Source organism: Bradyrhizobium sp. JR4.1 (assembly GCF_040548605.1).
GTDB classification, from domain to species: Bacteria; Pseudomonadota; Alphaproteobacteria; order Rhizobiales; family Xanthobacteraceae; genus Bradyrhizobium; species Bradyrhizobium canariense.
Window position 1 is genome coordinate 112,002 of record NZ_JBEPRY010000006.1, and the last position, 53,501, is coordinate 165,502.

A 53,501-nucleotide genomic window follows, 5' to 3' on the forward strand; every position below is an offset into this window, starting at 1 on the left:
CGATACCGTGAACGTGGTTGGACCGAGCAGGGCGATCCAGTCCTGCAATTCCCGCGAAGCGTTGTCGAGATAGCGGTTGCGCGCGGCGCGGCAGATCGCCTCGTGGAAGGCGCGGTTGAGCCGTGCCATTTCTCCCGCCATCTCGGCCGCTTCGGTCTCGGAGGCTTCGACAAAAGCCTGCTCGATATCCCTGAGTGCATCGATTTCGGGCGTCGAGGCGTGCTCGGCGGCAAGTCGGGCGCCGGCGCCCTCCATGATCTCGCGCATGGCGTAGAGTTCGAGCACCTCGGAGATGTCGAGATTGCGTACGATCAGGCCACGGCCGGCCGCAGGTTCGACGAACCCGCGTGCGGCAAGCCGCCCGAAAGCCTCCCGCACCGGCGTACGGCTGACCTTCAGCCGCTGGGCGACTTCCTCCTCGCGTAGGCGGTCGCCGGCGCGGTAGCTGCCGGCCTGCAGCGCCTCGCAAAGCGAGCGGAACACGGCTTCGCCCAGCGCCATGCCGCCGCCGCGCGCGATTGAGCCGCCTGCCTTTGTCGGGCGTCTTGCCATGCATCCTCGTGGGCCACGCGCATCCTGCCCGTGCAGGGCTGGCGCTTGCTGGATTTCTGTATATCTTTGTATACAAAGGTGCGCAATGGACTACGGATTGACCGAGGCTGCCGGCGGGCAGAATGTTTCCAACTTCGTCGCACGGGCAGACGGCATGAGCAGTAAATACGATGTGCTGGTGATCGGCGGCGGCAACGCGGCGCTGTGTGCGGCAATCAGCGCGCGACGCGGTGGGGCGTCCGTGATGGTGCTCGAAGGTGCGCCAAAATTCTATCGCGGCGGTAACACGCGCCACACCCGCAACATGCGTTGCGCCCATGACGAGGCGACCGAAATCCTCACCGGCCCCTACACCGAGGAAGAGTTTTGGGAGGATCTCCTGCGCGTCACCGGCGGCCAGACCGACGAGGTGCTCGCCCGGCACATGATCCGGGAGTCCAAGGACATTTTGAACTGGATCGTCGAGCAGGGGGTGCGCTGGCAGCCCTCGCTGGGCGGCACGCTGAGCCTCGGCCGCACCAACTCCTTCTTCCTCGGCGGCGGCCGTGCGATGTTGAACGCCCTGTATCTGACCGCCGAGCGGCTCGGCGTCGAAATCGAATACGACGCCGAGGTCACCGACCTCGTGATCGAGGATGGCATGTTTCTCGCCGCCCGCCTCAAGCGGCCGATCAAGGGCGACACCGAGATCCGCGCGACGTCGCTGGTCGCCGCCGCCGGCGGATTCGAGGCCAACATCGAATGGCTGAAGCAATATTGGGGCGAAGCCGCCGACAATTTCCTGATCCGCGGCACGCCCTATAACCGCGGCTCAATCCTGAAGATGCTGCTCGCCAAGGGCGTGCAGGAGGTCGGCGACCCCACCCAGTGCCATGCGGTCGCGATCGACGCGCGCGCGCCGAAATTCGACGGCGGCATCATCACGCGGCACGATTCCGTCGTGTTTGGCATCGTTGTCAACAAGCACGCGCAGCGCTTCTATGATGAAGGTGAGGACATCTGGCCGAAGCGTTACGCGATCTGGGGCCGGCTGGTGGCCGCGCAGCCCGACCAGATCGCCTACATCATCTTCGATTCCACCGTGGTCACGAGCTTCATGCCGACGCTGTTCCCGCCGATCGCAGGGCAGACGATTGCCGAGCTCGCCGGCAAGCTCGAGCTCGATCCGGCCGCGCTGGAAAAGACCATCACCGAATTCAATGCCGCGGTGCGGCCCGGCACCTTCGACCACACCATTCTGGACGATTGCCGCACCGAAGGCATCACACCGCCGAAGACGCATTGGGCGAGGCGGATCGAGACGCCGCCCTACCTTGCCTATCCGGTGCGGCCCGGCATCACCTTCACCTATCTCGGCACGCGCGTGACCAGGGAGGCGCGGATGCTGATGGCTGACGGCAAGCCGTCGGCCAACATGTTCGCGGCCGGCGAGATCATGGCCGGCAACGTGCTCGGCAAGGGCTATGCCGCCGGCATGGGCATGACCATCGGCAGCGTGTTCGGACGGATCGCAGGACGGGAAGCGGCACGCCACGCCAAGAACTAGGACGAAGAAAAGACACGAGGGAGGAACCATGTCACGCATTGCCATTGCCTCGACCGCGGCGCTGCTGATCGTCGGCCACGCCCACGCGGCCGAGCCGATCACGCTGCGAGACATGGGTTCGTTCCATGTCGGTGGGCGTCTTGTCGAAATCTCCGGCAAGCCGGTGAGGGAGGTCGTGTTCGCGCCCGGCGGAGTGCCGGCCAAGGTCGATCCCAACGGCACGTATCAGGTCGAGCAGATGTACGTGCAGTATTTCCTGCCGGCAAACGAGAAGGGTGCCTATCCTTTGCTGATGTGGCACGGCGGCGGATTGACCGGCGTCACCTACGAGACCACGCCTGACGGACGCGAAGGCTGGCTGAATTATTTTCTGCGCAAGGGGTGGGCGGTCTATAACTCCGACGCGGTAGAGCGCGGACGCGCGGGCTGGGCGCAGTACCCCGATATTTTCAAGAGCGAGCCGGTCTTCCTGACCACGGCCAATCCGTTCGAGCGTTTCCGCATCGGCGATGGACCGAACTCCTACGATCCCGATCCCGCCAAGCGAAAATTATTGCCGGGCAACCAATTCCCCGTCGAGGGTTACGAGAATTTCGTCAAGCAGAACGTGCCCCGCTGGACCACGACCGACGATGCGACCATCGCCGCCTATATCGCCGAGATCGATCGCGTCGGCCCCTCGGTGCTGCTGTTCCACAGCCAAGCCGGCACCTTCGGCTTCAAGGTCGCGCAAGCCCGCCCCGACAAGGTGAAGGCGCTGATTGCGATCGAGCCGGCCGGCATCGGCGATCCCGCCAAAGCGGATGTGCTGAAGAACATTCCGACCCTCATCATCTACGGCGACTATATCGAGCGCGATTCGCGCTGGCCCAAGATCCGCGCCAACGGCATCGCCTTTGCGGACGCCGTCAAGGCGGCCGGGGGCAGCGTCGGCATCGTCGATCTCCCGCAGGCCGGCATCAAGGGCAATTCGCATATGGTGATGATGGACAAGAACAACCTCGAGGTCGCAGCCCTGATCCAGAAATGGCTCGAGAGCAAAGGCCTGACGAAGTAAAGCCATGCACGGAACCAAAATTCTGGACGAAGCCGACCGCCTGATGACGGTCTGCAATTCCTGCCGTTACTGCGAGGGTCTTTGCGCGGTATTTCCCGCCATGGAGATGCGTCGCGCCTTTTCCGACGGCGACCTCAATTATCTTGCCAATCTCTGCCATGGCTGCGGCGCCTGCTACGTCGACTGCCAGTTCTCGCCGCCGCACGAATTCAACGTCAACGTTCCGCAGACGCTGGCGATCGCGCGCGCGGAATCCTACGCGGCCTATGCCTGGCCGCAGGCGCTGTCCGGTGTCTTCGCGCGTAACGGTCTCGTCATCAGCATCGTCGCCGCGCTCAGCATGGCCGCCTTCATCCTCGGCTTCGCGGCCCTGAACGACCGCACCGTGCTGTTCGGCGTGCACACCGGCCCCGGCGCTTTCTACAAGTTGATGCCGCACAACGCGATGGCGGCGTTGTTCAGCGCGGCCTTCCTTTATGCGATCTTCGCGCTGGTGATGAGCGTGCGCGCGTTCTGGCGGGATATCGGTCCACCGATCGGCGGCCGTGCGGACGGTGGCTCGATCTTTCAGGCGATGCGGGACGCTGGTGAGTTGCGCTATCTCCATGGTGGCGGCGTCGGCTGCTACAATGAGGATGACAAGCCGACCGACCGGCGCAAGCTTTTCCATCACCTGACCTTCTACGGCTTTCTGCTCTGCTTCGCCGCGACCTCGGTCGCCACGCTGTATCACTATCTGCTCGGGCGCGAGGCGCCGTATCCGTGGTGGGATCTGCCGGTGGTGCTCGGCACGCTCGGTGGCATCGGTCTGATCATCGGGCCGATCGGCCTGTTCGTCGCCAAGATGCGGCGCGATCCGGCGCTGCTCGACGAGCAGCGCTACGGCATGGATGTCGGCTTCATCGCCATGCTGTTCCTGACCGGCTTCACCGGCATGCTGCTTCTGATTCTGCGCGAGACTGCAGCCATGGGGCCGCTGCTGGCGCTGCATTTGGGTGCAGTGTTCGCGCTGTTCGTCACCATGCCGTACGGCAAGTTCGTGCACGGCATCTATCGCTTCGCGGCGCTGGTGCGTTACGCGCAGGAGCGACGCAGCGATGCCGGTTCTTGATTCAGATGGTGCGGAAGCGGCCGTCGCGCAGGAAAGCGATGGTCTGTTCGATGGCGGCGGCGTGACGCGGAAGTCCGGTATGGGACGCCTTCACGACGATATGGTCGGCCATGCCGGCGACCATCGCGCTTTGCACTGAGACCCGTCCGTCATTTGGCTTCGGCAGAACCAAGAGGCCGGCGACGGGATCGATGAAGCGGTTTCCCGCGATCACGCCGACGGGATAGTCCACCGCGGGCAGGGCGTCAGACCGGGGCGTGGACGTGGTGGTGAGCTCGAGTCCGGCGGGTCCGTAGAATGCGCTGTAGAGGCGATATCCGCTCAGGAGATCGGCGACCTCGCTGCCGCCGTTTGGCGTGCCCAGCATCACCACGCCGGCAAGCCGGTCCGGACGATATTTCGCGATATAGGCGCGCGTCACCAGACCGCCCATCGAATGCGCGACGAAATGCAGCGGCGCCTCACGCTCGGCGAAGCGGGCGACTTCCAGGTGAATATCGTCCGCGAGCGCCGTGATCGTCTTGCGGCGGCTGGCATAGTCGATGTTGAGCGTTGCAAAGCCGCTGGCCCGGAGCGCCCGTTCCAGTCTGATCAGGGACGCCGAGGTGCGCGCGATGCCGTGAAGCAGAACCACTCCAGGGCATCGCGCCTCGCTTGATTGAGACGCCTCGTGCATCTCTCTTACGCCACCTCGCGCTCCGGCGCGGATGCCTGCTCGCGGGCCATCGTCGTTGCGGTGACGTAGTCGGTCTTGCCGGTGCCGAGCAATGGCACCTTGTCGACCACCATGATCGCTGCGGGAACGGTCAGCTCGGACGCGCCGATCGTCTTTGCGTGGCCCTGCATGGCGCTACGCTCGGCGTTCTTTTCCGTCGTCAGCAGCACGATGCGCTCGCCCTTGCGCGGGTCCGGGATCGACACCGCGACCGATGCGGCCTGCGGCCACAGGGTCGTTGCGATGTTCTCGACCGCCGACAGCGAGACCATTTCGCCGGCGATCTTGGCAAAGCGCTTGGCGCGTCCCTTGATGGTGATGAAGCCGGCCGGGTCGATCGCGACGATGTCGCCGGTGTCGTGCCAACCCTCGGCGAGCGGTTCGAGAACGCCCGGATTTTCGGCCCGCAAGTATCCGAGCATCACGTTCGGTCCGCGCACCGACAGGCGTCCACCTTCCTCGATGCCGGGGACCGGGTCGAGGCGGCTTTCCATCAGCGGCGACAGGCGCCCGACCGTGCCGGGGCGGTTGGCCATCGGCGTGTTCATCGCCAGCACCGGCGCCGTCTCGGTGACGCCGTAGCCTTCGAGGATGCGGATGCCGTAGCGCTCCATGAAGACCTGCCGGGTGCGATCCTTGACCGCCTCGGCGCCGGCGATCACCAGGCGCAGCGTACGGAAGTCGTAGGCGTGCGCCGAGCGGGCGTAGCCGGTGAGGAACGTGTCGGTGCCGAACAGGATCGTGGCGCCGGTCTGGTAGATAAGCTCGGGCACGATCCGATAGTGCAGCGGCGAGGGGTACATGTAGATCGGAATGCCCGCGAGCAGCGGCATCATCATTCCACCGGTCAGCCCGAAGGAGTGGAACACCGGCAGCACGTTGAACACCTTGTCATTGGCGTTGGCATCGACCCGCGCCAGCGCCTGTGCGGCGTTGGCAAGGATATTGCGGTGGGACAGCACAACGCCCTTGGGCGTGCCTTCCGAGCCCGACGTGAACAGCACGACGGCCGGATCGCCCGCCTGGCGGACGACGCGCGGCGCAGTGCCGGCGAGCAGGCCCTTGATCTTGTCGGCCGTGCCGATCGAAGCACGGACATCCTCGAGATAGACCATTCGGGCCTCTGCGGAGATCGCGGCCATCAACTTGTCGAGCTTGCCCTTCTCGATGAAGGCTTTCGACGTCAGCACGGTCTTGACCTGCGCGGCTTTCATGGCGGCGAGCACGTTGACCGGGCCGGCCGAGAAGTTCAGCATCGCCGGCACCCGGCCGATATTCTGCAGCGCCATGAAGACGACGGCGACTCCTGCGGAATTCGGCAGCAGCACGCCGACATTCTCACCGACAGCGGTGCCGTTCTCCAGCTTGCGGCTCAAGACCTGGGCGCCCAGGATCAGCTTGCGATAGGTCAGCTTGGTGCCGAGCGCGTCCTCGACGATGACCTTGCCGGTGTCGCGGTCGCGATAGGCGTGTCCGAGCGCTTCGAAGAGAGTGTGATCGAGCATGGCGTTCTTCACCATGGCGTCGATCATCACGTCCTGAAGTGCTGCGCCCGCGGCATTGCGGCGCGTCTTGCCCTTGAGCGACGGATCGACCGGCAGCTTAACCGGCGGCAGGATGGTGACGGTCACCCGCGGAAACCACGTGCGCTTGATCTGGCTGCCGTTGAGATAGCTGAGATGCGAGCGTTGGGCGCCTTCGATGCGGATCGGGACGACGACCGCGTCGGCCTTGTCCGCGATCATCGCGGTGCCGTCATAGACCTTCATCAGCGAGCCGGAGACGGTGATGCGTCCCTCCGGGAAGATCACCACCGGCTCTCCGGCGGCGACGAGCTTGATGAGGTCGCGCGCGGCCAGCGGCTTGCTGGGGTCCATGGTGTAGTGCTTGACCACCCGCAGGAACGGCTTGGCCCACCAGGCCTTGGCGATGTCGGTATCAACCGCGAAGCTCGCGTCGATCGGCAGCACGGCGTGCAGCAGCGGGCCGTCGATCAGGCTGACATGGTTGGGCGCGATCAGCATGCGCGTGCCAGCAGGCGGCAGGTTCTCCAGCCCGCGGACCTCGGTGCGGAACAGCGCGCGGAACAGCAGCCCGCCAAAGTCGCGAACGCCTTCCTTGCCCCACTTCGTCAGCACGAACCAGACTGCGCCGAAGCTGGCGACGCCGAGGCCGAAGAAAATCCAGCCGATGTGCAATCCGCCGGCCTGCAACAGCGCGACGAACAGCGAGCCGGCTACCATGAAGGCGGCCTGCAGCACGTTTCCGGCGGCGATGATGCGGGCGCGCTCGGAGGGGGCGGACCAGGCCTGGACGGCGGCGAAGGAAGGCACGACGAACAGCCCGCCGCCGAATGCGAAGGCGACGAAATCGACCAGCATGCGCAGGCCCGCGAACGAGGTCGCGAAGTCGGCGGCGGTGATGTCCTGGCCCTTGGCGGTCACGCCGATCGCCCAGGCGAGGTCGAGGCCGGCAAACCCCATCATGATGGCGCCGATCGGCACCAGCGCGAGGTTCGGGCGAACATGGCTCAGATTCGCGGCGAACAGCGAGCCGATGGCAATGCCGATTGCGAAGATCGCGAGACACAACGTCACCACGCCCTCGGTGCCACCGATGACCTCCTTGACCAGCGCCGGCAGCAGCGAGAGCACGATGGCGCCCACCAGCCAGAACCAGGAGACGATCACGGTGCCGTCCCACAGCCGATGGTCGGCGTGCAAGGTCTTCAACAGGCCGAGCGTCGAGGTCCAGGGATTGCCGTTGACCGGCAGATCGGGTGCGGACGGCGTCGTCGCGGGAATGCGGGAGGCGAAGGCCCAGGACAGCAGGGCCAGCACGACCACGGCCGATGCGACCCAGCCCATATGCGCGGAGCCGGCCACGAACTGGCCGCCGGCAACGGTGCCGAGCAGGATGGCCATGAAGGTCGCGCCTTCGACCAGCGCGTTGCCGGTCGCGAGCTCGCCGAGCTCGAGCTGGTCCGGCAGCATCGAATATTTCACGGGACCGAACAGCGCGGCGATGACGCCGAACAGTGCGAGCGCTGCGAACAGCAGCGGCACCGAGTGCAGGAAGAAACCGGCCGCGGCAAAGCCCGCGGCAAAGATCTCGGCGAATTTGAGCCGCCTTGCGACGACGGATTTGACATATTTGTCGGCGAGCTGGCCGCCGAGCCCGGACAGGATGAAGTAGGGGAAGATGAAGACGGCGCCCGCGACCGTCACCAGCGCATCTCCGTGGCCGGTCGCGGCACTGTAAAGCAGGATGATGACGAGTGCGTTCTTGAGCACGTTGTCGTTCAGCGCCGAGAAGAATTGCGCCCAGAACAGCGGCGCGAAGCGGCGTGACGACATCAAATCCCTGATCATGACTAGTCCTGTTTTGGAAACGCTGTCTGAGGTTGTTTCATTGTCCGATGGGCGTCGGGACCGGAGGAGATGCGACGGGCATTTGCGGGTTGACGACGATCGTCCCCGGCCTGCTCTACGCCTTTGCCTTCCGATCCTGTTGGTCTCCGCGTGGCGACATTTGGTTCGCAAATGGTTGGTCGCGGCTCTATCACGCTCCGGCAAGGAGGCGTGCGCGCCTCAGGTGAGATGGGCGAGGCGGCGAAAGGGCGAGAGGCGGCCGAGCAGGTTAAAGCGGCGGCCCTCACGACGAACGCGGCGGTTGGCCCGCCACATCCGGAAGGTCGCGCGGCGCTCGGTCAGGACGCCGGCAATGTCGCAGGCATTTGCGATGCGATCGATCGGCCCCATTGCGAGCCGCAGGAGGGCGCGGCCAAATCCGGTCACGAGAGCTGTGGCGTCATCGACGAAGGTGGAGGCGATATCAACAGCGAGGGTTTGCATTTTGAAGGTCTCCGGGCTAACTTGAACATTGTTCAGATGAGTAGCCTGAAAATGAACAATGTTCAAGACGAATCGTTGCGAGACCGAAAAAAATCTCGACGGCGGCAGCAGATCGTGGAGATCGCTCGCAGCATTATTGCCACTAAAGGGCTGAAATCGTTGAAAGTCCGGGACGTCGCTGACGCCGCCGGCTGCTCGGTTGGAAGTGTCTATAACGAGTTCGGCGACTTCGACGGCGTAATCCTGACCGTGAATCGGGAGACCGTTAATGCCCTAACGGTGCGGCTGGGCCAAGTTCCAGCCGAGGATCCGGTTCGCCAGCTCTATGGGCTGGCTGCGACCTACCTCGAATTCTTCGCGGAGCACGCCAATCTGCTGCGCTCGCTGTTCGAACATCGGATGGAGGACGACCGCCCTTACCCCGATGACATCCTTCAGATGGTGATGGAGGCCTTCGCGCTGATGCATGCGCCCCTGGTGCGGCTGCTTCCGAAGGCAGACGACGTGCAGATCGCGCTGCTGTCACGCACCCTGTTTTCCGCCGTGCACGGGATCATCTCGCTCGGCCTCGAAGAGCGCATGGTGGCCGTACCGCCGCAGATGCTGCGCCAGCAGGTCGAACAATTTCTGGATGCGCATCTCGCGGGGCTCGGGATTCTGCCAATGCGATAACGTGCTGAGCGCTGCTATGCGCTGGCGGCCTTGCGCTGCCGCGAGGTGACGACGACGACGTCCGTCGTCCCGTTGTCGACCTGAACACGGTTGCGTCCGTTCTCCTTGGCGCGATAGCAGGCGGCATCCGCGCGCCGCATCGCGTCCTCGAGCGTGGCGTTGCCGTCGGTGATGCAGGCAACGCCGATACTGGCCGTCACTGCAAAGCAACGATCGTCCCAGGCGAAGACGGATAGCTCGAGCGACCGGCGCAGCCGTTCGGCGATATCCACGGCGTCGTACGGCGTGCATCGGGGAAGGATTAAGCCGAATTCGTCACCGCCGAGCCGGGCCACCAGGTCATGCGGCCGCCGCTCCTGTAGCAGGAGGCGCGAAATCTGGCGGAGCAGACGGTCGCCGGCGAGGTGACCGCAACTGTCGTTGACGTCCTTGAACTGGTCGAGATCGAGCAGGATCAGGCCCACCGAACCCGCCGCGGTGTCGTCCAACTCGCTTTGCAGGCGGGCCTCGAAGGCGCGACGGTTGGACAGGCCGGTCAGCCAGTCGTGCGACGCCTGCCAGGCCAGGCGCTCTTTCTCGGCATGCAGGGCATCCTCGAACGCCTGTCGTTGCAGCACCAATCGCCGCGTGTGCCAGATCAGGAGCAGGATCAGCGTCGCGGCTGTGACGATATTGACGCCAGTCAGCGTCATCTTGATGGCGCGCGAGCCTTCACCGAGAACGGTGGAGAACCGCTTGGCGTGCACCGTGAACTGAGTGTTGAGCTCCGACAGCCGCGACGACAACAATTGCCGGCGCTTGCCGTCCTGAACCGGCCCGTTCTTCGACTCTGACCGGATGACCTCGCCGAACACGCTCAGCTCCAGCAGCATGGGGTCGGTGGCAGCCCACTCACGGATCGCTTCCTTGAGAAAGCTGACCTGTTTGAAGTAGCGAAACAGCCATATCAGTCCCGGCACGTCATCGGGATGGTTGCCGCCTTGCAGGAAGCCGATGCGAGCGGCCTCGACGTCGACCGGATCGCGCTCGAGCGCCCAGCGCGCGAACTCGTCGCCGATGGGAACGGCCAGCGAGGTCTGATATTGCGCAAACTGGCTGGCGTCGCCCGAATGCAGATAGAGATTGAGGAAATAGACGGCGTTCTTCTGCGAGCGCGACCATAGCGCTTCGCCCGCGACATAGGCGCGGACCGAGGACATAACCTCCAGGCTGAATCCGGCGATCGCCGCCTGCAGCAGAACGACCGTGACGAAAGGCGAGACGAGTTTGACGACGTGAAGGAAGTTGCGTCCCTTCGTTGACGGCGCTGTTCTGCGAAACACGTTGCGTTTCCCCAAGTCGCTCAACGACCCCAGCGGAGCGATCCGCTCATAACGCGGATTACGCGCGAAAGGTGCTTAACTCGACTTGAAAATGCCGGGAGACTGCGTCGCAGGGTGAAGGCGTTGTGAAGCGGATGCTGGCAGATCGTTGCAAATGCCGTCGAACCGGAACTGACGCGACATCGGCGAGCCGATGTCGCGCATTCGCCCCAAGTGGTTTACCCGATGGAGAGATTGCCCTGCCGCTAGACCAGCACCGGCTTGCGCACGCGGCCGGCGTCGCCGAAGACGCGCAAATAGCGCTCGATCTCCGAAGGCAGGCCGGTCGCCTTCTCGGGATTGTCGGAGAGCTTGACGGCCGGATGTCCGTCGACCGATGACACCTTGCAGACCAGCGAAATCGGATCGAGATTGAACGATCCGTCCGGCGTGCAGCCGACGAAATCATTGGTGAGATTGGTGCCCCAGCCGAACGAGAGCCGCACCCGGCCGGTGAAGTGGTGGTAGGTCTCCTCGATCGAGCCAACGTCCATCGCGTCGGAGAACACCAGCAGCTTGTCCCTGGGATTGCGGCCCTTCTGCTCCCACCATTTGATGATCTCCTCGCCGGCCTGGATCGGCGGCGCGCTGTCGGGGCGGAAGCCGGTCCAGTCTGCAACCCATTCCGGCGCATCGCGCAGGAACGCCTTGGTGCCAAAGGCGTCGGGCAGCGCGATCAGGAGGTTGCCGCCATAGGTCTGGCGCCACTGGTCGAGGATGCGATAGGGCGCCCAGCGCAATTCCTCGTCGTCCTTGGCGAGCGCCGCGGCGACCATCGGCAGTTCATGGGCGTTGGTGCCGATGGCTTCGAGATCGTTGTCCATCGCGAGCAGCACGTTGGAGGTGCCGATGAAGGACGGGCCGAGGCCTTCCTTCACGGCCTCCACGCACCAGCGCTGCCAAAGGAAGCCGTGGCGGCGACGGGTGCCGAAATCGGAGAGCCGCAAGCCATCCAGCTTGCGCAGCCGCTCCACCTTGGTCCACAGCTTGGCCTTGGCGCGGGCATAGAGCACGTCGAGCTCGAAGCGGCCGCGGCCCTTCATCGCTGCGCGCGAGCGCAATTCGTTGAGGATGGCGAGCGCAGGAATCTCCCACATCGTGGTATGGCTCCACGGCCCGTGGAAGTGCAGCTCGTACTGGCCTTCGACCTTGCGCAGCTCGTATTCGGGCAGCCGGAATTCGGCGAGCCAGCGGATGAAGTCCGCCGAGAACATGTGGGTCTTGCCATAGAAAGTGTTACCGGCAAGCCAGATCAGCTCTTTCTTGGTGAAGCGGATGGTGCGGGCGTGGTCGAGCTGGGCGCGCAGCTCGCCCTCGTCGATGATTTCGGCGAGCCGCACATGGCGCGATCGGTTGATGACCGAGAATGTCACCTGCTGATGCGGGTAAGATTCCCGAATCATTTGCAACATCAATAGTTTGTAGAAGTCGGTATCAAGCAGGCTGCGGATGATGGGATCCAGCCGCCAGCTGTGATTATAGGTTCGGCTCGCAATGTCGGTCACTGTCATGGGCGAATTCTAGCGTGGCTCCCGGTGCGCAACCAGTGGATTTGGCGAAGGGCAGGTCACCGCCGAGCATCCGGTTGCGCGAGGGCGGCTCGAAATCGCCCAGAGAGCCCGTTCGCGTACCGGTCTGCGGATGGCCGGGTGGCCTACCTGGCTTCGGACCCTCCCGTGAGCGTGACGCGGGGGCCGTGCCGATCGTTGCCCGTGTTGAGCGTATTCGCGATTGGAACGAGGAGAGAAAGGACCGACGGCGTTACCGAGAACAGGTTCGACGAACTGGTCGCCGACCGTTGCCGGCCGAGGAGCAGGGCGGCGTCGCCGGCATATCGAACGACCATTTGCCGGCAAATGGGAACGGGCCTTCGACACCGATGAGTGGTCCGGCGCCAAGGAAGCTCGCGCGCGTATCGCGCAATGTCGAGAGCGTTGTGGAAAAGCTGGTGATCGCCGGAAAGCCAGGCAACGCAACACCAGTGCTCGTCGCAGCCCGGACGTCCGAGCTTGAGCTCCGGGTGACGAATTCGGCAACGCGAAGGCTTGCGGCATATGCCCGCGACGGATTTCTGGCCCGTTGCGAAACAGCAGCGATCGCCGGGACTACGGAATTGTCCTGCTGTGATCGGGCCCCGGTCCAGGCAGGTTCGCTCGTCGCGCGTTCGCCTTGCGATTGCGAGCGTGCAGAGCCGTTGTCTACACTTCCCGTCGGCTCAGAAACGCCAGCCGCTCGAACAGATGCACGTCCTGCTCGTTCTTGAGCAGCGCACCGTGCAGCGGCGGGATCAGCTTGCGCGGATCGCGTTCGCGCAACTGCTCGACGCTCATGTCTTCGTTGAGCAGCAGCTTGAGCCAGTCGAGCAGCTCCGAGGTCGACGGCTTCTTCTTCAACCCGGGCACTTCGCGGACCTCGAAGAAGATGCGCAGGGCTTCCTCGACCAGCCGCTTCTTGATGCCGGGGAAGTGGACATCGACGATCCGGGTCATGGTATCGGCATCGGGGAACTTGATGTAGTGGAAGAAGCAGCGGCGCAGGAACGCGTCCGGCAGCTCCTTCTCGTTGTTGGAGGTGATCATCATGATCGGGCGCTGCTTGGCCTTGATCGTCTCGCCGGTCTCGTAGACATGGAATTCCATGCGGTCGAGCTCGAGCAAAAGATCGTTCGGGAATTCGATATCGGCCTTGTCGATCTCGTCGATCAGCAGCACCGGGCGCTGCTCGGCGGTGAAGGCATCCCACAGCTTGCCGCGCTTGATGTAGTTCTTGATGTCAGACACGCGCGCATCGCCCAGCTGGCTGTCGCGCAGGCGCGACACCGCGTCGTATTCGTAGAGGCCTTGCTGTGCCTTGGTGGTGGACTTGATGTGCCAGGTCAGAAGCGGGGCGTTCAGCGCCTTCGCCACTTCCTCCGCCAGCACCGTCTTGCCGGTGCCGGGCTCGCCCTTGATGAGCAGCGGGCGCTCCAGCACGATCGAGGCATTGACCGCGACCTTGAGATCGTCGGTCGCAACATAGTCCTTGGTGCCGGTAAATTTCATCGCGCGTCCTTGTTGGTCGTCGTCCCGGCATTGCCCCGGTCGCGACATGGGAACGGCCGCGCGTGGCGGCCGTTCCTGGTTCGGTCAGGCTTTCAGACCCGTTTTATCAGCGAAAGGATGACGAGCACAATCACCGCGCCGATCGTGGCATCCACGATGGCTCCGACCGTGCCCGTTGCGAGCTGGATATGCAGCTGAGGGAGAATCCAGCTCGCCACGAGTGCACCGATGATGCCGACGACGATGTTGCCGATCAGCCCAAATCCCGCCCCATGGACAATCTTGCCGGCAAGCCAGCCTGCGATCGCGCCAATGATGAGCGCTGCGAGAATTCCCATTGCAAACGTCCCCAAAACAACCCCGTGAGACCGCCAATTCTAGAGCAAAAACCCTCCCGGTCCAGCGCAGAGCAGTGGCCTCCGCCCCTTGACGTTCGCCCCCCGACGGGCAATCTGTCACCCATGTTCCTGCAATTCTTCACCTCTCTGCGCGACGCGCAGGTCCCCGTGACGCTGCGCGAATACCTCACGCTGATGGAGGCGCTCGATGCTGATCTGTCGGACTATTCGGTCGAGAATTTCTATTATCTGTCGCGCACCTCGCTGGTGAAGGACGAGCGCAACCTCGACAAGTTCGATCGCGTCTTCGGCACCGTGTTCAAGGGACTGGAAAGCCTGCTCGACGCCATGGAGGGGGCCGAGATCCCCGAGGAATGGCTGAAGAAGCTCGCCGAGAAATACCTGACCGACGACGAGAAGAAGCAGATCGAGGCCATGGGCTGGGACAAGCTCATGGAGACCCTGAAGAAGCGCCTCGAGGAGCAGAAGGGCCGCCATCAGGGCGGCTCGAAATGGATCGGCACGGCGGGCACCTCGCCGTTCGGCGCCCATGGCTACAATCCCGAAGGCATACGCATCGGCCAGCACAAGAACCGCAACAACCGCGCCGTGAAGGTGTGGGACAAGCGCGAGTTCAAAGACCTCGACGGCAATGTCGAGCTCGGCATCCGCAACATCAAGGTGGCGCTGCGGCGCCTGCGCAAATTCGCGCGCACCGGCGCGCCTGATGAACTCGACCTCGACACCACCATCCGCGAAACCGCCAATCACGGCTATCTCGACGTGCACATGCGGCCCGAGCGCCGCAACGCGGTGAAGCTGCTGGTGTTCTTCGACATCGGCGGCTCGATGGACGCGCATATCGAGCAGGTGGAGGAGTTGTTCTCGGCGGCGAAGAGCGAGTTCAAGCACATGGAATATTTCTACTTCCACAACTGCCTCTATGAAGGCGTGTGGAAGCAGAACAAGCGCCGCTTCACCGACCGCACCCCGACCTGGGACGTGCTGCACAAATACCCGCACGACTACAAGATCGTGTTCGTCGGTGACGCCTCGATGTCGCCTTACGAGATCATGGTACCCGGCGGCTCGGTCGAGCACGTCAACGAGGAGCCCGGCTCGGTCTGGCTCGACCGCATCATCCGCACCTATCCGCATGCGGTGTGGCTCAACCCTGTGCAGCAGAAGCATTGGGACTATTCGGAATCCACCACCATCATCAAACGCATCTTCGCCAACCGCATGTATCCGATCACGATCGAGGGGCTCGAGGGTGCGATGAAGGAATTGACGCACTAGCTGTTGTCATTCCGGGGCTCGCGCAGCGAGAACCCGGAATCCATCGGGCCGCAGCACGTGTAGACAAATGGATTCCGGGCTCGTGCTGCGCACGCCCCGGAATGACAACAAGAGGGAGAGCCACATGCCCCAGACCATCACCCGCGGCATCAAGGCGCTGATCGACGAGGCCAATGCCGAGATCGAGACGCTCACCGCCAAGGACGCCATCGAGATCTCGAAGAACGGCGACGTCGTTATCGTCGATATCCGCGATCCCCGCGAGATCGAACGCGACGGCCGCATCCCCGGCGCGTTCGCCTGCACCCGTGGCATGCTCGAATTCTGGATCGATCCGCAGAGCCCTTATGCCAAGCCGGTGTTCCAGGAGGACAAGAAGTTCGTCTTCCATTGCGCCGGCGGCCTGCGCTCCGCGCTCGCCGCCAAGACCGCGCAGGACATGGGCCTCAAGCCCGTCGCCCACATCGCCGGCGGCTACGCCGCCTGGCGCGACGCCGGCGGGCCGGTGGAGCAATGGGAGCCGAAGAAGAAGGGGTGAGGGTCCTGCGCTGCCGCTCCAATTTTCGGCGTCATTCCCCGAAGGCGGGGAATCCAGTACGCCGCGGCCTATCGATTGAAGCACAATCGTCTCGGCGTACTGGATCGCCCGTTCCTAGTGCGCAATTGCGCACTGGCCGGGCGATGACAGCGGAATTTGCCGCGCGCCGTATCAAACTCTCTCGCGCTGCGCGCGCACCGTAATGACTGCAAGGAAAAGCCAATGACCACCCCCACCGATCCCCTCGTCTCCACCGAATGGCTCGCCGCCCACATCAACGATGCCAACGTCAAGGTGCTCGACGCCAGCTTCAAGCTGCCGGGCGTGCTGCCGCTGCCGAAGGACGATTACCTCGCCGCGCATCTGCCGGGCGCGGTGTTCTTCGACGTCGATGCGGTCTCGGACCATTCCAACCCGCTGCCGCACATGTATCCGAGCGCCGAGCAGTTCGGCCGCGACGTCGGCCAACTCGGCATCTCCAATGCCGATACTGTCGTGCTCTACGATGCCGGCGGCTGGGTCGCTGCTCCCCGCGCGTGGTGGATGTTCCTGGCCTTCGGCCACGGCAATTTGCGCATTCTCAATGGCGGCCTGAAGAAGTGGCGCGCCGAGGGGCGTCCGGTCGAAAGTGGCGAGGCGAAGCCGAAGCCCGCGACGTTCAAGGCGAGCTACGATTCCAAGCGCGTGCGTAGCATGCAGCAATTGATCGCCAACGTCGAAAGCCGTGTCGAGCAGGTGATCGACGCGCGCGCCGCCGACCGGTTCGAGGGCCGGGCGCCCGAGCCGCGCGCGGGCATTCGCTCCGGCCATATCCCGGGCGCTCGCAACGTGCCCTATAACCTGCTGTTCGACGCCGCGACCGGCACGATGAAGCCGCTCGATGATCTCCGCGCGGCCTTCACGAACGCCGGCGTCAGGCTCGATGCGCCGATTGTGACGAGCTGCGGCTCCGGGGTCTCTGCCGGCGTGCTGACGCTGGCGCTTTATCGCCTCGGCATCACTGACACCGCGCTCTACGACGGCTCATGGTCGGAATGGGGCCAGGAAAAGGGACCGCCGATCGCAACGGGGCCGGCGTAACCCTACTGACGTGCGCGCGCGGTCGTCGTTGCGGCGAGGGTGGGTTGCGGCTGCCCGAACGGATCGAGTTGCTGAACCGGCGGCGGCGGACGCCGGACAATGCGGCGGCGCTTCTTCAGCCGATGCGCCCGCGGCTTGGTCGCCTTGCTCTCCGGCGAACTGCTGTCGGCCTTAGCGTCGGCCTTGGCCTTCGCCGGCGGATCCTTCCAGGCCGTGGTCGCCAGGTTATTCAATGCGGCGAACTTCGCGCTCGCCATGTCGAACGTGGACGAAGCCGAGGCTGCGCTGGGGGCGGCAGGTGTTGGTTTGCTTGTGAGAGCGATCGAAACCGGCTTGGCCTCGGCGATGGATGCGCTGGCGTCGGCCGGAGTAAGCGTGTTGCTTGAGGCCGGCGCCGCGGCGTCCGTCGTCGTCTCGGCCTTGGCCTCGACATTGGCCGGTTCGGCCGGGACGTCAGCCGGAGCTGCAACGACCTGCGGCTGACCGTCGGTCTCGGTTGTCACCACGACGACCGGCTCGGGCTCGCTCATCGGCAGCGCGATGGTCGGGACTTGATCGCGCAGCGACGGCGTCGGATCGGTGGCCGCCTCCGGCTCGGCGCGCAGGACCGCGAGCACCGGCTGGGCCGGCTCGGGAGCTTGTGCAAACACCTGCTCCTGCGGACCATTCCGCCAGGAGGGGTTGCTGACATACTGCTCGTGGCTCGCCCGCAGCAGCGCGGCGGCGCCCAGGCCGAATACCAGGATGGAGGCTGACAGCAGGATCGCGGCAAACAGAAAGCGAAAGCCGGGAAGCATCGAGGGATTGCGAATTTCCGCCCCGGCGGCGAAGTGGCCAGGGCCCATGAGCCATCTGAACGCGGTGACGGTACTGCTTGCCGCGTTCGCCACGCGGGGGATCGAAGCTCAAAGCGGCGGCGAATCAGGCTGATTCGAACATACCGCAACGATTCCGCGCCGTTCCGTAAAAAACAGAGCCGGCTAGTCCAGCAATCTCGGGCGTGGGCTGATTTTCGTCCCGTGATGCAAGGAGGCAACGGTAGTCTTGCGGATCACAAATCGGCAAATCGGGCACAAATTCGCCTGTAATGTCTTGAATGTGCCGCTATCTTCCGTCATCTGGCCGTTAACGGTCCGGACGGGGCCCGGGGACTATACAAGAGCGATGATGATCAAACATTTTCTGACGATATGCGCTGCCGCAACAGTCGCTGCGGCGGGAACCTCGCTCGCACAGGCTCAGAGCTATCCGGTCCAGCAGGCGCCGAGCTATGGCGCGCCAGCCGAATACCGGCCCGGCGACCGCGCGCCGAATTTCGACGCTATGGACGATGAAGACGATTCGATGCCGCAGGCAGCGCTGCCGCCGCCCGGCCCGGATCCGCGCTACGGCCGTCCGCCCGGCGCTCCCCCGGTGTATTCCGCCGCGCCGCCGCAGGGTCCGGTGATGTCGCCGGATGATCCCCGTTATGGCCGTCCCGCAGGTGCCCCCGTCTACTCGGCTGCGCCGCCGCAGGGTCCCGTGACGTCGCCCGACGATCCGCGCTATGGCCGCCCTGCCGGCCCGCCCGCGGTGATCTACGCCGATCGTCCGGCACAGGCGCCCGGCAGTGACGGCCTGCGTCCGCCCGAGGCGGTCGGTGGTCCCGGCGCGACCGGAACGGTCCAGGCCGGTCAGCCGCCCGTGGGTGCCGACGGCCGGCCGATGGCGATCGCCTCGCTGCCGCCCGAGGAGCAGCCTGACGCCGCTCCGGCGCAGCTGCCGCAGAACCTGCGCCGCCAGGAGGTCTCGCTGGCGACCAAGGAGCCGGCCGGAACGCTCATCGTCGATACCCCGAATACCTACCTCTATTACGTGCTCGGCAACGGTCGTGCGATCCGCTACGGCGTCCGCGTCGGCCGCGACGGTTTCACCTGGACGGGCGTGCAGAAGATCACCCGCAAGGCCGAGTGGCCGGATTGGCATCCGCCGACCGAGATGATCGAGCGACAGCCCTATCTGCCGCGCTTCATGGCCGGCGGTCCCGGCAATCCGCTCGGCGCCCGCGCGATGTATCTCGGCTCGACCGTCTACCGCATCCACGGGACCAACCAGCCCTCGACCATCGGCAAGTTCGTGTCCTCCGGCTGCATCGGCATGCTGAACGAGGACGTCTCCGACCTGTTCGATCGCGTCAAGGTCGGCACCCGCGTGGTCGTGATGCCGGGTGGTCCGCCGCCGGGAACTGCGACCGCATCCGCCGCGCCCGTGCCCGGCGCTGCCGGCCCCGCTCCGATGGCCGCGCAGGCCGGCCCGGTCGGAGGCACCCAGCCGACAGTGGTGCCGCCGCTGCCCGCACCGGTCACCGTGCGCTGAATCGGCCTCGCAAGAATTGATCTGATGACGGCGCGTGACCTTCGGTCACGCGCCGTCATCATTTGACGCATGCGCGCAAGTCCTACTTGCGCATACTTGAACGGCTCCGCACCTCGATTACGTCCGGGAGGATTGCAACGAATTGAGGAGCACAGGATGCGCATCTTTGTTGCGGGCGCGACCGGCGCGGTCGGTCGGTATCTTGTTCCGGCGCTGGTCGCCGCGGGTCATTCGGTGATCGGCACGACACGGAATGCGGCAAAAACAGATTTGGTGCGTCGATTGGGTGCAGAGCCGGTCGTCGCCGACGGCCTCGATGCCGGCAGCATGCACGCTGCGGTGATTGCGGCAAAGCCCGACGCCGTCATTCACCAGATGACGGATCTCGCGGCCGCCACGGACCTCCGGCATTTCGATCGGGCCTTCGCGCGAACCAACGAGCTCCGCACCCGCGGAACCGACATTCTGCTGAATGCCGCACGCGAGGCCGGCGCCAGGCGCTTCATCGCGCAAAGCTTCTGCGGCTGGACCTTCAGTCGCGCCGGGGGAACGGTGAAGACCGAGACCGATGAGCTCGACCCGCATCCGCCGCGAGAGCTGCGACGCACGCTTGAGGCAATCCGGTATCTGGAGCGAAGCGTCACCGCTTCGACGAAGCCGGAGGGTATCGTGCTGCGCTATGGATTCTTCTATGGACCCGGCACGGGCACGCTCTCGCCTGCGATGATCGACCAGCTGCGCCACCGGCGTGTGCCGGTGATCGGCGATGGCGGCGGCACGTGGTCGTTCATTCACACCGAAGATGCCGCCTCTGCCACGCTCGCCGCGGTCGAACGCGGACGCGCGGGCAGCATCTACAATATCGTCGACGATCATCCGGCGCAGGTGAAGGATTGGTTGCCCGCGCTGGCCGAATTGCTCGGTGCCAAGCCGCCGCGTCACATTCCCGCCTGGCTCGGGCGCCTGCTTGCGGGCGAGCATATGGTTGCGATGATGACGGAGGTGCGCGGAGCCTCCAACAGCAAGGCCAAGCGCGAGCTCGGCTGGCTGCCGGCGCATGCCTCCTGGCGCGACGGCTTTGCCGATGCGGCACGGCAGCCCACCAGCCAGCGCTCGGCGGCCTGAGGCATCACGCCAGCTTCCGCGGCAGCTCGCCGCCCTTGGTGAAGGCGTCGATCGCCTCGACCATCTGGCTGTAGTGGATGCGCAAGCCGTCCTCGGTGGCGTAGCCGAGATGCGGCGTCAGCACGAGATTGTCGAGCTTGCGGAAGGGATGCTCCGTTGGCAGCGGCTCGACCGAGAATACGTCGATGCCGGCGCCTGCAATCCTCTTCTGCTGCAACGTCTCGAGCAGCGCCTGCTCGTCCACGATCGGCCCGCGCGCGGTGTTGACGAGGAAGGCCGTCGGTTTCATCCGCGCGAGATCGGCAGCCCCGACCAGCCCGCGCGAGCGCTCGCTCAGCACCACATGGATGCTGACGATATCGGCCTTGGCGAACAGCTCCTCCTTGGTGGCGTAGCCGACGCCGGCATCCTTGCACTTCTCCGGGGTCAGGTTCGGGCTCCAGGCGATCACGTTCATGCCGAACGCCTTCGCAATGCCGGCCATCTTGCTGCCGAGCTTGCCGAGCCCGACGACGCCAAGCGTCAATCCTTCGATCTCGACGCCGGCAAAGGTCTGCCAGGGCTCGCCCGCATGCATGCGCGCGTTCTCGCGGCCGATGCCGCGGGTCAGTTCCAGGATCAGGCCCATGGTGAGGGGCGCAGTCGGATCGCGTGAATATTGCGTGCCGGCGATGGTGACGCCGCGCGCCTTGGCGGCCTCCATGTCGATCGAGGCGTTGCGCATGCCTGATGTCAGCAGCAGCTTCAGCTTTGGCAGGCTCTCGAACAGGCTCTTCGGGAACGCGGTGCGCTCGCGCATCGCGCAGACGATCTCGAAATCGGCCAGCGCGCTCGCCGCGGCCTGCTCGGAGGCGAAGGGATGGCTGAACACGGTGACGTCGATGCGGTCGGACAGGCTTTGCCAATCGGCGACTTCGAGGGCGAGATTGAAATAGTCGTCCAGAATTGCACAGCGCAGCCGCGTCATCAGCGTTCTTCCATGGCGAGAGGTGGAACCAGGCCATGGTTGCGCGCAATCAGGACCGTGCGCAAGCCGTTCGCGTCTTCAAAAATCCGACAGGTGATAAAGGCTCAGAGGTCGCGGGGCTTGAGCCGGAACGGCGCATTCATGCCGTGCTTGGCGCGCCAGGCGGGGCCGGGGCCGCGCATGTAATGCAGTTCGGGCCGGTAGGGGTTGAAAGCGGTGGCGAAGAAGCGCTTCCAGAAGCCCTTGATCTCCGAGGCAAATGCGGAGGCGCTGCCGGCTTCCGCCGGAACGGGAAGGGAATGGGTCTCGATCATGGCCATGACGCTGTCTCGCTGTGCTCCCGTTCATTCTGAGCGGGTGGCGCTGTTTCCGCGCGAAACCGAGCTTTGGCCTGATTTATTAAAAGATAGTTTCAATTGTCCGGATCGGTGGCGGGATGGTGTCCGGCCCGTATTCATCCGTGGTGAACGGAGGGAAAACATTGCCCTTTGGGGGCGGGATCGCTACATCGGCGGCAAGCAAATTTCCTCAAATCGAAGGTTTTCGGGACCGATGGCGCGCCAGTTCATCTATTTCATGCAGGGCCTGACCAAGAGCTACCCGACCCGGAAGGTGCTCGATAACATTCATCTGAGCTTCTACCCGGACGCCAAGATCGGCGTGCTCGGTGTCAACGGCTCGGGCAAGTCGACGCTGCTCAAGATCATGGCAGGCCTCGACAAGGAATATAACGGCGAGGCCTGGGTCGCCCAGGGCGCCCGCGTCGGCTATCTCGAGCAGGAGCCGCATCTCGATCCGGCACTCAGCGTACGCGAGAACGTCATGCTGGGCGTCGCCAAGCAGAAGGCTATCCTCGATCGCTACAACGAACTGGCGATGAACTACTCCGAGGAGACCGCCGACGAGATGACCAAGCTGCAGGACGAGATCGAGGCCCAGGGCCTCTGGGATCTCGACAGCAAGGTCGACCAGGCCATGGACGCGCTGCGTTGTCCGCCTGACGATGCCGACGTGTCGAAACTCTCTGGCGGTGAGCGCCGCCGAGTCGCGCTGTGCAAGCTGCTGCTCGACCAGCCTGAGTTGTTGCTGCTGGACGAGCCGACCAACCATCTCGACGCGGAATCGGTGTCGTGGCTGGAAGGCCATCTGCGCAACTATCCCGGCGCGATCCTGATCGTCACCCATGACCGCTACTTCCTCGACAACGTCACGAGCTGGATTCTCGAGCTCGATCGCGGCAAGGGCATTCCCTACGAGGGCAATTACTCGTCCTGGCTGCAGCAGAAACAGAAGCGGCTCGAGCAGGAGGGCCGCGAGGACGCTGCGCATCAGAAGACGCTGGCCCGCGAGCAGGAATGGATCGCGTCCTCGCCGAAAGCCCGCCAGGCCAAATCCAAGGCGCGCTATCAGCGCTATGACGAACTGCTGAAGCAGGCGAGCGAAAAGCAGACACAGACTGCGCAGATCACGATTCCAGTGGCCGAGCGCCTAGGTCAGAACGTGGTCGACTTCGAAGGGCTCAGCAAAGGTTTCGGCGATCGCATGCTGATCGACGATCTCACTTTCAAGCTGCCGCCCGGCGGAATCGTCGGCGTGATCGGCGCCAACGGCGCCGGCAAGACCACGCTGTTCAGGATGATCACCAAGCAGGAAGAGCCGGACAAGGGCACCATCACGGTCGGCGAGAGCGTTCATCTCGGTTACGTCGACCAGTCGCGCGACGCGCTCGATGGCAGCAAGAACGTATGGGAGGAGATCTCCGGCGGCAATGAGCTGATCCTGCTCGGCAAGAGGGAAGTCAATTCACGCGGCTATTGTTCGTCGTTCAACTTCAAGGGCGCCGACCAGCAGAAGAAAGTCGGCGCGCTCTCCGGCGGCGAACGCAACCGCGTGCACCTTGCGAAAATGCTGAAATCCGGCGCTAACGTTCTGTTGCTCGACGAGCCGACCAACGACCTCGACGTCGACACGCTGCGTGCGCTCGAAGAGGCTCTGGAGGATTTCGCCGGCTGCGCCGTCATTATCAGCCATGATCGCTGGTTCCTCGATCGCATCGCGACCCACATCCTGGCCTTCGAAGGCGACAGCCATGTCGAATGGTTCGAGGGCAACTTCCAGGACTACGAGAAGGACAAGATGCGCCGGCTCGGCCAGGACAGCATCATTCCGCATCGCGTGAAGTACAAGAAGCTGACGCGGTGATCTCAGCATGATGCGGCGGGTGCTCATAGCTGCGGTGATCGCTATCACCTGCGGCCTGTCGCCCGCCCGCGCTGCCGACGCCGCCTTCGCGCAGTTCATTGCCTCGCTGTGGCCGGACGCGGAGGCCGCCGGCGTGTCGCGCGCGACGTTCGAGCGAGAGACGCACGGGCTCGAGCCTGACTACAAGCTGCCGGATCTGATCCTGCCGGGGCGGCCCGCAACGGGGGCGCCGTCGCAGGCCGAGTTCGTGCAGGTGCCGGCCGACTATGTCAGGGAAGCCTCGATCGCGCGCCTCGCGGGCGAGGGGCAGCGGCTGCTGCAAAAATATCGTCCCGCGCTGACGGAGATCGAGAAAAGCTCCGGCGTGCCCGCCACCGTCATGCTGGCGATCTGGGGCCGCGAAACCGACTATGGCCGCTACACGCTGCCTTACGATCTCGTGCGCGTGCTGGCGACGCAGGCCTATGTCGGCCGCCGCAAGGACACCTATCGCAACGAGTTCATCCTCTCGCTGAAAATTCTCGGTGACGGCGTGGTGACACGCAAGGACATGCGCTCGTCGTGGGCCGGCGCGACCGGGCTCACGCAATTCCTGCCGTCCGAATATTACAAGCACGGCGTCGATTTCGACCGCGACGGCCGCATCGACATCTGGCATTCGGTGCCGGATGCGCTGGCCTCCGCCGCGCAGCAGCTCGTCAACAAGGGCTGGCAGAGCGGCGTACGCTGGGCTTACGAGGTGCAAGCTCCGGCCAAGGTCGATTGCACCGCCGGCGTGCCCGAGGTGACGAAGCCGATCGGCCAGTGGCTGCGCGAAGGCTTTGTGCCGGTGCGCGGACAAAAGCTCACTGCCGCCGAGCAGGCGCAGCCGGCCTCGCTGCTGCAGCCGGAAGGCATCTACGGCCCGTCCTTCCTGACCACGAAGAACTACTTCGTGATCAAGGAATACAATTTCTCCGATCTCTACGTGCTGTTCGTCGGCCATCTCGCCGACCGCATGACGAGCCCGCAGCCGTTCGCGACGCCGTGGTCTGCCTCGAAGCAATTGCGCACCAAGGATGTCGAGGCGATGCAGCGCGGGCTCACGCGCGTCGGGCTCTACAAGGACAAGATCGACGGCAAGGCGGGCATGCAGACGCGCGCTGCGCTCGGCGCCTACCAGAAGTCGGCAGGCCTCAAGGTCGATTGCTGGCCGAGCGAAGAGGTGCTGCGCTCGATCCAGGCGCGATAGCGAGCCGCAGTTCTTCGCCAAAGAAAAAGCCCGGCCGAGGTGCTCGGCCGGGCTTCGATCGCGGCGCTCATGAACGCCGTGCGATCAGATCAGTAGCAAACGCGAACCGGGCGGACGGTCCAGCCGTAGCCGTCCCAGTAGCGCTGGCGCTGCCAGTAGCAGGGCGGCGGCGGGCCGGGCTCGGCCACATAAACCGGTCCGCCATAGGCGGGACGGCTCGATGCGATGGCACCGCCGACGATTGCGCCGCCGATCAGGCCGGCTGCGATGCCGGCGCCGACGCCGTCATGGGCTTGGGCGGACGGAGTGGCGGTCACCAGCGAACCGGCGATCGTCGCAACCGTAAGGGCGGCAACTAAAGTCTTCTTCATACTCTTGGCTCTCCTGAGAGATGGATGCTCCTTGTTAGGAGCGTCCGGGGTTCAAAGGTTCACGCAGACTCTGATGGAATTGGCCTTGCAGTTAGGAAGCGCGCAAATGGTCAATCCGCGGTAAACGCACACGGAGCTGTGACGAGAAAAAGCGGTCTTTTTCAGGCCCGGAGATGAACGGCGCATCTGGAATGAATCTGCTTGGGGCGACTTCAGCCACAGACTCTGACGCGGCGGACGCGCCAGGCATAACCGTCCCAGAAGCGCTGCTTCTGCCAGACGCAGCCGTCGCCATAATAGTCGTCGGCGACGTAGCCCGGGCCCGGTGCGTAGTAGCGCGGCGGATAGTAGCCCGGGCTATATCCCGGACCATATGCGTAGCCGGGGCCGGGGCCCGGTCCGTAATAATACGGAGAGGCCAGCGCCCCGCCGACAATGGCGCCGCCGATGATTCCGGCTGCCACGCCCGCCGCGACGCCGCGTTGCGCCTGGGCTGGTGTAGCGGCGCTAAGGGCCACCGCGGCGACGGCAGCGATTGCCAGGAGCGACTTCTTCATTGGCTGACCTTTCGAACAAAGCACACGGGAACTCTTTGAGGGTAAAGTTCCATATTTCGATTGAATGATCAATGAACGGCACCTTTGCCGGGGGCGACCAATTAACATGGACCGCAGCTCAGCCGGGGGAGGGCGATGATGGGTAACGCGATGATAAATGCATTGATCGCTGCCGGGGTCGTCTTCGCGATCGGCTACGGCTGGATCACCCATCTTCAGAACCGCAGCCAGCGGCGCTCCCGCGCCGGGGCCGGCGGCAATGGCGGTGGCGACACCGCCACCGGCACGAGCGACGGCTCCTCGTTTGGGAGCTGGTTTTCCAGCGATAGTTCCGGCAGCTCGACCGACGGCGGCAGCTGTTCCAGCAGCGATAGCGGCAGTAGTGGCGGAGATTGCGGGGGCGGCGGCGATGGTGGAGGCGGCGGGGGCGACTAGATCCGCCGCAATCTTGATCCAGCGCAAGGCCCTATTTTAGAGCCGTTCTAGGCTGTTTCCGGGCTAGTTTGGAATAGCTTCAAATTCCGCTTTTTCCTTTTGCATCCGGCCGGCCCCTTAAATATCGATGATGGCGCATCACCAAAGGGCCTGCCGCTTCCATGATCGTTTGTTCCTGTAACGTGCTGAGCGATGACGACATCCGCGCCGCCGTCGCCGAGTCCGACGACGCTGTGCGCCATGCCAAGCAGGTCTATGGGTGTCTCGGCTGTAGCGCCGAATGCGGCCGCTGCGCTCGGACGATCAAGACCATTATCGACGAAGCACTCGGCCCCTGTGCCACGTCCTGCTGCTCCGGCTGTCCGCACAACCACACTGTGGCGGCCAATGACGAGACGGCCCAGCCGGCCGAGTTCGCCCTCGCGGCCTGCTGAAATCTTCCGCAACCCTGGCTGAGCATTTCACCGGCTGCGTCCCGTAGCCGGTTGCTCCAGTCTTCAAACTCATTTAGAAGCGTTCTAAATTCGGTTTACGGCCGATTTGGACTGCAAGAGCTGGAGTGAACCATGCAGGGCGACGCAAAAGTTATCGATTATCTCAACAAGGCACTGCGTCACGAGCTGACTGCAATCAACCAGTACTGGCTGCACTACCGCTTCCTCGACAATTGGGGCCTGCGGGATATGTCCAAGGTCTGGCGCAAGGAGTCCATCGAGGAGATGGAGCACGCCGACAAGCTGACCGAGCGGATCCTGTTCTTCGACGGCTTCCCGAACATGCAGGTGCTCGATCCCTTGCGTATCGGCCAGAACGTCAAGGAGATCATCGAGTGCGATCTCGCTGCCGAGATGAGCGCGCGGGCGCTCTACCAGGAAGCGGCGACCTACTGCCACAGCGTCAAGGATTATGTGACGCGCGACCTGTTCGAGAAGCTGATGAGCGACGAGGAGCACCACATCGACTTCCTCGAGACCCAGCTCGACCTGATCGGCCGCATCGGCCTCGAACTCTACACCCAGAAGCACGTTGGCGGGCTCGAGGGCGAGGGACACTAGGTCCCTTACTCCGCACTCTCCATTCGTCATGGCCGGGCTTGTCCCGGCCATCCACGTGCTACCCTGCAACGAAGACGTGGATGCCCGGGACAAGCACGGGCATGACGCCCGTGTGCGGTTCGAAAGCCGGCTACAACTGCGTCTTGTAGAGCTCTTCCACGATCTCCTGACTCTGCGGCTCACCAAGGCCGGTTTGCTCGTGGACCACCTCGACGATGCTCGGCATCACCGAGCGCGGCACCTTCTCGGACGACCACAGCTTCGAGCGCATCAGGGCCTTGCCGCAGTGGAAATAGACTTCGCTGACGGCGAGGTTCAGCACCGCGCGCGGCGGCTTGCCAAACTCCACCATCGAGGCGAGCAGGTCCGGATCGGCGGACAGCGTGCCGCGGCCGCCGACGCGCAGCGTCTCGTCGAATCCGGGGACGAAGAACAACAGATGCACGAAGCCCGAGCCCTCGACGACATTTCGAAAACTGTCGATCCGGTTGTTGCCGGAGCGATCAGGCATCAGCAGCTGGTTGGGGCCGGCGACGTGGACGAAGCCAACGCCGCCGCCGCGTGGTGAGGCATCGACGCTGCCGTCCGCTCCCGACGTCGCGAGCACGCAGAACGGTGACATCTCGATGAATTTCTTCGCATGCGCATCGATCGCGGGGCGCGCTTTCGCGATCACGCGTGGGCTCGGCTGGGCATAGATGGTGGCGAGGTCTTCGGCGCAAAGATCAGTCACGAAGGTCTCCCTGGTGGAATGCCTGAGAATATCATCTCCCGGCGCGATCGCTATCCCCCTTGTCACGCCGCCGCGGCCACTCGATCACGCCAGCGCAATACAGAGCCCGCCCGATCAGGACCGGCTGAAGCGCCAGCCGCGGCCCGTGGTAGAGCCAGCTGTTGGGGATGCGTGGAAGGTCGATGCCCTCCAGGACATGCTTGATGTTTGCCGCCCACACGCAAAGCGCATAGAGCGCAAGCGCGCGTTCTGTCGTTCACAGGAACCATCGGCCGAGCTAGCACCGCGTCGAGGCGCTATCGCGCTACACCGCATCCGCCGGCACGAAGCAACTGATGATGATGGCGCCGCGGTGATGGACGTACCACACTACGGCCTGGCCGACCGGATTGCCGCGGTCGCGGATGATGGCGCGCTCGGGCACCTCCATCCATTGTCCCTCGATCGGCACCCAATAGGCGCCGCTGCGCACGTCGTACTCAGTGCGATGGCCGTCGGAGACGTCGCAGCAGGGCACGCCGTTCGGTGCGATCACGCTCTTGAACCAGGCGCGGATGTCAGGCGGGACGTGATCATATTGCCCGTTGTCGAACGCGAACGCTGCGCCCGTCAGCGCCGCCAGCCAAACGCACAGTACGAGCCTGTGCATGCGATCCTCCTCATCGCGTGTCGTGCCATTGGCGCGCGATTGCCCCGCGCGTCGATTCGTATCGTTGATGCGATTAAGCCCGACCTGTCAGCGCAATGCATGCTCAAATAATATGCGGCGTCGAGGCGCCGCCTATGATGCATGGCGAACATGGCGGCAAGCCTGGCAATCCTACATCGTCCGCTGCGGCGCGGTTTGCAGAAACTGCCGGACCTGCTCGCTGTAGAATTTGGCGTTCCCCGTGGTGCCGTGGCCGCGCGTCTCCGTGCTTGCTGGGATGAGATACAGTTTGCCGTTCTTGACCCGCGTCATCGCAGCGTCCGTGAGGCCGGTCTCAGGCGGGTTGCGTTCGTCGTCGGCGGAATTGATCAGCAGCAGCGACGCTTCGATCGCCTCCAGCTTCTCGCGGGCATTGTAGTCATGCGAGGACTCCCACTGGTAGACGAAGTCGTTGGCATCTGCGGTGATCGCCATGGCCAGCCGCTCGTCGACGATCTTGTCGGCCTTCGCTGCCGTCGGCGCCTGCGATTGATAGGCCAGCGTTCCGCCGATGCTCGCGATGCCGTAGGCGGTGATCGCGTATTTCATCATGCGCGGCTGGCCGGTGTAATTGCCGCCATTGTAGTCGGGATCGCTGCGGATGGTGTCGAGCATGATCCGCCGCAGCATCCAGTTGCGCGACGCCATCTCGGTCGGCTGCGAGGCCATCGGGATCAGCGCGTCCATCGCCTTCGGATATTTCTCGCCCCACAACCAGGTGTGCATGCCGCCCATGGAATTGCCGATGACGAGCCGCAGGTGCTTGACGCCAAGCCCTTCCGTCACCAGGCGATACTGGGCTTCGACCATGTCCTCGTAATCGTATTTCGGGAAGCTCGTCTTCATCCCGTCGGACGGTTTTGACGATTTGCCATGGCCGATATTGTCGGGGATGATGATGTAATATTTGGAGGCATCCAGCGGCTGCCCCGCGCCGAACAGCTCGCCGGCAAAGGCTGGTGACAGCATGCTCGCGCCCGAGCCGCCGGTTCCGTGCAGCACCAGGACCGGCTGGCCGCTCGGCTCACCCACGGTGGTGTAGTGCAGCTTCAGCTCCGGCATGGTCTCGCCGGTGTGGAACTTGAAATCCCTGACGACCCAGTCGCCCTGCTTCGGTGCCGGATAATCGGCCGCCCATGCGAACGTCGAGATGGCCGACACAGAGACGGACAACAGGATGGCTGACAGCGCCGCGCAAGAAGCTTTCATGTCTATTTCCCCCGTGCGGCTCTGGTCGGCGGCCGCGTTGCGGCGGAACTTAGCAGAACTGTCCGGAAGGATGTAGGATTTCGTTTTCGCCGGTCGTCCTCGAGGGAAAGGTCAGGAGAGAGTGCATGTGCCGCAACATCAAGACGCTGTTCAACTTCGAGCCGGAGGCGACGGAGGATGAGATCCACGCCAGCGCGCTCCAGTTCGTTCGGAAACTGTCCGGCTTTAACAAGCCTTCGCAGGCCAACGAGGCGGCCTTCGATCGTGCGGTGGCGGAGGTCGCGGAGGCTGCGCGAAAACTCCTGACGTCGCTGCACACCCACGCCCCGGCACGCGACCGTGAGGCCGAGGCGGAAAAGGCCAAGGAACGTTCGCGGCTGCGCTTCGGCTAGGCGGCTCGAAGGTCCGTTCCGTGATCTGGCTCACGGTGAAAGCGGTCGCAACGCGCGATGATGTTCGCCGGGCTTTTGACACCCGGGAGCACGACCATGAGCCGCCCTCTTCTTCCGCTGAAAGCAGGTGCCGTCGTTTTCACGCTGCTGTGGACAGCGTGGATGACGTGGTGGAGCGGTTCGTTCTCGAGCGCGAACGTCGTGATCCTGGCCTTGTGCGGCGCAGCGGTCGGTTATCTCTGGTACCGCGCCATGCGCTGGCAGTTCGAGCGTATGGGCATGCTGCCGCGACGCGAGAATGGGACGAAATAGATTCGTCTGTCAGTCCTAGCCGTGCTTCTTCTTTTTCTTCTTCTTCCTGTGATTGTCGCCTTCGCTGTCCTCGTCCTCGTCACCGAGGGGCGCGTCGTCGGTCTCCTGCACGGCTGCCTCCAGCGCCTCGCGCTCGGCGGCTTCACGCTCGCGCTGGCGACGGCGCTCGTCCCAGGCGTCGAACAGTTGATCGAGCCACGGCAGCACCTGCTCGATCGACGGCAATGGGCCGGGCGGACCGGCCTCACCACGCGGGCCTTGCGGCCCCGCCGGCCCTTGCGGTCCGACAGGTCCCTGTGCACCGGCTGCCCCGCGCGGTCCGGCTTCGCCCTGCTTGCCTTGCGGGCCGGGCTTGCCCAGTGGTCCGGCCTTTCCGATCGGACCCGGCTTGCCCTGCGGCCCCGGCTTGCCACGCGCGCCATCGGGGCCCCGCTTGCCCGGATGGCCCTGTGGTCCCGGCCGCCCCGGTTCGCCCTGCCGTCCGCGCGGTCCCTGAGGTCCCTGCCGTTTTTGTTCGTCTGCCACGCCGCTGCTCCCTTGACCGGAAGCAAGCTAATTAGCGGCGTTTGACGACAGCGGCAATTCCGCCGGGCTCGCGCCTGGGCTTGATCAACACCAATCGGCCGCACGTCGCGCGCTAGTCGTGATAGGCCGGCACCTCGATGCCGGAGGCGGCGTAGAGCCTGATCTTGTTGCGCAGCGTGCGCACCGAGAGGCCGAGCACGCGCGAGGCGCGCGTGCGATTGCCGTCGCAACGGGCGAGCGTCTGCAGCACGAGCTCACGCTCGACCTCGTCGACGGTCGCGCCGATCAGCAGCGGAACGATCTGGTTCGGTGAAAGGAAATATGCGCCCGGTTCGGACGCAGCGACATGAACAGTGGTCATCGACACACTCCCCGATCAACGCCCGCCTCCCTCTTTGGAAGCGGATCGAGAACAAACGACCCCCAAGCCGTAAATCTACGGTGGGCGGGTTTGGTTAACGAAAGGTTAACCGCGGGGCGATCGCACCAATTGACCTTGGGAATGCCGCCGCACCGCCGCGATTGGCACGGATTGCATGTTCCCGCGAGCATACTCCGCATTACCAAGCAGGCATCATCCCGCTCACACCGTCCGGTATCCGCCATCCACCATCACGATCGTTCCCGTGACGTAGGCCGACATGTCCGACGCAAGGAAGATCGCGGGACCCACGATGTCCTCGGGCTTGCCGGTGCGCGCCAGCGGGGTGTGATCGACGAAGGCCTGCACAAGCGCCGGATTGGTCGCGCGCACATTGGCGTTGATGTTGGTCTCGATGAAGCCCGGCCCGATCGCATTGACGCGCACGCCCTCCTTGCCGAGCTCGACCGCGAGCGCCTTGGTGAAGCCGAGCACGCCGTGTTTCGAGGTGGTGTAGGCCGCCGAGCTCGGCGTGCGCAGATGCACGAAGGACTGAATCGAGCCGATATTGACGATGCGGCCCTTCGCTACGCGCAACGGGCTCAGGAACGCCTGCGTCATGTTGAAGACGCCGTTGAGGTTGAGCGAGATGATGTCGTTCCAGTCCTTCGCCACCGTCTCCGTCTCCGCGGTGAAGGCGTTGCGGCGAGTGATCCCGGCATTGTTGACGAGGATCGAGACCTGCCCGACCTCGTCGGCGACTTGCTTGGCGAGCGCGAAGCAGTCGTCGCGTTTGGTGACATCGAGCGCAAAGCTCTCGGCCTTGCCGCCGGACTTGCGGATTCCCTCGGCGGCTTCCGCGACCGTGTCGGCGTTGACGTCGAGCAGCACCACTTGCGCGCCCTCGCGGGCGTAGCCGGCCGCGATGGCCCGGCCGATGCCCGAACCGGCGCCCGTGACGATTGCGATGTGGTTTGCGAGCAATGCCATGACAATTTCCTCCCGATTTCTTTTCGAAGTTTCATGAAAGGCTAACTCGAAATTAAGGGGTCGGAAACGGCGGCCTTGGCATACTGGTCTTGATTGCTAAACGTTGCGCGCATGATGGAACGGCTCGAATCCTGGAAATTCGCACTCGAACGCCTGCGGTCGGTGGACGGCGCCGATTGGGCCGAGGCGGGCCGGCTGGTCGCCGAGGTCGCGCGGATGAGCACCGATACCATGCTGCGTCAGGCCGCCGAGCAGGCGCTTCCGGTGCTGCGCCAGGCCGTGGACAATGACGATCACAGCGTCACGCTGGCGGCCCGGCGCCGTCTCGGCGTGGTGCTCGACGTCGTTCACGACCTGACCGCGCCGCGCTTCGGCCGCCGCAATGCTGCGCCGAAAAAATTGTCCAGCGAGGATCGCGCCCGCAAGGTGCTCGGCCTACCGCTCGCGGTGCAGCTCACCTGCGAGGACATCAACCAGGCCTATCGTCGCGCCGCCAAGAGCATGCACCCCGACCACGGCGGCAGCGCCCAAGCGTTCATCGACCTTGCCGCCGCGCGCGATATCCTGATCCATCCCCGCGCCTACAAGGACGCGTGAGAGCTCATGTGCTATCCTGTAGCCCGGATGAGCGAAGCGACATCCGGGACGGGTCTAGCCCATGGTTCTGTATCGCAGAAATTTTCTTCCCGGCGGCACCTACTTTTTTACTGTAGCGCTCTTCGACCGCCGATCGACCATTTTGATTGAGAACGTTGACGCCCTGCGCGATGCCTTTCGGGCCGCTCGCAGGGAGCGCCCGTTCGAGGTCGATGCGATTGTGATCCTTCCGGACCATTTGCATGTCGTCATGAACCTCCCGCCGCATGACGCCGATTTCGCGGGACGTTGGCGAAGGATCAAGGGGCATTTCAGCAGCGCACTACTGCATGCGGGTATCGACGTAGCCCGCCACTCCAATGGAGAATTGGCTCTGTGGCAACGACGCTACTGGGAGCACACGGTTCGCGACGAAGATGATTTCGCCCGCCACGTGGATTACATTCACTTCAACCCAATTAAACATCGCTACGTCCAGCGCGTTTGTGATTGGCCGCATTCGTCCTTTCACCGATATGTGCGGGCGGGATTGCTCCCGGAAGATTGGGCGGGCGATGCCGGCGAAAGCGGGATTGCTTTCGGTGAGCGAGCCGAGGGAGGCTGACCGGGCGTAGGTTGAATTCCCGGATATCGCTTCGCTCATCCGGGCTACGGACGTCGGACTTGGAGTCGAGCCTCAGCTCTTGTTCACGCAGCTCGGATAGGGCGCGGCTTCGCCTGCTACGATCGGGCAGAGCTCGATCGGGCTGAGCGCGCGCAGACGGGCCTGCCAGCGGTCGTCGTTCACCGGCGGCTGGTCGGTTTCGGGGCCGCGCTCGGCCCATTGGATCGTGTAGTAGTCGCTCGTGCCCTTCAGCGTGACCAGGAGTGCGGTTTCGCTGTGCCGGGTCGGACCGCTGTCGACGCGGCCGCAGCCGATCACGGCGACGAAACCTTCGAACCGGCCGAACGTGGTGGCGCCAAGCGGCCTTGCCGCAAAGCTGTCGGGGCAGGCGGATTTGAAACCGCTTGCGATCGAGCCCGCGAATTTCTCCGGCGATGAACCTGGAGTGAGCGTCATGCCCTTCTCGCCGGTCACGGTGATCATCTCGGTCCAGCGTTCAGGCGTCTCGCCCTTCAGTACGGCCTCGCGGATGTAGTGGCCGCCCTTGGTGTTCTCGAACACCGCGGAAAAATTCGACGGCATCGCGAAGCTGACCAACTGGCCGAACACCGGCGAGATCACGCGGAAGGATTGCGGGGCCTGTGCGTTTGCCGTTGCGGCGATCAGCAGCGATGCGGCCAGAACCGTGGCTTTCGTCGGCGCGCGCATCGATTGGCTCCAAAGCCGCGAGGTGAAAAACAAGCGGGCAAAAACAAGCGGGCAAGGATGCTGGTTGGCGCGGGACGCTGGGAGGCGCCCCGAACAAGATGTGAGTAGGTCCGCCAGCTGGCCAGGTTCAAAGCGGGTGCGCGGAAAATGCGCGATCTCGGCCGAAAAACCAGTGGCGCGTCGAAAAGAAAAAGGCGGACCGCTCGCGCGATCCGCCCTTTGAAATCCGATCTGTCGCCTCAGGCCTAGAGCGTGCAGCGGCGCTCCCCGCGCAGCTTGATCTGGAGCTCCGAGGCGGCGGTGAAGGTCGGGAGCGGCTTGCTGACGACCTTGTAGGTCGACACGCCCCACTGGAACGGCTTGTACTTGAGGTCCTCGTTCCAGACCTGGCAGATGCCGGTGTTGTCCCAGCGGATCACGTAATAACCGACCGCCGCAGAGGCCGGCACGGCGAACACGGAGGTGGCGATGCCGGCAACGGCACAGAGGGCGAGAACGCGACGCATGAAATATCTCCTGATGGGGAACGTGAGACGGAAACTGGTGCGGCAAATCTGCGCGGCTGGCAAGCGGGGCGGCGACCGTTCACGGATAAGTCAGCCGTTGATCGGCCGTTCGAACGACCCTTATCCCTTGACTGTCGCCTGACGATCACTCGTCTACCCCTTGGCCAGCGACGCGACCGCCTCGATCTCGATCAGCATCTTCGGATCGGGCAGTGCGTGGACCACGCAGGTGGTGCGGGCAGGGTAGGGCGGCGGGCCGAAGGCGCCGGCATAGAGTGCGTTCATGGCGGCGACGTCGGAGGCGCGGGTCAGCAGCACGTTGACCTTGACGAGATCGCGGATCGCGGCGCCGGCCTCCGCCAGCACGCGCTTGATGTTGAGGACGACATTGGCGAACTGCGCCTCGAAGCCTTCGGGAAGCGCGCCGCTCGCGTCGAAGCCGGGAATGCCGGAGACGAACAGGAGATCGCCGGTGCGCGTGGCAAAGGACAGCGGCGGCGCCTTGATGTGGGGCGGGGGCGCGAAATGCTGGATCGGCATGAGATCACCTCGGATGGACGGCAGGAAGCGCAAGCGTAGCGGCAGGTTAGGGCGCCTCCAACAAAAAACGCGAAAACAACCCCATGCACAGTAGGCATCCAGCGGGAATCATTGAGCTTTCTTTTTGACTTCGGGAAAAGCAAAATAACCGTTGCTCCGTCGGGCAAAACAGGGGCAGAATGGCATGATGGCGGGTGAGCGTCTTGTCGCGCCAAACTCCGCCGTCATGCTCCGGCTTGACCGAGCATCCAGTACGCTGCGGCTTCTCGGTTCACCATTGCCCCCTCTGGAATACTGGATCGCCCGGTAGAACCGGGCGATGACAGTTGAGTGTGTTGCTACAGAACCACGACTCACGCTCACCCCATCATGTTGCCGCCCCGATCCATCGGATAGATTCCGCTCGTTCGATTCGTTGCCCTCCTTGAAGAATAGCCCCCGGAGACTCCCATGAAGTTCGCATCCACCCTTCGCGCCGCGCTGGTCGGCATTGCCGCGCTTGCCGGCCTCTCGACCTCGGCGCTGGCCGACGGCGGCACCGTGGTGCTGACGATCTACAAGGCGGGCTGGATCATCGGCGGCTCCGGCGGTTCGGGCGTCCTGAACTTCCGCGGCCGCGCCTATTCGCTCTCGACCGGCGGTCTCGACTACGGCCTCGTCTTCGGCGGCTCCAAGACCGTGCTGCGCGGCCGCGTCTCCAACATCAACCGGCCCTCCGATATCGCCGGCGTCTACGGCGCCGCCGGTGCCGGCATCGCAGTGGGCCGCGGCGCGCGTGCGATCGTGCTGACCAACCAGAAGGGCGCCGTGCTCGAGCTGTCCGGCACGCAAGTCGGCCTGATGGCGAATGCGGATCTCAGCGGCCTTGCGATCACGATGCGGTAGGGGCGATCAGCTCAATTCGTAGCCCGCATGAGCGAGAGCGACATGCGGGTCAACCCTCGGTCCCGGATGTCGCTGTCGCTCATCCGGGCTACGTTCCCGTCACCGCCGCGTGAATCCGTTCGCAATGTGCGACGAGATTTGCGTGCGCATCGACGAACGCCTTCAGCGGTGTCGGGATCGGAAAGAAGAAAATGTTGGCGATGAAGCCGTAGATGCCGGCATCGACGCTAGTCGGCGCCGCGCCGTGGACGAAGCCGGCCGCCGGCACGATCTCCGCCAGCACCTGCAGATCGGCGAGCCCCCGCGCATAGGCCTGCTCGGGCGTGTAGCGGCCGATGCCCTGGAAGTGATAACGCTGCGCATTATACGCCTTCGCCTTCTCGAACCCTGCCGCGTCGATCTGCTTGTGCTGCGCGATGAAGGCGTCGCGAAACGCGGGATAATAACGCTCGTCCTTCCAGCGCGAATACGACATCACCCAATAGAGATCGTCGAGCATGCGCGTGACGAAGTGGTTGGTCCGCCTCTGCTCCGCAGTTAGCGCGGCGTCGATGGTCAGCCGGTATTTCGCGGTCGCATGCGCGATGATGGTCTCGCTGTCGCCGATCGTCTCGCCGTCGTCCACGACGTACGGCAGCTGCCCGCGCGGCGCGGCGGAGGCATCGAATACGTGCTCATGCACGAATGGTACGCAAGCGAGCTTCAGAAAGGCATAGACCTTGAGGCCGTAGCCGTTGTTGTCGGCGACGCCGAACAGCTCTGGATAGGAGTAGAGGGTCAGCATGGGACGCTCCTCAAGCTGAAGTCGTATCGCCGCAGTGACGCCCTTGCAACAGTCTCGTGCTTTGTGCGCCGCCGCCCTCGGCGGACGATCGGCATCGTTGCTGGTTTGCCCCGACAACGCCATCCGGGATTGTTATACTCCGCATCCCCGTGACGTCAGCGATGGTGACCCTATGGCGAGAGAGTTGGAAGGCAAGGTTGCGGCCGTGACCGGGGCTGCGTCCGGCATCGGATTGGCCAGCACCGAGGCGATGCTGGCCGCCGGCGCGCGCGTGGTGATGGTTGATCGCGACGAGGCCGCGCTGAAGTCGCTCCGCGACAAGCACGGCGACGCCGTGATCCCGCTACTTGTCGACCTGCTGGACCCAAAAGACTGCGCAACGCTGCTGCCGCGCGTTCTGGAGCAGGCCGGCCAGCTCGACATCCTGCATGCGAATGCCGGCACGTATGTCGGTGGCGATCTGGTCGATGCCGACACCGTGGCGATCGACCGGATGCTGAACCTGAATGTCAACGTCGTGATGAAGAACGTGCACGACGTGCTGCCGCACATGATCGCGCGCGGGACCGGCGACATCATCGTCACGAGCTCGCTGGCGGCGCATTTTCCGACCCCATGGGAGCCGGTCTATGCATCGTCCAAATGGGCGGTCAACTGCTTCGTCCAGACAGTGCGGCGCCAGGTCTTCAAGCACGGCATCCGCGTCGGCTCGATCTCGCCAGGCCCGGTCGTCAGTGCACTGCTCGCGGACTGGCCGCCGGAGAAGCTGAAGGAAGCCAGGGACTCGGGAAGCCTGCTGGAGGCCAGCGACGTGGCTGAGGTCGTGATGTTCATGTTGACGCGGCCGCGCGGCATGACAATTCGTGACGTGGTCATGCTGCCGACCAATTTCGATCTTTAGGGCGCTAACGGTCCTGCGAACCCTTCGATGCGGCGGTGAACACCGCCAATTGCGCCTCGAATGCCCGCCTGAACGCGGGCCGCGCTTCGCCGCGGGCGACATAGGCGGCGATATCGGGATATTCGTCCAGCAGCCCCGATGTGTTCAACCGGCGCAGCACCGTCACCATCATGAGATCGCCGGCGCCGAACGCACCGTCGAGCCAGCCGGCATCGCCGAGGCGGCGGGACAATTCGCCGAGCCTGACACGGACGCGATCCTGCAGCATCGGCAGCCGCTCCGCGTACCAGCTCTTGTCGCGCTCGAACAGCATGGCCATCCCGAGCTCGACGATCGGCGGCTCCAGTGTGCTGAGCGCGGCAAACATCCACGCGATCGCGCGGGCCCGGGCGTTCGGCTCCGTCGGCAGCAACCCGGCATGACGCTCCGCGAGATGGAGTACGATCGCGCCGGACTCAAACAAGGCGAGGTCGCCGTCCTCGTAGGTTGGAATCTGCCCGAACGGATGCAGGGAGAGATGGGCGGGCGCCTTCATGTCCTTGAACGAAACCAGACGCACGTCGTAAGGCTGCCCCACCTCCTCGAGCGCCCAGCGCACCCGCATGTCGCGCGCTTGTCCACGGCCGCGGTCGGGCGAGTTTGCGAAGGCGGTGAGGGTGGGGGGCATCGGAGGTCTCCGGGGTTGATCGCGTTTTGCGTTCGGAGGACGAATGGAATGAGTGGATTCCGACAGGTTAATGGGTTTTCGTGGACCCGTAGCCCGCATGAGCGATAGCGATATGCGGGGCAGCTGCCGGCCCCGGATGTCGCTGTCGCTCATCCGGGCTACAAGAAAAACCCGCCGCCACTGTCGGATCGTTGCCTCCTGCCTCGTCCTTGGAACATCGGCGCGCCGCCGCGCGCCCGCCCGAGGCAAAAGGATATCCATTCATGACCTCCATCACGCCGTTTCTCTGGTTCGACAACAACGTGCCGGAGGCGGTCGCCTTCTACAAATCGGTGTTTCCCAATGCAAAGGTCGAGACCGTCAGCGACTTCATGGCGGTGTTCGAGCTCGAAGGCCAGCGCTTCAACGCGCTCAACGGCGGCCCGCAATACAAGTTCAACGAAGCGGTGTCGTTCTTCATCAGCGTGGAAACGCAGGCGGAAGTCGACTATTTCTGGGACAGGCTCACCGCCGCCGGCGGCGAAGAATCCCGCTGCGGCTGGCTCAAGGACAAGTTCGGGCTGTCCTGGCAGGTGATCCCATCAGCGCTCGGCCGCTACCTCGGCGACCCCGACCGCAGCAAGGCGAACCGCGTCATGCAGGCGATGATGCAGATGAGAAAGATCGTGATTGCGGATCTGGACAAGGCGTATACGGGCTGAGGGGCGGGCCGTGGTGACGGTGCCAACTCCTCATGGTGAGGAGGCGCGTAGCGCCGTCTCGAACCATGCAGGCCCACATCCCGCCGCGGCTATCCTTCGAGACGCCCGCTACGCGGTCTCCTCAGGATGAGGTCTGTGGGTGTTGAGTGTCCAGTGCAGCGACCCACGCCGCAAGCTCGCGCCACGGCTCCAGCGTCCAATGCCCGGACGCCGCACCCGACGGCGACGGCAGCACGAACACCTCGGGCAAGCTCTCATCCCGCGGCTGCCGCCCCAGCGCAATCCCGCTCGACGGCCTGCCATAAAACAAGCTCGCCGCCTTCTTGCTCGTGAATGCAATCGTCCTCGGGCGAAACTTTTCGATCTTGGCCCTGAACCCCGGCACGTCGATTGTCTCAGCCGCGATCTGGTGATCCATTCCGGCGCCCGACTTCGACAGATCAGTGAAGCCGATCCCGAGCTCGAGCAGGCTTGCGAACTCGCCCGGCTGATAGCGCCGCGGCGTGATCCCTGCCTCATCGATCGCGCGCCAGAAGCGATTGCCGGGATGGGCGTAGTAGTGCCCCAGCTCGGCCGAACGCGTCGAGGCAGCGGTGCCCACGAAGACGAGGCGGAGGTTGGGGCGGAGCTGGTCGGGGAGGAGGTGGGGGGTGGCGGCGGGCACGTCAACTATCCGGGGCTGTAGCCCGCATGAGCGGAGCGATATGCGGGACGGCAAAGACCCGGATGTCGCTGCGCTCATCCGGGCTACGTTTGCTGAGCTCATCCTACCCGGAACGGTATCTTAGACGCTTCCAAGAATACCCCATCGTAACCCATTTGTTCGAGCAGCGTACGGCCGGCCAACAAAGACGTATCGGGCTCTGCCCGGACCGGACCACAGCTTCGTAATCGGCAGGCGATCAGGAAGACTAGCGCGCCCCAAATGTTTCAATCGTTCTGAGGATATCTCCGCGGCGGCTGTGCCGAGCTTTAGCTCGACAAACGGGGCGAGTCCCGTTGATCTTGGCAAAAGTCGCACCTGTTCTTTCCAGGCTGGCCTAAAGATGATTCGCCACTCTCGTTCTTCAACAAATGCAGGGTTCTTGATCAACGGCGCGGCAGCTGTAGCGCGCCACAAAAACATATGGGCCCAATCGCGTCGATGTTCGTCGCGATCATTAGCGGGTATAGTACCCGCAACCTTCTGATACTCCGAAAGCCCCCATTGGAGCAGTTTTTGCACCAAAGCTAACTGCCGCGAGGGCTCATAGATCACTGGCGCTAATACACCATCTAGGCCCAAAACGTGGTGATTGAGCTTAACGAGATCGAAGCCGATAGAGTAGCCGCCTTCCCCGCGCCCATATGCGCGCCATTGATTAAGGCTGTTTTCCTCACTCGATAGGCAACTGACGAAATAGGGGCCGACATGCTGCGGGCCAGCGAGGGCAACGGGGTCTTTGACTTCCTTCAGCAGACAGATCCTTAGCGGGTCACTTTCAATCAAGAGAGCTTTGTCGATCTCCTGCGCAAGAAGCGATACCGCATGGAGATATTCGCTCGCATCGTTCATAAAAGCGAGATGCGTCGCGCGAAGCAGCCCGCTTTCCACAATGCCTTTTAGGCCTCCGGCATCTGTGTAGTGATATAGAGTTTGGGGCAGCTGTACGTCCCGATAAGCCTCGCTCATCAGTGTCCATACAGCTACCCGGATAGCGGAGTCCTGCTCCTGAGGAATCGGTCGTTGCGGAACGAAATCAAACATCGCGATTCTCGAAGCTAGGTCGTGATTGCCTCACAACACCCGATTGCTCTCCTTCACCTTCTCCGCATCCAGATACAAGTTCTCGCCCATCTCCTTGAACTTCGCGCTCATCTTGGCCATGCCGTCCTCGGCGGTCCCGCTCATCGACATGCCGACGCCGTTCGGATCGTTCAGCGTCGCCGCGTAGTCCCGCACGTCCTGGGTGATCTTCATCGAACAGAACTTCGGCCCGCACATCGAGCAGAAATGCGCGACCTTGTGGGCTTCCTTCGGCAGGGTCTCGTCGTGGAAGTTCTTGGCGGTCTCGGGGTCGAGGCCGAGGTTGAACTGGTCGCTCCAGCGGAAGTCGAAACGGGCGCGGGAGAGGGCGTCGTCGCGCAGCTGGGCGGCCGGGTGACCCTTGGCGAGATCGCTCGCGTGCGCGGCGATCTTGTAGGTGATGACGCCGACCTTGACGTCGTTGCGGTCGGGCAGGCCAAGATGCTCCTTCGGCGTGACGTAGCAGAGCATGGCGCAGCCGAACCAGCCGATCATGGCCGCACCGATGCCGGAGGTGACGTGGTCGTAGCCCGGCGCGATGTCGGTGGTCAGGGGCCCGAGGGTGTAGAACGGGGCTTCGCCGCACTCCTTGAGCTGCTTGTCCATGTTGATCTTGATCTTGTGCATCGGCACGTGGCCGGGGCCCTCGATCATGACCTGGCAGCCCTTGTCCCACGCGACCTTCGTGAGTTCTCCGAGCGTCTCCAGCTCGGCGAACTGCGCGCGGTCGTTGGCGTCGGCGATCGAGCCCGGACGCAGGCCGTCGCCGAGCGAGAACGAGACATCGTACTTGCGCATGAGATCGCAGATCTCGTCGAAATGGGTGTAGAGGAAGCTTTCCTTGTGATGCGCCAGGCACCACTTCGCCATGATGGAACCACCACGAGAAACAATGCCGGTGACGCGGTTGGCGGTGAGGTGGATGTATTGCAGGCGCACGCCGGCGTGGATGGTGAAATAGTCGACGCCCTGCTCGCACTGCTCGATCAGCGTATCCTTGTAGAGCTCCCAGGTCAGCTTGACCGGATCGCCGTCGCACTTCTCCAGTGCCTGATAAATCGGAACGGTGCCGATCGGCACCGGCGCGTTGCGCAGGATCCATTCACGGGTGGTGTGGATGTTGCGGCCCGTGGAGAGGTCCATCACGGTGTCGGCGCCCCAGCGGATCGCCCACACCATCTTCTCGACCTCTTCCTCGACGGATGACGTCACCGCCGAGTTGCCGATATTGGCGTTGATCTTGGTGAGAAAGTTGCGGCCGATGATCATCGGCTCGAGTTCACTGTGGTTGATGTTGCAGGGAATGATGGCGCGGCCGCGCGCGATCTCACTGCGGACGAACTCCGGGGTGATGAAGGCGGGCACTTCCGCGCCAAAACTTTCGCCGTCGGCAAGCGCTGCTTCCGCGCGCGCGAGCTGCTCCTTGCGGCCGAGATTTTCACGCGCGGCGACGTAGATCATCTCCTTGGTGATGATGCCGGCGCGGGCGAATTCGAGCTGGGTGATCTTGTGGCCGTCGAGGCCGCGCAGCGGCTGGTGATAGGCCGAGAAGGCGCGCGCGGCCTTGTCGGTGGAGACGCTGCCATTGTCCTCCGGCTTGATCTGCCGGCCCTGATATTCCTCGACGCCGCCGCGCTCCAGCACCCAGGCCTTGCGGCCGCGCGCAAGACCGGCGTTGACGTCGATGGTCACGCTCGAGTCGGTGTAGGGACCGGAGGTGTCGTACACCGGCAGGTTCGGCTCGCCGGCGCCCTCAGAGAGGATGATCTCGCGCAGGGGCACGCGCAGGTCAGGCGCGGCATCGGGCGAGGCGAAGATTTTTCGCGACGAGGGCAGCGGGCCGGTGGTGACGGCGGGAACGGTCTTGTCGGGGTTGGAGCGGATGTTCATGGGATCCTCCGGTTTAATTCTGTTGTGCGTGCGTTTGAGCGACGGCGGTGAATTCTTGCTCCGTCATTGCGAGCGCAGCGAAGCAATCCAGAATCTCTCTGCAGAGGCAGTCTGGATTGCTTCGTCGCAAGTGCTCCTCGCAATGACGGGTGGAGAGAGTGCGCATCACGCCGCCTCCGCGGACAGGCCGAGCCATTGCCGCACCCGCGCATCCGGGTCGGCATTCTGGGTGACGTCGCTGACGACGGCGATGGAATCCGCGCCGGCGGCAAAGATCTCCGCGGCGTGCTCGAACTTGATGCCGCCGATCGCGACCAGCGGGATATTGCCGATGCGCTTCTTCCACTCCGTGATCTTCGGAATGCCCTGCGGTTCGAAGCGCATCGATTTGAGCGTGGTGAAGAAGATCGGGCCCAGCGCGACATAATCGGGCTCGGCGGCGAGCGCCGTTTCAAGCTCGGCATCGTCGTGGGTTGAGACGCCGAGCGACAGGCCGGCCTCGCGGATCGCAGCGAGGTCAGCGTCGGCAAGGTCCTCCTGACCGAGATGCAGATATTTCGCGCCGGCGACGATCGCCGCGCGCCAATAGTCGTTCACGACCAACTTGGCTTGCGTGCCCGCGGTGATCGCCAGCGCATCGGTGACGATCTGCAGCGATTGCGAATCGTCGAGGTCTTTGGCGCGCAGCTGGATGGTGCCGACGCCGAGCCTGGTCAGGCGCTCGACCCAGGCGAGGCTGTCGACGACGGGATAAAAGCGATCAGGATACGGCATGCCAGAACGGTGTCCCAACGACAGGGGTGGAAGGGGAGGCGAAATCGCGGGCGTTCATCAGCCCGGCTTCGTAAGCGGTGCGGCCGGCCTCGATACCGAGGCGGAAGGCATTGGCCATGGCGACGGGATCGGCGGCTTTTGCGATTGCGGTGTTGAGCAGCACGGCGTCGTAGCCGAGCTCGAGCGCCTGCGCCGCATGCGAGGGCGCGCCGATGCCGGCGTCGACCACCAGCGTGATGTCAGGCAGCCGCTCGCGCATCAGCTTGAGCGCGTCGCGGTTGGTGATGCCTTTTGCGCTACCGATGGGCGCCGCCCAGGGCATCACCACCTTGCAGCCGGCGTCAACGAGACGGTTGGCAACCGAGAGATCCTCGGTGCAATAGGGGAACACCTCAAAGCCATCCTTGATCAGGAGGCTTGCGGCTTCCACGAGTCCGACCACATCGGGCTGCAGCGTGTCGTTGTCGGCGATGACTTCGAGCTTGATCCAGGATGTGCCAAACAATTCGCGCGCGAGCTTGGCCGTCGTCACCGCCTCGCGCACGCTGCGGCAGCCGGCGGTGTTCGGCAGCACTGTGACATCGAGCTCGCGGATCAGATTCCAGAACGCATCGCCGGTCTTGCCGCCGGCGGATTCGCGCCGCAGCGACACCGTGACGATGTTCGAGCCCGAGGCGCGGATCGCCGCCTGCATGATCGCAGGCGAGGGGTAGAGCGCGCTGCCGATCAGGAGGCGGGAGGGGAAGGTTTTGCCGTAGAAGGTCACCATGTGGTGTCTCTCCAAATGACACTGTCATCCCCGCCCAGTGCGCAAATGGCGCACGGGGGGCGGGGATCCAGTATTCCAGAGGCGGTGCGGCTAGAACCGAGACGCCGCGGCGTACTGGATCGCCCGGTCGAGCCGGGCGATGACAGCGGAATGTGTGGCGCGCGCCTAGGCGATAAATGGAGAGCCATCCTCACCCTCCCTGCCGCGGTGTGATGATCTCGATCTCGTCGCCGGCTTTCAGCGCGGTCTCGGCCCAGCGGCTCTTCGGCACGACGTCGTAGTTGAGCGCGATCGCGAAATGGTTGCCTTCGTAATCGAGCTCGCTGAGCAGCGCGTCCACGCTGGCCGAATTGATCTCGCGTTGCTCGCCGTTCACGATCACGCGCATTGCATCACCTCATTGTCGATCTGGCCGCGCTCGACAAAGCTAAGCGTCAGCTCGGCCAGAACAGGCGCGATCAGGAAGCCGTGGCGGTAGAGGCCGTTCACGCTGATCGTGTTGCCGCGGATGCCGATGCGCGGCAGATTGTCGGGGAAAGCAGGGCGCAGGCCGGAGCCGAATTCGACGATGCGGGCCTCGCCGAAGGCGGGGTGCACGGCATAGGCCGCGCCCAACAGCTCCAGCGCGGAACGCACGCTGACGCCGGTGTCTTCGGCCTCGATCGAGGTCGCGCCCAGCATGAACAGATTGTCCTCGCGCGGGATCACATAGAGCGGCCAGCGCGGATGAATCAGCCGCACCGGGCGCGCGAGCTGCACCTCGGCGGTCTCGATCAGGATCATCTCGCCCTTGACGCCGCGAAGCTCCGGCTGCTCGTCGCGCGCAGCAAGGCCGCGGCAGTCGATCACGAGGCCGTTAGGATCAAATTTTGCGAGTTCGGCCGCGGCGACGTCGCTGTCGAATTTGATGGTGCCGCCGGCGGCGCGGATGCGCTCGTGCAGTTTCGGCAGCACGCGGCGCGGCTCGACATGGCCCTCGGTCGGGAAGAACAGCGCGTCGCGGAAGCGGCCTTCGAGCGACGGCTCGAGCTCGGCAAGGCCGGCGGCATCGAGCCGGCGATGGCCCTCGGTCATCCGGGCAAAACGCTCGAAATCGTTGCGCTCGCGCGGGTGGGCGACGACCAGCGAGCCGTTGAAGGGCGTGTCGGGCAGCTCGCGCCGCCAGATGTCGAGCGAGCGCAGGCCGAGCCTGGAGATGATGGGTTCGGAAACCTCCGCCTCGCAATAGGGCGCGAGCATGCCGCCGGCCCAATGGCTGGTGGCGTCGGTCATGTCGGCGTCACCGCGCTCGTGCAAGGTGACGGCGTGGCCGGCCTGTGCGAACAGCAAGGCCTGCCAGGCGCCAGCAATGCCTGCGCCGATGATGGATACCGGGGAATCCGGTCGCTTGGTCGTCTGCAACATCCCTGTCCCTTCGCCGGCATGACCCGGATCAGGTTCAAAGGGTCACCGCGGTCCTGGGCGGATTTGCCCATTTAGCGGTATCTCAGCTCCTCCTCGGAGCACCCCTCGGAACGGCTCTAATGTATGCCAGTGACAGGCTGTGTCAACGCGTTTGGCGGGAACCGCACTTACCTGGGCGTCTGTGCCCGAGCGTTGCGAACGCGCTGGGCGAGCTTCCGGTGCGGCGCGGCGCCGAATATCGGCTGCGGATTGCCGTTCGGCTCGAGCCAAGGGGCGCTCATATTGGCCTCGTTCGTATTGGCGACTTGCACTGCCTCCTGCTGCTGCCGCTTTGCGGCGTAGTAATAGCCGCCGGCGAAATAACGAACGGCCCGGGCGTGGTCGCCATTTGCCGCGTGATAGGCGCCGGCGAGATATTTCACGGCATAGGTGAGGTTGGTGTTGGGATCGCGCAGGCCGGCGGCGTCGCCGGTGTAGCCGACCCCGCGGGCGGTCGCGAGCTTGATCTGCATCAGCCCGATGGTGCCGCCATGGCCGACCAGGCCGGGCTGATAGCGGCTTTCGCGCATGATGACCCGATGCACCAGCGCCTCCGGCACGCCGTTGGCGCGCGCGTGGGCCGCGACCATCTCGGCGTACTCCGCTTGGCCCGCGAATGCGGCCTGTGGCAACGTCAGTCCGGCCGCGAGCAGCGCGGCGATACGTAAAATTTTCATCAGATATCCCGGAGGTCCCTGAGACTGATTGAAGGCCTGCGCCCGGCTGCCGTTTAGGCCTCCCGAACGCGGCAATGATGTGACCAAACGCCGCCGTTAATTTTTTCGCGGTGCCGAGCCGCTGTGACGACTCAATGCTGGCGTCAGAGTTTCCTCAGGCGGACAACTCGCGACAGCAGGCCTGTCTATTCGCATGGGCGCACGAAAGCGAGTATGTCACGGCCAGCGAATCGGGAGAGGTGCCATGACAAAATCAACCATGGTCAAAGCCCACAGCGGCGACATGTCAGAACACGATTTGCCCAGAAACAATCCCTGTGCCCAATGCGGCACGCTGATCCCGACGCCCGACTGGGTCGAGCCGGGCGAGGGGCGCGTCTCCTATCTCTGGACTTGCCAGGCCTGCAATTATCGCTTCGAGGCGATTGCGATCTTCGACGAGGCTGCCCTCGAGCACCCGCCGCTCGCGGCCTGAACTTAGGCCGCAAGCCGCGGCTGTTGCCATACCGGCAATTGCATCCGCACGATCAGCCCATGCGGCTCGCGGTCGTGCAGCGACAGCTCGCCGCCATGGGCGAGGGCGATCGCGCGCGCGATCGACAGACCGAGGCCGAAGCCGGTGGACTCGTCCATGGTGCGGGCGTCGTCGCCGCGCACGAACGGCTCCAGCATTTCCTGCTTGCGCGCATCCGAAATGCCGGGACCGTCGTCCTCGACGTCGATGACGAGCCTGGCGGCCGAGATGTCGAGCCGGATCGTCACCTCGGCGCCGAAGCGCACTGCGTTCTCGACGAGGTTGGTGACGCCGCGATGCAGATCGTCGGGCCGCGCCACGGCGGTCGCGGATTGCGGGCCGGCATAGTGCACGACATGACCCATGTCGCCGAACTGGTCGGCGATGAGCTGCAGCGCGCTCGCGATGTCGACCAGCGTCACTGCCTCGATCTGGCGGTCGTTGCGCAATAGCGACAAAACGGATTCCAGCATCGATCGCATCTGGTCGAGATCGATCAGCATGCGCTTGCGGTTGCCTTCGTCCTCGACGAACTCGGCGCGCAGGCGCAGCCGCGTGATGGGTGTGCGCAGATCGTGGCTGATCGCGGCAAGCATCCGCGTGCGGTCCGACATCAGTCGCGCGATCCGCTCGTGCATGCGGTTGAGCGCGCGCGCGACCGAGCGGATCTCTTCCGGGCCGCGCTCGGGAAGTGGATCCGCCCCGCCGTCCAGGCTGAAATTCTCGGCAGCCCTGGCAAAGGACGACAGCGGCGCCGCCAGCGCGCGCGCCGCCCACAGGCCGAGCACGGTGACGCAGATGAAGGTGGTCATCAGCGCCATCAGCCACGGTGCGCCCCAGAACCACGGCCGCGGGCCGCCACGGACCTGGCCGGCGATCACAGTGCCGTCGGGCAGCTGTACGCCGATGCGGTGCTCGCCGGCTTGGGGGGCGAGCTGCACCACCTTGTAGCCGCGGCCGAGATGGCGGCGGATCCCGTGCAAATGTTGGCTTTCGCTGTCGTCGACGACGTTCGCGGTGCCGGGCGCGAACGTCTCGATGTTGAGCTTCGGGAAGGCGCGCGCGAGATCTGCGATGAGGCGCGGCCGCTCGGCCTGCTCAGCCGAGCCGAGCAGCACCGCGGCGTCCGCCAATTGAGGCGCGCCGTCCGGCGCCGTGTCCGGGCGGTCCGGCCGGCCGATCAGGAAGGCGGCGGTGACGACGAGATGCAGCGCGACGGTGGAAGCCAGCACCAGCGCGGCGATCTGCCCGCCGATACCCCTGAGGTGGAAGAACCCGAACGGCTTCATCGTCGGCGTTCCCTCAGCTGCTCAGGGACGCCGCGACCGCTTCAGTCCTGACCGCTTCAGTTCTTGGCGTGAACAGATAGCCGCCGGAGCGCACCGTCTTGATCATGGTCGGATCGGCCGGATTGGGCTCGATCTTGCGGCGGATGCGGCTGACCAGCACGTCGATCGAGCGCTCGAACGAGCCTGTGCTGCGCCCCTGCGTGAGGTCGAGCAGGCTGTCGCGCGAGAGCACGCGGCCGGGACGCTCGCAGAACGTCCGCAGCAGGTCGAACTCGGCGCTGGTCACCGCGACGCGCGCGCCGTCGGGATTGCGCAGCTCGCGCAGGCGCAAATCGATGCGCCAGCTTTCGAAGGCGAGCGTGCTGGCGCCCTCGATCGAGCTCGCCGCCTGCGCGGCCGCCTGGCGGCGCAGCACCGCGTTGATGCGGGCGAGCAGCTCGCGCGGGTTGAACGGTTTCGGCAGATAGTCGTCCGCGCCCATTTCGAGGCCGACGATGCGGTCGACGTCCTCGCCGCGTGCGGTCAGCATGATGATCGGCGTCTGTCCTTCCGCGCGCAGCTTGCGGCACAGGCTGAGGCCGTCCTCGCCGGGCAGCATGACGTCGAGGATGATGAGGTCGACGCGATGATCGGCCATCGCGCGCGACATCTCGCGGCCGTCGCTCACGGCGGTGACGTTGCAGGCGTTGTTGCGGAGGTATTTCGCAATCAACGTCCGGGTTTCACGGTCGTCTTCGACGACAAGGATGTTGGGATTGGGAAGGGCCATGCGCTTTGTTTGTCCAAGATTCGGGCCAAATGGCGAAGAGATTTGTTTCAGATTGTTTCCATGGCCCATGCCGCAACAGCAGGACATCACCGGGCAGGGAAGCGGCAAGGTCTCGTTAAGCGCGCTAACCATACCGTGGCTTGGTCGGCCACGAAACCCTGCAGAACTCACAGAGCCATCATGACCTCGATTTCGGCGGCCTCCGCCGGTCACCACCAGTCGCCGTTGCAGAGGCTGCAGCAGCAATTGCAATCGGACGTGTCCGCCGGCACGGTCTCGTCGTCGGACCAGTCGGCGCTTTCGACGGCGCTGACCGACATCGACACGGCGCTTCAGCAGGGCCGGTCGAGCGATCAGTCGAGCGGCGCGCGTCCCTCCAAGGATGACATCGACTCGAAGATCGACGACCTCATCTCCAACGAGGTGTCGAACGGGACGCTGACGTCAGACCAGGCCGACGAGCTGAAGAACGTATTCCAATCCGCCTTCGCCAATGGCGCCGGCGGTCCCGGTGGTGCGGGCGGTCCCGGGGGTGCGGGCGGCCCCCCGCCAGGTCCGCCGCCGGACGACAGCTCGTCGGATTCGTCGTCAACGGACGCGACCAGCAGCACGTCAACCGCCTCCACCACGGCCGAGATCCTTCAGCAGTTTCTCCAGGCGCTGCAGCAGTCGCAATCGTCGTCGTCGTCTTACGGCGCCAACGGCAGCTCATCAGGCGGCTCGGACTTCGCCGCGCTTCTGATCGACTACAGGAGCTGATCTGCGTGACGCAGATCGGCGCGTTCCTCGCTGCGGTCTTGCTTCACCCAGGGCGCACGATCGTCCGCGAGGAACAGTGCGCTGCAAAATGTTCCTGAGTGACTTAGGAACAATCGCACGCGGCTCCAATCCTCGCGCAGCACGCGACGAAATTGCAGCACGCGCGGAACTGGGACTGATCCGAGCTGTTTTCTCCGCACGAGTTTTCTGCTGAAGGAGAGGACAATATGTTGATGAAATCGATCGCGGCCGGTCTCGCCGGTACCGCACTGCTCGCAACCGTTGCGTTCGCGCAAAATCCGACCGCCACCACCGACAAGGCGCCGGCTGCCGCCGCCTCGACGACGACCACGACCGCGTCGGGACAGTGGCGTACGTCCAAGATGAACGGCATCAAGGTCTATAACGACGCCAACGAGAACATCGGCTCGATCAACGATCTGCTGATGGACAAGAGCGGCAACATCAAGATCGCCGTGATCGGCGTCGGCGGCTTCCTCGGCCTGGGCGAGCATCTGGTCGCGGTGCCCTATGAGAAGCTGAAATTCGTCAACGAGGCCGTTGCCTACACCGGCGCTGCCGGGAACAACCCGAACAGCGCGGCCAACCGGCCCGCGGCGACCACCACGACGGGTGCCGCGACCGGCACCGACAACAAGCCCGCGACGACGGCCACGTCCTCGTCGAAATGGTATCCGGACCACGCCGTGTTCAATGCGAGCAAGGACGAGCTGAAGAACATGCCCGAGTTCAAATACTCGGAGTAACGCGGTTCTGAACGGCTAAACGAAGCGCGCCCGGTTTTTGCCGGGCGCGCTGTCGTGCGTTTTTTCGTCTGCCGTCGTTGCGAGGAGCTCTTGCGACGAAGCAATCCAGGCTGTCACCGCGGATGCATTTCTGGATTGCTTCGCTTCGCGCGCAATGACGGAGAATATCCCTAATTTCCCTTCACCAGGGGGCAGCCGCCTTTGTCGAGCGGGCGGAAGGCCTCGTCGCCGGGCACGGTAGCGATCAGCTTGTAGAGGTCCCACTCGCCCTTGGATTCCTCGGGCTTCTTGACCTCGAACAGATACATATCGTGGACCATGCGGCCGTCGATGCGGATCTTGCCGTTCTTGGCGAAGAAGTCGTTGACCGGCGTTTTGCGCATCTGCTCCATCACCTTCGGTGCCTCGTCCGACTTGATGGCGTCGATCGCCTTCAAATAATGCATGGTCGCCGAATAGAGCCCCGCCTGGATCATGGTCGGCATGTGGCCGACCTTCTCGTTGAAGCGCTTGGAGAAGGCGCGCGTCTCCTCGTTGGTGTCCCAGTAGAACGCGTCGGTGATGATCAGGCCTTGCGTCGACTTGATGCCGAGCGAATGAACGTCGGTGATCTCCATGAGCAACGCGATCATCTTTTGGCCGCCCTGCGTCAGGCCGAATTCGGCCGCCTGTTTCAGGGCGTTAGTGGTGTCGCCGCCGGCATTGGCCAACGCGACCACCTTCGCCTTTGAGGCCTGGGCCTGGAGCAGGAACGAGGAGAAGTCCGACGAGTTGAGCGGATGGCGGACTTCGCCGAGCACCTTGCCGCCGCTCTCCTTGACGACGTTGGCGGCGTCGCGTTGCAGCGCCATGCCGAAGGCGTAGTCGGCGGTGACGAAGAACCAGCTGTCCTCCCCGCGCTTGACCATCGCCTTGCCGGCGACGTTCGACAGCGCATAAGTGTCGTAGGTCCAGTGCACCGTGTTGGGCGAGCAGGCGACGCCCGTGATATCGGATGAGCCGCCGCCGGAATTGATGTGGATCTTGTTCTTCTCGCGCGTCAGCGCCGAGATCGGCAGCGCCACCGACGAGGTCGGCACGTCGAAGATCGCGTCGACCTTGTCGTTGTCGTACCAGTTGCGCGCGATGTTGACGCCGACATCGGGCTTGTTCTGGTGATCGGCGGAGACCACTGCGACAGGCTTGCCCGCGACCTTGGCGCCGTAATCGGCGACCGCCATCTCCACTGCGGCAAGCGAACCCTTGCCGGTTGCGTCCGCATAGAGGCTCGACATATCCGTGAGCACGCCGATCTTGACGACGTCGTCGGAAATCTGCGCCTGCGCGGCGCCTGACGTGGCGGCGAGCGCGAGACCGGCCGCGATCGCGACGATGAGTTTTTGCATTTGTTTTTCTCCCTTGCGTTGTTGTTTGGGCGTTGTTGCGGGCACGTTCTAGCGACAAACGGACGCGGGAGCAAAGCCCGGGATGCGAGATGAGGGTTGAGAAATAAGCAGGGCGCGGCGGTGTTTTTGCCCTCTCGCCTTGTGGGCGAGGGTAGCTCGCCGCGCTAGCGGCGAGACGGGTGAGGGGTTCTCTCCGCGAGTCTCACTGTAATCGAAGGTGCGGAGAGAGACCCCTCATCCGGTGCTTCGCGCCACCTTCTCCCACAAGGGGAGAAGGAGAAGACACCGCGCGCTCACGCGCCGCCCTTGAGCCGTTCGTTGCGTCGGCGCAAGCCTTCCAGCGTGGCGAGCAGGATGACCGAGACCGTTGTCAAGATCACCGCCGCTGCCGTGATGGTCGGGCTGATGTTCTCGCGGATTCCGCTGAACATCTCGCGCGGCAGGGTGCGCTGTTCCGGACCTGCCATGAACAGCACGATCACCACCTCATCGAAGCTGGTCGCGAAGGCGAACAGGGCCCCCGATGCCACGCCGGGCAGGATCAGCGGCAGGATCACGCGGCGGAACGCCTCAAGCGGCGAGGCGCCGAGCGAGGCGGCGGCGCGGGCCAGATTGGTGTCGAAGCTTTGCAGCGTCGCGCCGACCGTGATCACGACGAAGGGCGTCGCCAACGCGGTGTGGGCCAGGATCAAGCCGAGATAACTGCCGGTCAGTCCGATCGGCGCGAAGAAGAAATAGAGACCAACCGCGGTGATGACTCCGGGCACGACGACCGGCGACAGCACGAAGGCCAGCACGAGCGGCTTGAACCGGCTCTTCCACTGCGCCAGCCCCAGCGCGGCCAGCGTGCCGAGCACCATCGACAGCAGGGTCGAGGCCACACCGATGATCATGCTGTTCTTCAGCGAATTCATCCAGCGCGGCGAATTGATGAAGTCGTCGTACCAGCGCAGGGAGAGGCCCGGCAGCGGATAGGTGAGGTACGAGCCCGAGCTGAAGGACAGCGGCATGATCGTAAGGATCGGCGCGATCAGGAAGATGAACACCAGCGTGGAGATAACGATGGTCGCGGTCCACGCGATACGCTGGCTCGGCGTGCGGATGGAGGAATTGT

General features: G+C 64.2%; 59 protein-coding genes, 1 pseudogene and 1 riboswitch (2 of these 61 cut by a window edge). Of the genes and pseudogenes, 24 read left to right on the forward strand and 36 right to left on the reverse strand.

The window, feature by feature from the left end; translation table 11 throughout:
* Nucleotides 1-552, reverse strand: partial view of a GntR family transcriptional regulator gene (locus tag ABIB90_RS15650; protein WP_354201070.1) — the 5' portion only. The gene continues 144 nt to the left of window position 1, outside the view; 552 of the gene's 696 nt are visible here — the first part of the coding sequence; the start codon lies at nt 550-552; its stop codon lies beyond the left edge, outside the window.
* Between the two features lie 154 nt (nt 553-706).
* On the opposite strand from ABIB90_RS15650, the gene tcuA reads away from it, so the two are divergent.
* Genes tcuA through tcuB form a run of 3 tightly spaced genes read left to right on the forward strand, consistent with a single transcriptional unit; the run spans nt 707 to nt 4,266 of the window.
* The gene (gene tcuA, locus ABIB90_RS15655) at nt 707-2,098 is read left to right on the forward strand and encodes an FAD-dependent tricarballylate dehydrogenase TcuA (RefSeq protein WP_354201161.1); all 1,392 of its coding nucleotides are present in this window, start codon (nt 707-709) and stop codon (nt 2,096-2,098) included.
* 28 nt (nt 2,099-2,126) lie between these two features.
* Nucleotides 2,127-3,155, forward strand: coding sequence for an alpha/beta hydrolase (locus ABIB90_RS15660; protein WP_354168770.1), 1,029 nt, complete (start codon nt 2,127-2,129; stop codon nt 3,153-3,155).
* Nucleotides 3,156-3,159: 4 nt separating this feature from the next.
* Nucleotides 3,160-4,266, forward strand: coding sequence for a tricarballylate utilization 4Fe-4S protein TcuB (gene tcuB, locus ABIB90_RS15665; RefSeq protein WP_354168768.1), 1,107 nt, complete (start codon nt 3,160-3,162; stop codon nt 4,264-4,266).
* 1 nt (nt 4,267) lies between these two features.
* On the opposite strand, the gene ABIB90_RS15670 is transcribed toward tcuB, so the two are convergent.
* Nucleotides 4,268-4,942, reverse strand: coding sequence for an esterase/lipase family protein (locus ABIB90_RS15670; protein WP_007600685.1), 675 nt, complete (start codon nt 4,940-4,942; stop codon nt 4,268-4,270).
* Between the two features lie 5 nt (nt 4,943-4,947).
* Nucleotides 4,948-8,352, reverse strand: coding sequence for an acyl-[ACP]--phospholipid O-acyltransferase (locus ABIB90_RS15675; RefSeq protein WP_354201071.1), 3,405 nt, complete (start codon nt 8,350-8,352; stop codon nt 4,948-4,950).
* Between the two features lie 534 nt (nt 8,353-8,886).
* Here ABIB90_RS15675 and ABIB90_RS15680 point away from each other — a divergent pair.
* Nucleotides 8,887-9,507 (forward strand): TetR/AcrR family transcriptional regulator, encoded by a 621-nt coding sequence (locus ABIB90_RS15680; protein ID WP_007600688.1) that lies wholly within the window; start codon nt 8,887-8,889, stop codon nt 9,505-9,507.
* Between the two features lie 14 nt (nt 9,508-9,521).
* Here the strand turns inward: ABIB90_RS15680 and ABIB90_RS15685 are convergent, their stop codons facing one another.
* The 4 genes from ABIB90_RS15685 to ABIB90_RS15700 form a co-directional block, all read right to left on the reverse strand.
* Nucleotides 9,522-10,829: a GGDEF domain-containing protein gene (locus ABIB90_RS15685; protein WP_007600691.1), complete on the reverse strand. Its 1,308-nt coding sequence runs from the start codon at nt 10,827-10,829 to the stop codon at nt 9,522-9,524.
* Between the two features lie 245 nt (nt 10,830-11,074).
* Nucleotides 11,075-12,379: a nicotinate phosphoribosyltransferase gene (pncB, locus tag ABIB90_RS15690; RefSeq protein WP_007600693.1), complete on the reverse strand. Its 1,305-nt coding sequence runs from the start codon at nt 12,377-12,379 to the stop codon at nt 11,075-11,077.
* A 687-nt stretch (nt 12,380-13,066) separates the two neighbouring features.
* The gene (locus tag ABIB90_RS15695) at nt 13,067-13,909 is read right to left on the reverse strand and encodes an AAA family ATPase (protein WP_007600695.1); all 843 of its coding nucleotides are present in this window, start codon (nt 13,907-13,909) and stop codon (nt 13,067-13,069) included.
* A 92-nt stretch (nt 13,910-14,001) separates the two neighbouring features.
* Complete coding sequence (locus ABIB90_RS15700; protein ID WP_007613712.1) at nt 14,002-14,247, reverse strand: GlsB/YeaQ/YmgE family stress response membrane protein; 246 nt, start codon at nt 14,245-14,247, stop codon at nt 14,002-14,004.
* Nucleotides 14,248-14,370: 123 nt separating this feature from the next.
* Between ABIB90_RS15700 and ABIB90_RS15705 the strand changes: the two genes are divergently transcribed.
* From ABIB90_RS15705 to sseA, 3 genes are all read left to right on the forward strand, one after another.
* Complete coding sequence (locus ABIB90_RS15705) at nt 14,371-15,546, forward strand: vWA domain-containing protein (RefSeq protein ID WP_007600698.1); 1,176 nt, start codon at nt 14,371-14,373, stop codon at nt 15,544-15,546.
* Between the two features lie 124 nt (nt 15,547-15,670).
* Nucleotides 15,671-16,084, forward strand: coding sequence for a rhodanese-like domain-containing protein (locus ABIB90_RS15710; RefSeq protein ID WP_007613708.1), 414 nt, complete (start codon nt 15,671-15,673; stop codon nt 16,082-16,084).
* A gap of 222 nt (nt 16,085-16,306) precedes the next feature.
* The gene (sseA, locus tag ABIB90_RS15715) at nt 16,307-17,164 is read left to right on the forward strand and encodes a 3-mercaptopyruvate sulfurtransferase (RefSeq protein ID WP_354201072.1); all 858 of its coding nucleotides are present in this window, start codon (nt 16,307-16,309) and stop codon (nt 17,162-17,164) included.
* 2 nt (nt 17,165-17,166) lie between these two features.
* Here the strand turns inward: sseA and ABIB90_RS15720 are convergent, their stop codons facing one another.
* Complete coding sequence (locus ABIB90_RS15720) at nt 17,167-18,009, reverse strand: hypothetical protein (protein WP_354201162.1); 843 nt, start codon at nt 18,007-18,009, stop codon at nt 17,167-17,169.
* A gap of 322 nt (nt 18,010-18,331) precedes the next feature.
* Here ABIB90_RS15720 and ABIB90_RS15725 point away from each other — a divergent pair, with 322 nt between their 5' ends.
* Both ABIB90_RS15725 and ABIB90_RS15730 read left to right on the forward strand, forming a co-directional pair.
* Nucleotides 18,332-19,519 carry a L,D-transpeptidase family protein gene (locus ABIB90_RS15725; RefSeq protein ID WP_354201073.1) on the forward strand — a complete coding sequence of 396 codons (1,188 nt, stop codon included), beginning with the start codon at nt 18,332-18,334 and terminating at the stop codon, nt 19,517-19,519.
* A gap of 156 nt (nt 19,520-19,675) precedes the next feature.
* Nucleotides 19,676-20,644 carry an NAD-dependent epimerase/dehydratase family protein gene (locus tag ABIB90_RS15730; protein WP_354201074.1) on the forward strand — a complete coding sequence of 323 codons (969 nt, stop codon included), beginning with the start codon at nt 19,676-19,678 and terminating at the stop codon, nt 20,642-20,644.
* A 4-nt stretch (nt 20,645-20,648) separates the two neighbouring features.
* Here ABIB90_RS15730 and ABIB90_RS15735 read toward each other — a convergent pair whose 3' ends face one another.
* Together ABIB90_RS15735 and ABIB90_RS15740 are read right to left on the reverse strand one after the other, a co-directional pair.
* Nucleotides 20,649-21,611 (reverse strand): D-2-hydroxyacid dehydrogenase family protein, encoded by a 963-nt coding sequence (locus tag ABIB90_RS15735; RefSeq protein WP_354201075.1) that lies wholly within the window; start codon nt 21,609-21,611, stop codon nt 20,649-20,651.
* A gap of 104 nt (nt 21,612-21,715) precedes the next feature.
* Entirely contained in the window at nt 21,716-21,931 is a 216-nt protein-coding gene (locus ABIB90_RS15740; RefSeq protein WP_027519710.1) for a hypothetical protein, read from the reverse strand.
* Nucleotides 21,932-22,163: 232 nt separating this feature from the next.
* Here ABIB90_RS15740 and ettA point away from each other — a divergent pair, with 232 nt between their 5' ends.
* Nucleotides 22,164-23,813: an energy-dependent translational throttle protein EttA gene (gene ettA, locus ABIB90_RS15745; protein WP_007600707.1), complete on the forward strand. Its 1,650-nt coding sequence runs from the start codon at nt 22,164-22,166 to the stop codon at nt 23,811-23,813.
* Nucleotides 23,814-23,820: 7 nt separating this feature from the next.
* A complete protein-coding gene (locus tag ABIB90_RS15750; RefSeq protein ID WP_354201076.1) occupies nt 23,821-25,044 on the forward strand; it encodes a lytic murein transglycosylase in 1,224 nt (407 codons plus the stop codon).
* Between the two features lie 89 nt (nt 25,045-25,133).
* Here ABIB90_RS15750 and ABIB90_RS15755 read toward each other — a convergent pair whose 3' ends face one another.
* Entirely contained in the window at nt 25,134-25,415 is a 282-nt protein-coding gene (locus tag ABIB90_RS15755; RefSeq protein ID WP_354201077.1) for a hypothetical protein, read from the reverse strand.
* 212 nt (nt 25,416-25,627) lie between these two features.
* Nucleotides 25,628-25,972 carry a hypothetical protein gene (locus ABIB90_RS15760; RefSeq protein ID WP_219685473.1) on the reverse strand — a complete coding sequence of 115 codons (345 nt, stop codon included), beginning with the start codon at nt 25,970-25,972 and terminating at the stop codon, nt 25,628-25,630.
* 135 nt (nt 25,973-26,107) lie between these two features.
* Between ABIB90_RS15760 and ABIB90_RS15765 the strand changes: the two genes are divergently transcribed.
* From ABIB90_RS15765 to bfr, 3 genes are all read left to right on the forward strand, one after another.
* Nucleotides 26,108-26,407, forward strand: a complete 300-nt coding sequence (locus ABIB90_RS15765) for a hypothetical protein (RefSeq protein WP_354201078.1) — start codon at nt 26,108-26,110, stop codon at nt 26,405-26,407.
* A gap of 161 nt (nt 26,408-26,568) precedes the next feature.
* On the forward strand, nt 26,569-26,841 hold the full coding sequence (locus ABIB90_RS15770; RefSeq protein ID WP_007600718.1) for a (2Fe-2S)-binding protein: 273 nt from the start codon (nt 26,569-26,571) through the stop codon (nt 26,839-26,841).
* A gap of 132 nt (nt 26,842-26,973) precedes the next feature.
* Complete coding sequence (gene bfr, locus ABIB90_RS15775; RefSeq protein ID WP_007600720.1) at nt 26,974-27,462, forward strand: bacterioferritin; 489 nt, start codon at nt 26,974-26,976, stop codon at nt 27,460-27,462.
* A gap of 130 nt (nt 27,463-27,592) precedes the next feature.
* Here the strand turns inward: bfr and ABIB90_RS15780 are convergent, their stop codons facing one another.
* From ABIB90_RS15780 to ABIB90_RS15795, 4 genes and pseudogenes are all read right to left on the reverse strand, one after another.
* The gene (locus ABIB90_RS15780; RefSeq protein WP_007600722.1) at nt 27,593-28,195 is read right to left on the reverse strand and encodes an MSMEG_1061 family FMN-dependent PPOX-type flavoprotein; all 603 of its coding nucleotides are present in this window, start codon (nt 28,193-28,195) and stop codon (nt 27,593-27,595) included.
* 31 nt (nt 28,196-28,226) lie between these two features.
* Nucleotides 28,227-28,439 (reverse strand): annotated as a pseudogene (locus ABIB90_RS15785) (DoxX family protein); the annotation flags it as partial.
* A gap of 60 nt (nt 28,440-28,499) precedes the next feature.
* Entirely contained in the window at nt 28,500-28,844 is a 345-nt protein-coding gene (locus ABIB90_RS15790; RefSeq protein WP_007600723.1) for a hypothetical protein, read from the reverse strand.
* 171 nt (nt 28,845-29,015) lie between these two features.
* Nucleotides 29,016-30,092, reverse strand: coding sequence for an alpha/beta fold hydrolase (locus ABIB90_RS15795; protein ID WP_354201079.1), 1,077 nt, complete (start codon nt 30,090-30,092; stop codon nt 29,016-29,018).
* A gap of 125 nt (nt 30,093-30,217) precedes the next feature.
* Here ABIB90_RS15795 and ABIB90_RS15800 point away from each other — a divergent pair, with 125 nt between their 5' ends.
* Both ABIB90_RS15800 and ABIB90_RS15805 read left to right on the forward strand, forming a co-directional pair.
* Nucleotides 30,218-30,484 (forward strand): DUF2277 domain-containing protein, encoded by a 267-nt coding sequence (locus ABIB90_RS15800; protein WP_007600726.1) that lies wholly within the window; start codon nt 30,218-30,220, stop codon nt 30,482-30,484.
* Nucleotides 30,485-30,580: 96 nt separating this feature from the next.
* Nucleotides 30,581-30,796, forward strand: a complete 216-nt coding sequence (locus ABIB90_RS15805; RefSeq protein ID WP_007600728.1) for a hypothetical protein — start codon at nt 30,581-30,583, stop codon at nt 30,794-30,796.
* 15 nt (nt 30,797-30,811) lie between these two features.
* On the opposite strand, the gene ABIB90_RS15810 is transcribed toward ABIB90_RS15805, so the two are convergent.
* The 3 genes from ABIB90_RS15810 to ABIB90_RS15820 all read right to left on the reverse strand — a co-directional run bounded on the left by ABIB90_RS15810 (nt 30,812) and on the right by ABIB90_RS15820 (nt 32,672).
* Entirely contained in the window at nt 30,812-31,321 is a 510-nt protein-coding gene (locus ABIB90_RS15810; RefSeq protein WP_007600730.1) for a collagen-like domain-containing protein, read from the reverse strand.
* 112 nt (nt 31,322-31,433) lie between these two features.
* On the reverse strand, nt 31,434-31,682 hold the full coding sequence (locus ABIB90_RS15815) for a helix-turn-helix domain-containing protein (RefSeq protein WP_027519697.1): 249 nt from the start codon (nt 31,680-31,682) through the stop codon (nt 31,434-31,436).
* Between the two features lie 222 nt (nt 31,683-31,904).
* Nucleotides 31,905-32,672 carry an SDR family NAD(P)-dependent oxidoreductase gene (locus tag ABIB90_RS15820; protein ID WP_007600732.1) on the reverse strand — a complete coding sequence of 256 codons (768 nt, stop codon included), beginning with the start codon at nt 32,670-32,672 and terminating at the stop codon, nt 31,905-31,907.
* A gap of 111 nt (nt 32,673-32,783) precedes the next feature.
* Between ABIB90_RS15820 and ABIB90_RS15825 the strand changes: the two genes are divergently transcribed.
* On the forward strand, nt 32,784-33,269 hold the full coding sequence (locus ABIB90_RS15825; protein WP_354201080.1) for a J domain-containing protein: 486 nt from the start codon (nt 32,784-32,786) through the stop codon (nt 33,267-33,269).
* Between the two features lie 61 nt (nt 33,270-33,330).
* Nucleotides 33,331-33,873, forward strand: coding sequence for an REP-associated tyrosine transposase (locus tag ABIB90_RS15830; RefSeq protein ID WP_354201081.1), 543 nt, complete (start codon nt 33,331-33,333; stop codon nt 33,871-33,873).
* Between the two features lie 72 nt (nt 33,874-33,945).
* Here ABIB90_RS15830 and ABIB90_RS15835 read toward each other — a convergent pair whose 3' ends face one another.
* The 3 genes from ABIB90_RS15835 to ABIB90_RS15845 form a co-directional block, all read right to left on the reverse strand.
* Nucleotides 33,946-34,581, reverse strand: a complete 636-nt coding sequence (locus ABIB90_RS15835; RefSeq protein WP_007600737.1) for a hypothetical protein — start codon at nt 34,579-34,581, stop codon at nt 33,946-33,948.
* 245 nt (nt 34,582-34,826) lie between these two features.
* Nucleotides 34,827-35,087 carry a hypothetical protein gene (locus ABIB90_RS15840; protein ID WP_007600739.1) on the reverse strand — a complete coding sequence of 87 codons (261 nt, stop codon included), beginning with the start codon at nt 35,085-35,087 and terminating at the stop codon, nt 34,827-34,829.
* Between the two features lie 153 nt (nt 35,088-35,240).
* A complete protein-coding gene (locus tag ABIB90_RS15845) occupies nt 35,241-35,627 on the reverse strand; it encodes a RidA family protein (protein WP_354201082.1) in 387 nt (128 codons plus the stop codon).
* Nucleotides 35,628-36,077: 450 nt separating this feature from the next.
* Here ABIB90_RS15845 and ABIB90_RS15850 point away from each other — a divergent pair, with 450 nt between their 5' ends.
* On the forward strand, nt 36,078-36,512 hold the full coding sequence (locus tag ABIB90_RS15850) for a hypothetical protein (protein WP_027519692.1): 435 nt from the start codon (nt 36,078-36,080) through the stop codon (nt 36,510-36,512).
* Between the two features lie 88 nt (nt 36,513-36,600).
* Here ABIB90_RS15850 and ABIB90_RS15855 read toward each other — a convergent pair whose 3' ends face one another.
* Nucleotides 36,601-37,296 carry a glutathione S-transferase family protein gene (locus ABIB90_RS15855; RefSeq protein WP_354201083.1) on the reverse strand — a complete coding sequence of 232 codons (696 nt, stop codon included), beginning with the start codon at nt 37,294-37,296 and terminating at the stop codon, nt 36,601-36,603.
* Between the two features lie 172 nt (nt 37,297-37,468).
* Between ABIB90_RS15855 and ABIB90_RS15860 the strand changes: the two genes are divergently transcribed.
* Nucleotides 37,469-38,197 (forward strand): SDR family oxidoreductase, encoded by a 729-nt coding sequence (locus ABIB90_RS15860; protein WP_354201084.1) that lies wholly within the window; start codon nt 37,469-37,471, stop codon nt 38,195-38,197.
* Between the two features lie 4 nt (nt 38,198-38,201).
* On the opposite strand, the gene ABIB90_RS15865 is transcribed toward ABIB90_RS15860, so the two are convergent.
* Nucleotides 38,202-38,864, reverse strand: a complete 663-nt coding sequence (locus ABIB90_RS15865; protein WP_354201085.1) for a glutathione S-transferase family protein — start codon at nt 38,862-38,864, stop codon at nt 38,202-38,204.
* Between the two features lie 263 nt (nt 38,865-39,127).
* Between ABIB90_RS15865 and ABIB90_RS15870 the strand changes: the two genes are divergently transcribed.
* Entirely contained in the window at nt 39,128-39,565 is a 438-nt protein-coding gene (locus ABIB90_RS15870) for a VOC family protein (protein ID WP_354201086.1), read from the forward strand.
* A 121-nt stretch (nt 39,566-39,686) separates the two neighbouring features.
* Here the strand turns inward: ABIB90_RS15870 and ABIB90_RS15875 are convergent, their stop codons facing one another.
* The 8 genes from ABIB90_RS15875 to ABIB90_RS15910 all read right to left on the reverse strand — a co-directional run bounded on the left by ABIB90_RS15875 (nt 39,687) and on the right by ABIB90_RS15910 (nt 46,904).
* Nucleotides 39,687-40,229, reverse strand: coding sequence for a mismatch-specific DNA-glycosylase (locus ABIB90_RS15875; protein ID WP_354201087.1), 543 nt, complete (start codon nt 40,227-40,229; stop codon nt 39,687-39,689).
* A gap of 120 nt (nt 40,230-40,349) precedes the next feature.
* Nucleotides 40,350-41,312 (reverse strand): DUF2971 domain-containing protein, encoded by a 963-nt coding sequence (locus ABIB90_RS15880; protein WP_354201088.1) that lies wholly within the window; start codon nt 41,310-41,312, stop codon nt 40,350-40,352.
* 30 nt (nt 41,313-41,342) lie between these two features.
* On the reverse strand, nt 41,343-43,241 hold the full coding sequence (gene thiC, locus ABIB90_RS15885; protein ID WP_354201089.1) for a phosphomethylpyrimidine synthase ThiC: 1,899 nt from the start codon (nt 43,239-43,241) through the stop codon (nt 41,343-41,345).
* A gap of 165 nt (nt 43,242-43,406) precedes the next feature.
* The gene (locus tag ABIB90_RS15890) at nt 43,407-44,015 is read right to left on the reverse strand and encodes a thiamine phosphate synthase (RefSeq protein ID WP_354201090.1); all 609 of its coding nucleotides are present in this window, start codon (nt 44,013-44,015) and stop codon (nt 43,407-43,409) included.
* Entirely contained in the window at nt 44,002-44,784 is a 783-nt protein-coding gene (locus ABIB90_RS15895) for a thiazole synthase (protein WP_354201091.1), read from the reverse strand. The genes ABIB90_RS15890 and ABIB90_RS15895 overlap by 14 nt, the downstream gene beginning before the upstream one ends.
* 190 nt (nt 44,785-44,974) lie before the next feature.
* The gene (gene thiS, locus ABIB90_RS15900) at nt 44,975-45,172 is read right to left on the reverse strand and encodes a sulfur carrier protein ThiS (RefSeq protein ID WP_354201093.1); all 198 of its coding nucleotides are present in this window, start codon (nt 45,170-45,172) and stop codon (nt 44,975-44,977) included.
* The gene (locus ABIB90_RS15905) at nt 45,163-46,188 is read right to left on the reverse strand and encodes an FAD-dependent oxidoreductase (protein ID WP_354201094.1); all 1,026 of its coding nucleotides are present in this window, start codon (nt 46,186-46,188) and stop codon (nt 45,163-45,165) included. Before ABIB90_RS15905 ends, thiS begins: the two co-directional genes overlap by 10 nt.
* Nucleotides 46,176-46,304, reverse strand: a riboswitch (TPP riboswitch). It overlaps the preceding gene by 13 nt.
* Nucleotides 46,305-46,355: 51 nt before the next feature.
* Nucleotides 46,356-46,904, reverse strand: coding sequence for a transglycosylase SLT domain-containing protein (locus tag ABIB90_RS15910; RefSeq protein WP_354201095.1), 549 nt, complete (start codon nt 46,902-46,904; stop codon nt 46,356-46,358).
* A 244-nt stretch (nt 46,905-47,148) separates the two neighbouring features.
* On the opposite strand from ABIB90_RS15910, the gene ABIB90_RS15915 reads away from it, so the two are divergent.
* Nucleotides 47,149-47,379: a hypothetical protein gene (locus ABIB90_RS15915; protein WP_007600778.1), complete on the forward strand. Its 231-nt coding sequence runs from the start codon at nt 47,149-47,151 to the stop codon at nt 47,377-47,379.
* A 2-nt stretch (nt 47,380-47,381) separates the two neighbouring features.
* On the opposite strand, the gene ABIB90_RS15920 is transcribed toward ABIB90_RS15915, so the two are convergent.
* Together ABIB90_RS15920 and ABIB90_RS15925 are read right to left on the reverse strand one after the other, a co-directional pair.
* Nucleotides 47,382-48,707: an ATP-binding protein gene (locus tag ABIB90_RS15920; protein ID WP_354201096.1), complete on the reverse strand. Its 1,326-nt coding sequence runs from the start codon at nt 48,705-48,707 to the stop codon at nt 47,382-47,384.
* 13 nt (nt 48,708-48,720) lie between these two features.
* The gene (locus ABIB90_RS15925; protein WP_007600780.1) at nt 48,721-49,476 is read right to left on the reverse strand and encodes a response regulator; all 756 of its coding nucleotides are present in this window, start codon (nt 49,474-49,476) and stop codon (nt 48,721-48,723) included.
* 180 nt (nt 49,477-49,656) lie between these two features.
* Between ABIB90_RS15925 and ABIB90_RS15930 the strand changes: the two genes are divergently transcribed.
* Complete coding sequence (locus tag ABIB90_RS15930; RefSeq protein WP_007600781.1) at nt 49,657-50,235, forward strand: hypothetical protein; 579 nt, start codon at nt 49,657-49,659, stop codon at nt 50,233-50,235.
* Nucleotides 50,236-50,462: 227 nt separating this feature from the next.
* Entirely contained in the window at nt 50,463-51,002 is a 540-nt protein-coding gene (locus ABIB90_RS15935; RefSeq protein ID WP_007600783.1) for a PRC-barrel domain-containing protein, read from the forward strand.
* Nucleotides 51,003-51,172: 170 nt separating this feature from the next.
* Here the strand turns inward: ABIB90_RS15935 and ABIB90_RS15940 are convergent, their stop codons facing one another.
* Together ABIB90_RS15940 and ABIB90_RS15945 are read right to left on the reverse strand one after the other, a co-directional pair.
* Nucleotides 51,173-52,387 (reverse strand): ABC transporter substrate-binding protein, encoded by a 1,215-nt coding sequence (locus ABIB90_RS15940; protein WP_354201097.1) that lies wholly within the window; start codon nt 52,385-52,387, stop codon nt 51,173-51,175.
* 293 nt (nt 52,388-52,680) lie between these two features.
* A protein-coding gene (locus ABIB90_RS15945; RefSeq protein WP_354201098.1) for an ABC transporter permease crosses the window boundary here: on the reverse strand, nt 52,681-53,501 show its 3' portion. The gene runs 7 nt beyond the window's last position; only the last 821 of its 828 coding nucleotides appear in the window; its start codon lies off the right edge, out of view; its stop codon occupies nt 52,681-52,683.

Excerpts from the sequence above, each read along its gene's own strand:
- tcuA (WP_354201161.1), top strand. The coding sequence starts at position 707 with ATGAGCAGTAAATACGATGTGCTGGTGATCGGCGGCGGCAACGCGGCG.
- ABIB90_RS15660 (WP_354168770.1), top strand. The coding sequence starts at position 2,127 with ATGTCACGCATTGCCATTGCCTCGACCGCGGCGCTGCTGATCGTCGGC.
- tcuB (WP_354168768.1), top strand. The coding sequence starts at position 3,160 with ATGCACGGAACCAAAATTCTGGACGAAGCCGACCGCCTGATGACGGTC.
- ABIB90_RS15670 (WP_007600685.1), bottom strand. The coding sequence starts at position 4,942 with ATGCACGAGGCGTCTCAATCAAGCGAGGCGCGATGCCCTGGAGTGGTT.
- ABIB90_RS15675 (WP_354201071.1), bottom strand. The coding sequence starts at position 8,352 with ATGATCAGGGATTTGATGTCGTCACGCCGCTTCGCGCCGCTGTTCTGG.
- ABIB90_RS15680 (WP_007600688.1), top strand. The coding sequence starts at position 8,887 with ATGAACAATGTTCAAGACGAATCGTTGCGAGACCGAAAAAAATCTCGA.
- pncB (WP_007600693.1), bottom strand. The coding sequence starts at position 12,379 with ATGACAGTGACCGACATTGCGAGCCGAACCTATAATCACAGCTGGCGG.
- ABIB90_RS15695 (WP_007600695.1), bottom strand. The coding sequence starts at position 13,909 with ATGAAATTTACCGGCACCAAGGACTATGTTGCGACCGACGATCTCAAG.
- ABIB90_RS15700 (WP_007613712.1), bottom strand. The coding sequence starts at position 14,247 with ATGGGAATTCTCGCAGCGCTCATCATTGGCGCGATCGCAGGCTGGCTT.
- ABIB90_RS15705 (WP_007600698.1), top strand. The coding sequence starts at position 14,371 with ATGTTCCTGCAATTCTTCACCTCTCTGCGCGACGCGCAGGTCCCCGTG.
- ABIB90_RS15710 (WP_007613708.1), top strand. The coding sequence starts at position 15,671 with ATGCCCCAGACCATCACCCGCGGCATCAAGGCGCTGATCGACGAGGCC.
- sseA (WP_354201072.1), top strand. The coding sequence starts at position 16,307 with ATGACCACCCCCACCGATCCCCTCGTCTCCACCGAATGGCTCGCCGCC.
- ABIB90_RS15720 (WP_354201162.1), bottom strand. The coding sequence starts at position 18,009 with ATGGGCCCTGGCCACTTCGCCGCCGGGGCGGAAATTCGCAATCCCTCG.
- ABIB90_RS15725 (WP_354201073.1), top strand. The coding sequence starts at position 18,332 with ATGATCAAACATTTTCTGACGATATGCGCTGCCGCAACAGTCGCTGCG.
- ABIB90_RS15730 (WP_354201074.1), top strand. The coding sequence starts at position 19,676 with ATGCGCATCTTTGTTGCGGGCGCGACCGGCGCGGTCGGTCGGTATCTT.
- ABIB90_RS15735 (WP_354201075.1), bottom strand. The coding sequence starts at position 21,611 with ATGACGCGGCTGCGCTGTGCAATTCTGGACGACTATTTCAATCTCGCC.
- ABIB90_RS15740 (WP_027519710.1), bottom strand. The coding sequence starts at position 21,931 with ATGGCCATGATCGAGACCCATTCCCTTCCCGTTCCGGCGGAAGCCGGC.
- ettA (WP_007600707.1), top strand. The coding sequence starts at position 22,164 with ATGGCGCGCCAGTTCATCTATTTCATGCAGGGCCTGACCAAGAGCTAC.
- ABIB90_RS15750 (WP_354201076.1), top strand. The coding sequence starts at position 23,821 with ATGATGCGGCGGGTGCTCATAGCTGCGGTGATCGCTATCACCTGCGGC.
- ABIB90_RS15755 (WP_354201077.1), bottom strand. The coding sequence starts at position 25,415 with ATGAAGAAGACTTTAGTTGCCGCCCTTACGGTTGCGACGATCGCCGGT.
- ABIB90_RS15760 (WP_219685473.1), bottom strand. The coding sequence starts at position 25,972 with ATGAAGAAGTCGCTCCTGGCAATCGCTGCCGTCGCCGCGGTGGCCCTT.
- ABIB90_RS15765 (WP_354201078.1), top strand. The coding sequence starts at position 26,108 with ATGATGGGTAACGCGATGATAAATGCATTGATCGCTGCCGGGGTCGTC.
- ABIB90_RS15770 (WP_007600718.1), top strand. The coding sequence starts at position 26,569 with ATGATCGTTTGTTCCTGTAACGTGCTGAGCGATGACGACATCCGCGCC.
- bfr (WP_007600720.1), top strand. The coding sequence starts at position 26,974 with ATGCAGGGCGACGCAAAAGTTATCGATTATCTCAACAAGGCACTGCGT.
- ABIB90_RS15790 (WP_007600723.1), bottom strand. The coding sequence starts at position 28,844 with ATGCACAGGCTCGTACTGTGCGTTTGGCTGGCGGCGCTGACGGGCGCA.
- ABIB90_RS15795 (WP_354201079.1), bottom strand. The coding sequence starts at position 30,092 with ATGAAAGCTTCTTGCGCGGCGCTGTCAGCCATCCTGTTGTCCGTCTCT.
- ABIB90_RS15800 (WP_007600726.1), top strand. The coding sequence starts at position 30,218 with ATGTGCCGCAACATCAAGACGCTGTTCAACTTCGAGCCGGAGGCGACG.
- ABIB90_RS15805 (WP_007600728.1), top strand. The coding sequence starts at position 30,581 with ATGAGCCGCCCTCTTCTTCCGCTGAAAGCAGGTGCCGTCGTTTTCACG.
- ABIB90_RS15815 (WP_027519697.1), bottom strand. The coding sequence starts at position 31,682 with ATGACCACTGTTCATGTCGCTGCGTCCGAACCGGGCGCATATTTCCTT.
- ABIB90_RS15820 (WP_007600732.1), bottom strand. The coding sequence starts at position 32,672 with ATGGCATTGCTCGCAAACCACATCGCAATCGTCACGGGCGCCGGTTCG.
- ABIB90_RS15825 (WP_354201080.1), top strand. The coding sequence starts at position 32,784 with ATGATGGAACGGCTCGAATCCTGGAAATTCGCACTCGAACGCCTGCGG.
- ABIB90_RS15830 (WP_354201081.1), top strand. The coding sequence starts at position 33,331 with ATGGTTCTGTATCGCAGAAATTTTCTTCCCGGCGGCACCTACTTTTTT.
- ABIB90_RS15835 (WP_007600737.1), bottom strand. The coding sequence starts at position 34,581 with ATGCGCGCGCCGACGAAAGCCACGGTTCTGGCCGCATCGCTGCTGATC.
- ABIB90_RS15840 (WP_007600739.1), bottom strand. The coding sequence starts at position 35,087 with ATGCGTCGCGTTCTCGCCCTCTGTGCCGTTGCCGGCATCGCCACCTCC.
- ABIB90_RS15845 (WP_354201082.1), bottom strand. The coding sequence starts at position 35,627 with ATGCCGATCCAGCATTTCGCGCCCCCGCCCCACATCAAGGCGCCGCCG.
- ABIB90_RS15850 (WP_027519692.1), top strand. The coding sequence starts at position 36,078 with ATGAAGTTCGCATCCACCCTTCGCGCCGCGCTGGTCGGCATTGCCGCG.
- ABIB90_RS15855 (WP_354201083.1), bottom strand. The coding sequence starts at position 37,296 with ATGCTGACCCTCTACTCCTATCCAGAGCTGTTCGGCGTCGCCGACAAC.
- ABIB90_RS15860 (WP_354201084.1), top strand. The coding sequence starts at position 37,469 with ATGGCGAGAGAGTTGGAAGGCAAGGTTGCGGCCGTGACCGGGGCTGCG.
- ABIB90_RS15865 (WP_354201085.1), bottom strand. The coding sequence starts at position 38,864 with ATGCCCCCCACCCTCACCGCCTTCGCAAACTCGCCCGACCGCGGCCGT.
- ABIB90_RS15870 (WP_354201086.1), top strand. The coding sequence starts at position 39,128 with ATGACCTCCATCACGCCGTTTCTCTGGTTCGACAACAACGTGCCGGAG.
- ABIB90_RS15880 (WP_354201088.1), bottom strand. The coding sequence starts at position 41,312 with ATGTTTGATTTCGTTCCGCAACGACCGATTCCTCAGGAGCAGGACTCC.
- thiC (WP_354201089.1), bottom strand. The coding sequence starts at position 43,241 with ATGAACATCCGCTCCAACCCCGACAAGACCGTTCCCGCCGTCACCACC.
- ABIB90_RS15890 (WP_354201090.1), bottom strand. The coding sequence starts at position 44,015 with ATGCCGTATCCTGATCGCTTTTATCCCGTCGTCGACAGCCTCGCCTGG.
- ABIB90_RS15895 (WP_354201091.1), bottom strand. The coding sequence starts at position 44,784 with ATGGTGACCTTCTACGGCAAAACCTTCCCCTCCCGCCTCCTGATCGGC.
- thiS (WP_354201093.1), bottom strand. The coding sequence starts at position 45,172 with ATGCGCGTGATCGTGAACGGCGAGCAACGCGAGATCAATTCGGCCAGC.
- ABIB90_RS15905 (WP_354201094.1), bottom strand. The coding sequence starts at position 46,188 with ATGTTGCAGACGACCAAGCGACCGGATTCCCCGGTATCCATCATCGGC.
- ABIB90_RS15910 (WP_354201095.1), bottom strand. The coding sequence starts at position 46,904 with ATGAAAATTTTACGTATCGCCGCGCTGCTCGCGGCCGGACTGACGTTG.
- ABIB90_RS15915 (WP_007600778.1), top strand. The coding sequence starts at position 47,149 with ATGACAAAATCAACCATGGTCAAAGCCCACAGCGGCGACATGTCAGAA.
- ABIB90_RS15920 (WP_354201096.1), bottom strand. The coding sequence starts at position 48,707 with ATGAAGCCGTTCGGGTTCTTCCACCTCAGGGGTATCGGCGGGCAGATC.
- ABIB90_RS15925 (WP_007600780.1), bottom strand. The coding sequence starts at position 49,476 with ATGGCCCTTCCCAATCCCAACATCCTTGTCGTCGAAGACGACCGTGAA.
- ABIB90_RS15930 (WP_007600781.1), top strand. The coding sequence starts at position 49,657 with ATGACCTCGATTTCGGCGGCCTCCGCCGGTCACCACCAGTCGCCGTTG.
- ABIB90_RS15935 (WP_007600783.1), top strand. The coding sequence starts at position 50,463 with ATGTTGATGAAATCGATCGCGGCCGGTCTCGCCGGTACCGCACTGCTC.
- ABIB90_RS15940 (WP_354201097.1), bottom strand. The coding sequence starts at position 52,387 with ATGCAAAAACTCATCGTCGCGATCGCGGCCGGTCTCGCGCTCGCCGCC.